52 protein-coding genes (1 of these 52 running past the window's edge) are annotated in these 57,671 nt (G+C 48.4%); 28 read left to right on the forward strand and 24 right to left on the reverse strand.

The genetic code is table 11. The features are described 5' to 3' along the window. The first annotated feature begins 1 nt into the window (after position 1). Positions 2 to 181, forward strand: a complete 180-nt coding sequence (locus SHD_RS22270) for a hypothetical protein (RefSeq protein ID WP_023266418.1) — start codon at positions 2 to 4, stop codon at positions 179 to 181. Positions 182 to 485: 304 nt separating this feature from the next. Beyond that, entirely contained in the window at positions 486 to 3,755 is a 3,270-nt protein-coding gene (locus tag SHD_RS06745) for an esterase/lipase family protein (protein WP_023266419.1), read from the forward strand. Position 3,756: 1 nt separating this feature from the next. Here the strand turns inward: SHD_RS06745 and SHD_RS06750 are convergent, their stop codons facing one another. The 10 genes from SHD_RS06750 to ftsY form a co-directional block, all read right to left on the reverse strand. Beyond that, the gene (locus SHD_RS06750) at positions 3,757 to 4,707 is read right to left on the reverse strand and encodes an IS30 family transposase (RefSeq protein WP_001107060.1); all 951 of its coding nucleotides are present in this window, start codon (positions 4,705 to 4,707) and stop codon (positions 3,757 to 3,759) included. A 68-nt stretch (positions 4,708 to 4,775) separates the two neighbouring features. Continuing rightward, the gene (locus tag SHD_RS06755; protein ID WP_039977744.1) at positions 4,776 to 5,552 is read right to left on the reverse strand and encodes a FimD/PapC N-terminal domain-containing protein; all 777 of its coding nucleotides are present in this window, start codon (positions 5,550 to 5,552) and stop codon (positions 4,776 to 4,778) included. A 41-nt stretch (positions 5,553 to 5,593) separates the two neighbouring features. Then, positions 5,594 to 6,331 carry a fimbrial biogenesis chaperone gene (locus SHD_RS06760; protein WP_023266421.1) on the reverse strand — a complete coding sequence of 246 codons (738 nt, stop codon included), beginning with the start codon at positions 6,329 to 6,331 and terminating at the stop codon, positions 5,594 to 5,596. A gap of 67 nt (positions 6,332 to 6,398) precedes the next feature. Beyond that, the gene (locus SHD_RS06765; protein WP_023266422.1) at positions 6,399 to 6,926 is read right to left on the reverse strand and encodes a fimbrial protein; all 528 of its coding nucleotides are present in this window, start codon (positions 6,924 to 6,926) and stop codon (positions 6,399 to 6,401) included. A 194-nt stretch (positions 6,927 to 7,120) separates the two neighbouring features. Next, positions 7,121 to 7,450, reverse strand: coding sequence for a hypothetical protein (locus tag SHD_RS06770; protein WP_023266423.1), 330 nt, complete (start codon positions 7,448 to 7,450; stop codon positions 7,121 to 7,123). Positions 7,451 to 7,612: 162 nt separating this feature from the next. Next, the gene (locus tag SHD_RS06775) at positions 7,613 to 7,978 is read right to left on the reverse strand and encodes a hypothetical protein (RefSeq protein WP_023266424.1); all 366 of its coding nucleotides are present in this window, start codon (positions 7,976 to 7,978) and stop codon (positions 7,613 to 7,615) included. A 401-nt stretch (positions 7,979 to 8,379) separates the two neighbouring features. Next, a complete protein-coding gene (gene rpoH / locus SHD_RS06780) occupies positions 8,380 to 9,237 on the reverse strand; it encodes an RNA polymerase sigma factor RpoH (protein WP_023266425.1) in 858 nt (285 codons plus the stop codon). Positions 9,238 to 9,467: 230 nt separating this feature from the next. Continuing rightward, complete coding sequence (gene ftsX / locus SHD_RS06785) at positions 9,468 to 10,433, reverse strand: permease-like cell division protein FtsX (protein WP_023266426.1); 966 nt, start codon at positions 10,431 to 10,433, stop codon at positions 9,468 to 9,470. Then, the gene (ftsE, locus tag SHD_RS06790) at positions 10,430 to 11,131 is read right to left on the reverse strand and encodes a cell division ATP-binding protein FtsE (RefSeq protein WP_011624494.1); all 702 of its coding nucleotides are present in this window, start codon (positions 11,129 to 11,131) and stop codon (positions 10,430 to 10,432) included. The genes ftsX and ftsE overlap by 4 nt, the downstream gene beginning before the upstream one ends. Before the next feature lie 3 nt (positions 11,132 to 11,134). Then, complete coding sequence (ftsY, locus tag SHD_RS06795; protein ID WP_023266427.1) at positions 11,135 to 12,775, reverse strand: signal recognition particle-docking protein FtsY; 1,641 nt, start codon at positions 12,773 to 12,775, stop codon at positions 11,135 to 11,137. A 213-nt stretch (positions 12,776 to 12,988) separates the two neighbouring features. Here ftsY and rsmD point away from each other — a divergent pair, with 213 nt between their 5' ends. Together rsmD and SHD_RS06805 are read left to right on the forward strand one after the other, a co-directional pair. After that, complete coding sequence (rsmD, locus tag SHD_RS06800; RefSeq protein WP_023266428.1) at positions 12,989 to 13,636, forward strand: 16S rRNA (guanine(966)-N(2))-methyltransferase RsmD; 648 nt, start codon at positions 12,989 to 12,991, stop codon at positions 13,634 to 13,636. 1 nt (position 13,637) lies between these two features. Continuing rightward, on the forward strand, positions 13,638 to 13,919 hold the full coding sequence (locus SHD_RS06805) for a DUF1145 domain-containing protein (protein ID WP_023266429.1): 282 nt from the start codon (positions 13,638 to 13,640) through the stop codon (positions 13,917 to 13,919). Here SHD_RS06805 and SHD_RS06810 read toward each other — a convergent pair. Then, positions 13,867 to 14,880, reverse strand: a complete 1,014-nt coding sequence (locus SHD_RS06810; RefSeq protein WP_161629205.1) for a GlxA family transcriptional regulator — start codon at positions 14,878 to 14,880, stop codon at positions 13,867 to 13,869. The two genes, SHD_RS06805 and SHD_RS06810, sit on opposite strands and share 53 nt — an antisense overlap. 85 nt (positions 14,881 to 14,965) lie before the next feature. Between SHD_RS06810 and SHD_RS06815 the strand changes: the two genes are divergently transcribed. Next, positions 14,966 to 15,502, forward strand: coding sequence for a cysteine hydrolase family protein (locus tag SHD_RS06815; protein WP_039977747.1), 537 nt, complete (start codon positions 14,966 to 14,968; stop codon positions 15,500 to 15,502). 68 nt (positions 15,503 to 15,570) lie between these two features. Here SHD_RS06815 and cymA read toward each other — a convergent pair whose 3' ends face one another. Beyond that, complete coding sequence (gene cymA, locus SHD_RS06820) at positions 15,571 to 16,134, reverse strand: NapC/NirT family cytochrome c CymA (RefSeq protein ID WP_023266432.1); 564 nt, start codon at positions 16,132 to 16,134, stop codon at positions 15,571 to 15,573. A gap of 413 nt (positions 16,135 to 16,547) precedes the next feature. Here cymA and SHD_RS06825 point away from each other — a divergent pair, with 413 nt between their 5' ends. The 8 genes from SHD_RS06825 to SHD_RS06860 all read left to right on the forward strand — a co-directional run bounded on the left by SHD_RS06825 (position 16,548) and on the right by SHD_RS06860 (position 26,697). Beyond that, positions 16,548 to 16,910, forward strand: a complete 363-nt coding sequence (locus SHD_RS06825) for a hypothetical protein (protein WP_023266433.1) — start codon at positions 16,548 to 16,550, stop codon at positions 16,908 to 16,910. A gap of 102 nt (positions 16,911 to 17,012) precedes the next feature. After that, complete coding sequence (locus SHD_RS06830; protein WP_023266434.1) at positions 17,013 to 17,468, forward strand: DUF2057 family protein; 456 nt, start codon at positions 17,013 to 17,015, stop codon at positions 17,466 to 17,468. Between the two features lie 72 nt (positions 17,469 to 17,540). Beyond that, positions 17,541 to 18,017 carry a hypothetical protein gene (locus SHD_RS06835; RefSeq protein WP_011624501.1) on the forward strand — a complete coding sequence of 159 codons (477 nt, stop codon included), beginning with the start codon at positions 17,541 to 17,543 and terminating at the stop codon, positions 18,015 to 18,017. 219 nt (positions 18,018 to 18,236) lie between these two features. Beyond that, positions 18,237 to 18,497 carry a heavy metal-binding domain-containing protein gene (locus SHD_RS06840; protein ID WP_023266436.1) on the forward strand — a complete coding sequence of 87 codons (261 nt, stop codon included), beginning with the start codon at positions 18,237 to 18,239 and terminating at the stop codon, positions 18,495 to 18,497. A gap of 21 nt (positions 18,498 to 18,518) precedes the next feature. Continuing rightward, on the forward strand, positions 18,519 to 20,027 hold the full coding sequence (locus SHD_RS06845; protein WP_023266437.1) for an efflux RND transporter periplasmic adaptor subunit: 1,509 nt from the start codon (positions 18,519 to 18,521) through the stop codon (positions 20,025 to 20,027). Between the two features lie 9 nt (positions 20,028 to 20,036). Next, on the forward strand, positions 20,037 to 23,174 hold the full coding sequence (locus SHD_RS06850) for an efflux RND transporter permease subunit (RefSeq protein WP_023266438.1): 3,138 nt from the start codon (positions 20,037 to 20,039) through the stop codon (positions 23,172 to 23,174). Positions 23,175 to 23,352: 178 nt separating this feature from the next. Continuing rightward, positions 23,353 to 24,510: a ribonuclease T2 gene (locus SHD_RS06855; RefSeq protein WP_023266439.1), complete on the forward strand. Its 1,158-nt coding sequence runs from the start codon at positions 23,353 to 23,355 to the stop codon at positions 24,508 to 24,510. A 225-nt stretch (positions 24,511 to 24,735) separates the two neighbouring features. Continuing rightward, positions 24,736 to 26,697 carry a methyl-accepting chemotaxis protein gene (locus SHD_RS06860; RefSeq protein ID WP_023266440.1) on the forward strand — a complete coding sequence of 654 codons (1,962 nt, stop codon included), beginning with the start codon at positions 24,736 to 24,738 and terminating at the stop codon, positions 26,695 to 26,697. Positions 26,698 to 26,809: 112 nt separating this feature from the next. Here SHD_RS06860 and SHD_RS06865 read toward each other — a convergent pair whose 3' ends face one another. From SHD_RS06865 to plsB, 3 genes are all read right to left on the reverse strand, one after another. Further along, on the reverse strand, positions 26,810 to 27,586 hold the full coding sequence (locus SHD_RS06865) for a VOC family protein (protein ID WP_023266441.1): 777 nt from the start codon (positions 27,584 to 27,586) through the stop codon (positions 26,810 to 26,812). A 132-nt stretch (positions 27,587 to 27,718) separates the two neighbouring features. Continuing rightward, the gene (gene mtr, locus SHD_RS06870) at positions 27,719 to 28,975 is read right to left on the reverse strand and encodes a tryptophan permease (protein WP_023266442.1); all 1,257 of its coding nucleotides are present in this window, start codon (positions 28,973 to 28,975) and stop codon (positions 27,719 to 27,721) included. Beyond that, positions 28,975 to 31,398 carry a glycerol-3-phosphate 1-O-acyltransferase PlsB gene (plsB, locus tag SHD_RS06875; protein ID WP_023266443.1) on the reverse strand — a complete coding sequence of 808 codons (2,424 nt, stop codon included), beginning with the start codon at positions 31,396 to 31,398 and terminating at the stop codon, positions 28,975 to 28,977. Before plsB ends, mtr begins: the two co-directional genes overlap by 1 nt. A 161-nt stretch (positions 31,399 to 31,559) precedes the next feature. Here plsB and lexA point away from each other — a divergent pair, with 161 nt between their 5' ends. The 6 genes from lexA (at position 31,560) to SHD_RS06905 (ending at position 37,694) form a co-directional block, all read left to right on the forward strand. Further along, positions 31,560 to 32,180: a transcriptional repressor LexA gene (gene lexA / locus SHD_RS06880; RefSeq protein WP_011624510.1), complete on the forward strand. Its 621-nt coding sequence runs from the start codon at positions 31,560 to 31,562 to the stop codon at positions 32,178 to 32,180. Then, the gene (locus SHD_RS06885; protein ID WP_023266444.1) at positions 32,177 to 32,689 is read left to right on the forward strand and encodes a cell division inhibitor SulA; all 513 of its coding nucleotides are present in this window, start codon (positions 32,177 to 32,179) and stop codon (positions 32,687 to 32,689) included. The genes lexA and SHD_RS06885 overlap by 4 nt, the downstream gene beginning before the upstream one ends. Positions 32,690 to 33,095: 406 nt before the next feature. Next, positions 33,096 to 34,637, forward strand: a complete 1,542-nt coding sequence (gene coxB, locus SHD_RS06890) for a cytochrome c oxidase subunit II (RefSeq protein ID WP_039977752.1) — start codon at positions 33,096 to 33,098, stop codon at positions 34,635 to 34,637. A 9-nt stretch (positions 34,638 to 34,646) separates the two neighbouring features. Beyond that, positions 34,647 to 36,239, forward strand: coding sequence for a cytochrome c oxidase subunit I (ctaD, locus tag SHD_RS06895; protein WP_011624513.1), 1,593 nt, complete (start codon positions 34,647 to 34,649; stop codon positions 36,237 to 36,239). Between the two features lies 1 nt (position 36,240). Continuing rightward, positions 36,241 to 36,822 (forward strand): cytochrome c oxidase assembly protein, encoded by a 582-nt coding sequence (locus tag SHD_RS06900; RefSeq protein WP_011624514.1) that lies wholly within the window; start codon positions 36,241 to 36,243, stop codon positions 36,820 to 36,822. Then, on the forward strand, positions 36,819 to 37,694 hold the full coding sequence (locus SHD_RS06905) for a cytochrome c oxidase subunit 3 (RefSeq protein ID WP_011627585.1): 876 nt from the start codon (positions 36,819 to 36,821) through the stop codon (positions 37,692 to 37,694). Before SHD_RS06900 ends, SHD_RS06905 begins: the two co-directional genes overlap by 4 nt. A 28-nt stretch (positions 37,695 to 37,722) precedes the next feature. Here the strand turns inward: SHD_RS06905 and SHD_RS06910 are convergent, their stop codons facing one another. Further along, the gene (locus SHD_RS06910; RefSeq protein ID WP_023266446.1) at positions 37,723 to 37,953 is read right to left on the reverse strand and encodes a DUF2909 family protein; all 231 of its coding nucleotides are present in this window, start codon (positions 37,951 to 37,953) and stop codon (positions 37,723 to 37,725) included. Here SHD_RS06910 and SHD_RS06915 point away from each other — a divergent pair. From SHD_RS06915 to SHD_RS06935, 5 genes are all read left to right on the forward strand, one after another. Further along, positions 37,898 to 38,809, forward strand: coding sequence for an SURF1 family protein (locus SHD_RS06915; RefSeq protein ID WP_161629206.1), 912 nt, complete (start codon positions 37,898 to 37,900; stop codon positions 38,807 to 38,809). The two genes, SHD_RS06910 and SHD_RS06915, sit on opposite strands and share 56 nt — an antisense overlap. Positions 38,810 to 38,876: 67 nt before the next feature. Beyond that, positions 38,877 to 39,422, forward strand: a complete 546-nt coding sequence (locus SHD_RS06920; protein ID WP_023266448.1) for a hypothetical protein — start codon at positions 38,877 to 38,879, stop codon at positions 39,420 to 39,422. Beyond that, complete coding sequence (locus SHD_RS06925) at positions 39,422 to 40,480, forward strand: COX15/CtaA family protein (RefSeq protein ID WP_011624519.1); 1,059 nt, start codon at positions 39,422 to 39,424, stop codon at positions 40,478 to 40,480. Before SHD_RS06920 ends, SHD_RS06925 begins: the two co-directional genes overlap by 1 nt. Positions 40,481 to 40,497: 17 nt before the next feature. Next, complete coding sequence (gene cyoE, locus SHD_RS06930) at positions 40,498 to 41,400, forward strand: heme o synthase (protein WP_011627589.1); 903 nt, start codon at positions 40,498 to 40,500, stop codon at positions 41,398 to 41,400. Positions 41,401 to 41,454: 54 nt separating this feature from the next. Further along, positions 41,455 to 42,084, forward strand: coding sequence for an SCO family protein (locus SHD_RS06935; protein ID WP_161629207.1), 630 nt, complete (start codon positions 41,455 to 41,457; stop codon positions 42,082 to 42,084). Positions 42,085 to 42,098: 14 nt separating this feature from the next. Here the strand turns inward: SHD_RS06935 and SHD_RS06940 are convergent, their stop codons facing one another. Further along, positions 42,099 to 43,145 (reverse strand): polysaccharide deacetylase family protein, encoded by a 1,047-nt coding sequence (locus tag SHD_RS06940; RefSeq protein ID WP_023266450.1) that lies wholly within the window; start codon positions 43,143 to 43,145, stop codon positions 42,099 to 42,101. Between the two features lie 22 nt (positions 43,146 to 43,167). Here SHD_RS06940 and SHD_RS06945 point away from each other — a divergent pair, with 22 nt between their 5' ends. Further along, entirely contained in the window at positions 43,168 to 44,535 is a 1,368-nt protein-coding gene (locus tag SHD_RS06945; protein WP_023266451.1) for an MATE family efflux transporter, read from the forward strand. A 77-nt stretch (positions 44,536 to 44,612) separates the two neighbouring features. Continuing rightward, positions 44,613 to 46,550, forward strand: coding sequence for an alpha/beta hydrolase family protein (locus tag SHD_RS06950; RefSeq protein ID WP_023266452.1), 1,938 nt, complete (start codon positions 44,613 to 44,615; stop codon positions 46,548 to 46,550). A gap of 64 nt (positions 46,551 to 46,614) precedes the next feature. Here SHD_RS06950 and nfuA read toward each other — a convergent pair whose 3' ends face one another. Both nfuA and SHD_RS06960 read right to left on the reverse strand, forming a co-directional pair. After that, positions 46,615 to 47,193: a Fe-S biogenesis protein NfuA gene (gene nfuA / locus SHD_RS06955; RefSeq protein ID WP_011624525.1), complete on the reverse strand. Its 579-nt coding sequence runs from the start codon at positions 47,191 to 47,193 to the stop codon at positions 46,615 to 46,617. A 167-nt stretch (positions 47,194 to 47,360) separates the two neighbouring features. Next, a complete protein-coding gene (locus tag SHD_RS06960) occupies positions 47,361 to 48,167 on the reverse strand; it encodes a ComF family protein (RefSeq protein ID WP_023266453.1) in 807 nt (268 codons plus the stop codon). 25 nt (positions 48,168 to 48,192) lie between these two features. Between SHD_RS06960 and bioH the strand changes: the two genes are divergently transcribed. After that, positions 48,193 to 48,987 (forward strand): pimeloyl-ACP methyl ester esterase BioH, encoded by a 795-nt coding sequence (gene bioH / locus SHD_RS06965; RefSeq protein ID WP_023266454.1) that lies wholly within the window; start codon positions 48,193 to 48,195, stop codon positions 48,985 to 48,987. Positions 48,988 to 49,048: 61 nt separating this feature from the next. Beyond that, positions 49,049 to 49,603, forward strand: a complete 555-nt coding sequence (locus SHD_RS06970) for a hypothetical protein (protein ID WP_023266455.1) — start codon at positions 49,049 to 49,051, stop codon at positions 49,601 to 49,603. Positions 49,604 to 49,670: 67 nt separating this feature from the next. Here the strand turns inward: SHD_RS06970 and SHD_RS06975 are convergent, their stop codons facing one another. From SHD_RS06975 to SHD_RS06995, 5 genes are all read right to left on the reverse strand, one after another. Beyond that, positions 49,671 to 51,635, reverse strand: coding sequence for an LTA synthase family protein (locus tag SHD_RS06975; protein WP_023266456.1), 1,965 nt, complete (start codon positions 51,633 to 51,635; stop codon positions 49,671 to 49,673). A gap of 217 nt (positions 51,636 to 51,852) precedes the next feature. Continuing rightward, on the reverse strand, positions 51,853 to 54,192 hold the full coding sequence (locus SHD_RS06980; RefSeq protein WP_023266457.1) for a Tex family protein: 2,340 nt from the start codon (positions 54,190 to 54,192) through the stop codon (positions 51,853 to 51,855). A 129-nt stretch (positions 54,193 to 54,321) separates the two neighbouring features. Next, positions 54,322 to 54,825 (reverse strand): transcription elongation factor GreB, encoded by a 504-nt coding sequence (gene greB / locus SHD_RS06985; protein WP_023266458.1) that lies wholly within the window; start codon positions 54,823 to 54,825, stop codon positions 54,322 to 54,324. 58 nt (positions 54,826 to 54,883) lie between these two features. Then, positions 54,884 to 55,810 (reverse strand): diguanylate cyclase, encoded by a 927-nt coding sequence (locus tag SHD_RS06990; RefSeq protein WP_023266459.1) that lies wholly within the window; start codon positions 55,808 to 55,810, stop codon positions 54,884 to 54,886. Positions 55,811 to 55,830: 20 nt separating this feature from the next. After that, on the reverse strand, positions 55,831 to 57,671 hold the 3' end of the coding sequence (locus tag SHD_RS06995) for a PAS domain S-box protein (RefSeq protein ID WP_023266460.1). 3,043 nt of this gene lie beyond the right edge of the window; the window shows 1,841 of its 4,884 coding nt (coding positions 3,044–4,884); its start codon lies beyond the right edge, outside the window — the gene reads right to left on this strand; the stop codon is at positions 55,831 to 55,833.

Here is a 57,671-nt window from a genome sequence, read left to right on the forward strand (position 1 = left end):
TATGGAGTTTATTGTCATTGTTTCCCCAGTGACTCGCCGTGAATATATCCCTATAGGCTCGACGGCGACATCCATGTCGCCAACGGTCACTGTAGACCCAATGCCAATTTTAACTACCCATTTGCGATATGTACGTAAAAAGCAAATGGACATAACTCAGTTTGGGACAAAAGCGAGCTAGATCTTTTACTCGAGTTCAGGCGTTTTGTATTAGGAAAAATAAGGGGATATTTAATGTTTCAAAAGGCAAGATCTAAGCCCTATGAATCTATATAGTCACTCAAGAATATAAAAGAAAACACAACCACTTTTAAGCGTAAGACTAGCCTCCTAAATCAATATCATAGGTCGTTGGAGAGTCGACACCAATCAAGAGCCTCAAACAACTGATTTTATGTCTGTAATTGCATCTAGTTTGATACAATGCAATCAAAATTGAATGAATACCCCACGTTTACCTCTTACTTATTATAAGGAAAGTAAAGATGGCCGAGTTGCATCTAATGTCTAAATCTGATGGAGATATCAAGACCCACGTTGTCTTTATACATGGGTTAGGTGGACACTACGAAAAGACTTGGCTTTCCTCTACTCCGGATAAAGGCTTTTGGCCTAACTGGCTTAGTGAAGAAATTGACAATATTGCCATTTGGTCGGTTGGATACTTAAACCCAATTTCTCGTTGGGGAAGCCTAAAAGCTATGCACTTTACCGACAGAGCAAAAGATATTCTGCACAGATTAAACCAAGAGCCATTACTCCGAGACGGAGAAATAATCTTTGTTGGTCATAGCATGGGAGGGCTGATGATCAAGCAAATGTTCCACTATGCGGATAGAAACTCAGAAGTACAAAGCTTAATGGGGCGAGTTACCAAAGTCAGCTTTCTAGCAACCCCACATAGAGGTTCTTCAGGTGCAGACTTGGCTGATAGGTTCCGAATCATTGCGTTACCATCCGTGGCTACAGCTTCTCTACTTAAAAATGATCCAAACCTACGTGAGTTGAACGAATGGTATAGAGCTTGGGTTCGTAATCGTGATATAGACCACCTGATACTCATGGAGAATCAGCCTTGCAAGCGCCTCCTAACAGTTGTTACTCCGGACAGTGCTGATCCGGGATTAAATACTGAGGCTTTACTTGTGGATGCTGACCACCTCAGTATTACTAAGTTCCCAAATAAACAAAGCCAAATTTACCAATATATAAAGAGCTTCGTGGTCAAAGAAACCAAGCCACCGCTATTACTATGGCTGGGATCTAAGTATCCAGAGGGAAGCCATGGCTGGCAAGGATATTCAAACTGGTCTAACTCCCCAAAGGGGATTGAGGAAACGTACATTGTTGACGAGCAAGTCCGCCTTTTCGACGTTTCCTCAAGTGATAAAGAAGGCAAAACCGGTATTGAAGCAATTCAATCTCTCAGAATCAGATTAGGGGCATCAGGTACCACTACCCGGCTTGTCGGTCTGTCTGGTGTGGGAAAAACTCGACTAGTCCAAGCTCTATTTGATGAGCGTGTGGGGGAACATCAGCTTCCCGCAGAGCAGGTGATTTATACCGATATGGGACACGCCCCAATTCCGACTCCAAGAGCAGTGATAGAGAAGCTGGTAGCTGAAGACAAGAAAGCTATTGTTATAATAGACAACTGCCCTCCCGAGCTACATCGGGATTTAGCACCAAGTTGCAAGAAAAGTATCAGTCTACTTACCATTGAATATGATATCCGCGAAGATCAGCCGGAAGGAACGGGTGTGCTATCTTTGGAACCAGCGTCCGATACCCTAATCACCAATTTACTAAAAGCTAGGTTCACACATTTAAGCGGTCAAGACGCAAGTAAAATAGCTGAGTTTTCTGGTGGTAATGCTCGGATTGCTATCGCATTAGCATCAACAGTGGAACAAGTAGAAAGCATATCTCATCTGAAGGATGATCAGCTTTTCAAGAGACTGTTCCACCAGCGTCATCAAGAAGAACACTCTTTGATGCAAGCTGCACAGGCTTTGTCCCTTGTTTACTCATTTCAATATAAAGACGATGAGAATCCGTTCTCGAGCGAGTTAGAACTTCTCAGTTGTGTATCCAGCACTCCCACAAAAACTCTCTACGAAAGTGCTCAAGAGCTAAAGCGCCGTAACCTCATTCAGCAACGAGGGATATGGATGGCGGTACTTCCGCATCCTATTGCAAACAGACTAGCAAAAGTCGCCATGCAAAATATTCCAGCAAACTTATTTGTTAGTTTCTTCAATGAAAGTACGGACAGACGTATCCTTAAGTCAGTATCTCGCCGAATTAGCTACCTAGATAACTGTGCAGAAGCTCAAGATGTTGTAGCAAGCTGGTTAAAACAGGGAGGGACAATCAGCAAACTTCTGGCTCGTGGCGAACAAGAGCTGGCTTTAACTATTTTGACAAACTCAGCACCAATAGCCCCCCAGGAAACGTTAGATTTCCTGATAAAACAGTCCGAGAATGACGCTAATTTCCTTACAAGAAAAAATCCAGAATTCTCACAATTGGCGGAGCTACTTAGAAGCTTAGCTTATGGGCCTGAACTTTTTCTTCAAAGTACTAAGTTACTAGCGGAGATTGCCACATCCGAAAAGAAAAATGAGAACTACAACTCCGTTAGAGATGTTCTGAAATCACTGTTTTATCTTTACCTATCAGGCACACATGCTAGTAAAGAACAAAGATTAAGCACCATCAATGAACTCATTGAATCCGGTGATGAATGCAAAATAGAAATCGGTTTTGAGTTACTTGACGCATCGCTAGAGTCTTCACATTTCTCATCGCATCATAGTTTCGACTTTGGTGCTCGCTCTAGAGACTATGGGTACCACCCTTCATCAAATCAAGAGTGCACCGAGTGGTATCAATTCTTTATTGAGTACACCGCATCATTAGCAAAACGTAATGATCCGCTTCATAAACACGCGAAGTCCACTTTAGCAGCTCATCTTAGTGAACTATTCCATAACAAAGCTCTCTGGAAAGTTTTAGAAGATGTAATTAACGTAGTGTTGTGTACCGGGGAATGGAGTGAAGGGTGGCTGCAGCTAGGCTCATTTCTACAATTCAACGCGAAGGATTTAGAAAACGCCGAAATTGGCATGATTAAAGGAATTCTAAATAGACTGCGCCCTACTTCTCTCGATGAACAAATACACATGTATTTGCTATCAATCCACAATAATTTTTATTGTTTGGAGACCACTGGTGAGGATGGTGAAAGTGAATTAAACGGTTATGAGATTGCTGAAGAAAACGCAGAAAAACTAGGAAAAGACTTATCTAAGTCACATCTGCTATACCTTGAATCAAAACTACCTGAAATATTGTCTACTCAGGGAGATTGGAGCCGGCACCATGCGTTTGGTGTTGGGTGCGCAAAAGGTGTAGATGACCACTTAAACTTCTGGGAAAAGCTTCTCGCCAACTTATCAGAAATCCCGTTTGAGAAACAGACAATCAATGTACTGCGCGGGTTCATTCGCCACCTAAGCCAAATCAGGCCCGAACTAACTAACTCGATTCTCGATAGTCTGTTGCATGATAAGCGAGCAAATAAATTGTTCCCTTATATACAGTTCTGCGTAACTCTCGATACCAATGCCGTAACTAGGCTAATTCAGGCTATTGAAATGCAGCAATCGCCAATTCATTTTTACCAATTTCTTGGGTATGGAAGAGTCCATGAAGCACTCGCGAATTCAACTCCGAAGTGCACCACTCGCTAAATTAGGCTGCCTTGCGTAATTCATTGAATACCGCAACAGGTTGCCTGAAGCCGAGGCACTTTCTCGGTCTGGCATTTAATGCCCGTTCAATCTCACTAATTTGCTTATCTGTTACCGTCCGCAAATCGGTGCCTTTCCGTATGTATTGCCGCAGCAAACCGTTGAAGTTTTCATTCAGTCCGCGTTCCCAGGACGAATAAGGGTTAGCGAAGTAGACATCCGTTTTAAGCTTTTCTGCGACCTGTTCGTGGTCACAGAACTCGCTGCCGTTGTCCGCAGTGATAGTTCGAACATAACCTCGATATTTCCACAGCATACCAACCATGGCCCGGGCTACATCGGCTGCGCTTTTCGCTGGCACTTTGCGTATCAGGTACAGCTTACTTTTTCGCTCAACCAGGCTGACAATCGCGCCCGTACCTTGCTTGCCCAGAACCGTGTCAGCTTCCCAGTCTCCGAACCGCTTTTTCTTGTTCACGATAGCGGGACGATGCTCTATGCCTACGCGATTCGGGATAATCACACGCTTCGCACGGTTACCTTTACGGTATCTTCGGTGACTCTGGCGGAGCTGTTTGTACAACTTGCCGCCGCATAATTTATCACGCTGGACATAGCCATAAATCCACTCGTGACTGACGTTATATCCGATGATTTTACCGACACCGGCTATTTGTTCCGGACTCCATTTCTCATTGAGACCGAACTCAACAAAGGTGATGGTCAGTCCAGATATTCTAGACTTCGCGGACTGACAACGGCGTTTTAGTGCCTTCGCCTGAGCGACTTCCGGCAAGTAATGGTTATCCCGAATTCGATTGCGATTTACTTCCCGGCTGATTGTGCTGTGGCTGACTTTCAGACGTTTTCCTATCTCCCGATAACTGAAACCCTCGCGTAAATAGGCCTCAATCTGGTATCGTTGTCCCTCGATCAACTGCTTGTAATTCATGGTAACTACTCATGTTTGTTTGGCGACTACAGAGTATCACCAACAGGCAGTTGATCTCTCCTCACCGTTTAACCATGAGTGGTGCACTTATTATCTGAATTCGGGCCAAGTAGTAATTCACTTTCTATATTAGGTAGCGCGCGCATAGCATAAGTTCTTATTGAATTAAAATTATCTTTAGAACTGCTATCATAATCATTGTAATTATAGCTAGATTGATTTCTCAGACGCCATAAACCAATATTTACTCCAGAATTAAACCCAGTATAAAATGCACGCATATCACCGCCATTACCCGAGCTATTTGTCTGATAAAGGTTGGTGTTATAGCTAATATATCCTGCAGTTTCTCCCATGTTCCATAATTCAGGATGCACATATCCTCTAGGGGATTTTTGCATATAAGCTTGGGGAATTGTTATGTCTAACTTCAATCTTTCAACGTCGAATTTAGCTGTTGCACCATTTACAGTCAGCTCAGGTGCTTGACATTGTTTATCTAGTAATTCTTGATTGATATAGGTAGAAATGACTGGTGATATTTTCCAAAAATTGGCATCAAGACATGGATAGATTTCATTTTCACCTTCCTTCACAAAATCAACAATTTGCCGACTTACGCGTGTGCCATTAATATAAATATCAACCTGATATTTCCCTGGTGTAGCCTGTCCTACCGTATTAAAACGGGCGAGGTAGCTCTCTCCGTAGCCACCACCCAAAAGCAAGCTATCATCGAAAGTAAACTCCTGAAAATCATCCTCTTTAAGCTCGTCGGCAATCAATAAAGGCGCAACACCAAAATTGCAATAAAACAAGCCCAATAAGGATAACTTTGTGGCCAATGTAATACACTTTCTCATAATAGACATTTCACTTAATTTTATTATTTTATTTCATATTCATACTTTATAAACCCACCAAAATCATTGACGATAGTGAATTTAACTTTCATTGGATGAATAGAAACAAACTGTTGATTATACACCTTAATAAGCTTATTCCCTTTTGGCTCAACCATATCAACAGGAACTTTAAGCTCTTGATTACCAGAGATAAGTTTCACGTCAACAAATGAAGCGTAAAAAGGTGATTTATTAATAACATCAACCTCAATACCACCATTTATTTTATTTACGTTAAAGCTAATTTCTCTTCCAACATTTTCAGGATTAGATTTAATCTCGACTGGCCTATAAAAAATCTTAACTCTGTTTTTCAGCATAACTAACATCTGGTTTTCACCGGCATTATCTTTAGATAATGGGGGAATTTGTAGAAAGTTAAGATAAAACAAGCTCTCTCTATCTTTAGGCAGTTCTCCACCACTATATATTAAGCGGAACAACTGTCCTCGATTAGGCTCTATTCTGAAGATCGCTGGCAAAGCTAAAAATGGACCATCTGCATTTTCAGGAGTAGACTCAGAATTATTAATATCTGTCCAAACCTGAACTACGTTTGGAAAACTATCATTATTTTTTAACTGAACACTACGCTCTTTAGCATCACTGGGATAAATTACTCGAGTATTGGTCATCACAACACTTGCACTCGATGGGAAAACAATAATTAGCAATGAAATTAGAACTGATAAGCGCACAGATAAAGGAAGAATTGACATATTATTTCCACAAAACCGGAGTGCTCACTCAGAGAGCTGAGTGAGCAAGAGTAGAATTTGGCTTTAATTACAGGTAAGAAATCGCGTATTGAACAGAGCTAACTACGGTACCTGCTGTTGCTGCACCTTCAGCATAATATTGAACAGCAAAGTCATGTGATGCAGTGCTATCACCAGCGGCTACATTCAAGCCATCAACTGTTGCAACACCAGTCAAATCAACAGCATTACCACCAACAGCATCTAAAATTTGTAGCGATACGTTTGTTGCAGTACCTGTGTTACCTAAGTTACCAGCTGCAGTAACGCTGTTACCAACGAAAACAGTTTTAATTGGAAGAGCTTGAGTAGCATTGATAGTACAACCACTTACAGACAGAGTGAATGGTGTTTCACCAGCAACAGAGCCAGCGGCAGCTAAATCAGCAGTTGAAACTGTTGGTAATAATACCGTTGGATTAGCGGTTGCACCATTGATAGCAACTTCACAAGTTTGATCAGAAACTTCACCTAAGAAAGTAATAGTATTATTTGCGTGAGCATTAGCGCCAAATAAAGCAGTTAAAACTAGTGCAGAAAGAGTTAATTTTTTCATCAGAAATTCGATCCCATAAAATTGTTAATGATACAATGGGTTTACTTATTAAACCTGCGTATACAATAGCAATAATATCCAGCAGTCCCCATAGGACTAACCTTGCACTGCTGTAGGAAATGTCTGATCAACTAATATCAAATATATAGGCAGCCTTAAATATTATGGCTGCCTATAATTAAACGAAGTTACTATTAGTTATAATTAAATGAAATCATCACTTCATTTCTATCCAACTGATTAAAGACCAGTGAGTTTATTTGGCTAAAATTAGTAGGAATATTTTTGGCAATGCCATCAAGAGAAGATACTTCGGAAAAATTAAAGGATATTAGTTGAGTGTCGAATTGATGTGTAGATTGATTATAACAACTGATGGAAGATAAATCAGAGTAGCAACTAGGTTCTGCCACCTCACCTCGAAATGTAAGGGTACTAAACTCTGTTGCAGCTACCACTGAATTCAAACCCACAATGAGTAGTGCAGCACTACAGAGCTTGCCCCAAAATGTTAATTTTCTCATAAAGCACCTCTTCCGGCGTTAAGGACACATGATAAGTATCGGCCAGAATAGAGATGTCTGAAGCTAATTTTTCAAAATTAACAACAAATTATTTACTATGAATAACTGATTAAATTTTCAGATGACACACTAAAATTTAATATAAATATGAAATTTTAAACTTTAATTTAGTATACTTCCTCCATAAAGCTCTGAATTATTTAATTCTATTGTGTGTTTTTTCCACTGAATATAATAGATATTTGATATATTACTCGGCAATAGCCAACGAACTCTATCATCCTCTAAGAAGTATGGAATTTCATTAAAATCAAGAAATTCAACCAACTTTTGCAATGAAAATTGGCAAACAACAACAATCGATCCTAAAAAGTCGCTTAGGGTAATATCTCTCATATCACAGGGCATACCCTTGCTTAATAGCCAAAATAGGCTCTGCTGATACGCCTCAATCGAGGCCCCATTTCTGAAAGCAACTCCCCAACCAGGCTCTGAAGATAGGGCTAATTTGGAAACCATAGTGACCATAATTATCTGACCTACATATTGATGAAAAAACCGCAAAATGGGTATTAAACTTTGCCATGTTAGATTTGAATTCCCTGTTGATTTTATCCATAACGACTCAATCTAACTCCCTAAAGCATCCTTACCAAATGACAAAGCCAAACCCATAATGCGGAGAGCAACACTATCGATATCAAGCTTCGATAATCACTTTTGAATGAGGCTCAAAAGTAAACATATTTTAAGAAGGATTCACTAGAGAATGCTGTAGGACAATTCCGTTAATAACGACGAAAAACCTTAGAAAGAGTTAAATATGCTATAAACAAACTAATTTTCACCATCATTAGTGAAATCTAGACAACAAAAAACCTGCCGAAGCAGGTTTTTGATATCTTGTCTTGAAAGAAAACGTAGCCTAATTAGGCTTCCATACAAGCCTTAAGCTTGTTCATGGCGTTTTTCTCTAACTGGCGAATGCGCTCAGCCGAGACTTGATAGGTTTCTGCTAATTCCTGCAGTGTGGTTTTATCATCATCTAACCAACGGGCACGCAGAATGTGCTGGCTACGCTCGTCTAAGGTTTTGATGGCCGATAATAAACGACCTTGGGCATTGGATTCCCAGTTATCGTTTTCGATATTTTCGGCTAAATCCGATGAATGGTCCTCAAGATAATGCACAGGGGCAAAATCCTGCTCATCATCGCTATCACTGCTCAGGTCAAACGCAGGATCCTGCGCTGCCATACGTGATTCCATCTCAGTCACATCGGCCTTAGATACACCTAAGTTTTCTGCCACCATTGCGACTTCATCATCGCTAAACCAACCGAGGCGAGTTTTTGCTTTACGGATATTAAAGAACAACTTACGTTGTGCTTTTGTGGTTGCGACTTTAACAATGCGCCAGTTTTTCAGCACATACTCATGAATTTCGGCTTTAATCCAGTGCACAGCAAAAGACACTAGACGGACACCCACATCGGGATCGAAGCGCTTAACCGCTTTCATCAGACCGATGTTGCCTTCTTGGATCAAATCCGCCTGTGGCAGACCGTAACCTGAATAGCCCTTGGCAACATGCACCACAAAACGTAAGTGCGACATAATCAGTTGCTTAGCCGCTTGCAGATCACCCGTTTCCTGCAAACGCTTGGCTAACTCATACTCAGTCTCAGCGTCTAACATTGTCATGCTAGTCACTGAATGGATATAAGCTTCTAAACTACTGCTGCCCTGAGGGACTGTTAGTGCCATTGATTGCGTTTGAAAGGTCATTCGCGCTCCTACTTTCTTGCTACTTATCAAATATAAGTCGATTTCATCCTGTGGCTTAACTCAAAACACCTTAAGGATGAGCTGACGAACTATCGGCTAATTGACAGAGTATGTCAACCTTCGCTCGTCTGGGATGTTACTTTTAACCCCGTTGAATAGACATTGCAAGTGAACAAAAGTTCATCGCTTGCCTTATCTAGCCGCATTTTTAAACGATAAGCGATTGATCATTAAGAGGGTTCAATCGCTCTTAAATGTTGTCGTACCGAAAGGTAAGAGCCCAGCCAACCTAAGAAGGAGGCTAAGCCCACTAATTGTAGCAGTTCGGTAAAGGTCAAAGACTTCATCTCTAACTGACTGCCGTACAAACCGAGCAGTTCGGCTAGCGCTGAATCCAGATACCAAACCAATAAGTTAATAATAAGCCAAGCCAATATGCCGCCAATCACTCCGTACCAAATGCCGGTATAAAGGAAGGGGCGCTGAATAAAGGACTCTGTAGCGCCGACAAGTTTCATCACTTCAATTTCGGTGCGACGGTTCATAATCGCCAAGCGAATGGTGTTACCTATTACCAACACCACGGCGAGCACCAGTAAGGCCGCAATCGCCATCACGGTACGTTCGAGCAAGCGCACCACTGCTTGCAGACGCTCTAGCCATTCGATATCTAAGCGGCCAAAGCTGATCTCAGGCTCGCGTTCTAACTTAGATAACAACTCACGGGCACCCACGGGGGTGGAATAACGCTGGGTCGGCGTTACGGTAATGACCGCTGGCAGCGGGTTTTTATCGAGATAGGCTAACGCCTCACCAAACCCCGACAGGCGCTGAAACTCTTCGAGCGCTTGATTGCGGTCGATATACTGTACCTTTTCCACTTCGGCATAGGCTCGGATGCGGGTCAGCAAGCTTTGGATCGTCTGCTCGCTGCGATTCTCATCGATAAACAGTGAAATCTCCGCCGCGCTGTTCCAAGAGCTGGTAATGGTCTCGGCATTTTTAACTAACACTTGCAGCGCCGCAGGCAAGCTTAAACTCACTCCGAGAACCGCCATGGTCATCAGCGAAGAAACGGGGCTGCGCCACAGCTCACCCATACTCGCCATGGCTTGCTGCACATGACGAATAAAAAACATCACGATACGCCCCGAGATGGGCAACTTACTGCGCGTTAGTTTGGCGTTGTCACTCATTGCGCATCACCTCGAGCAGTCGCGTGTCCATGGTGTAATTCCTGTGCGCCAAGCATGCGCCCTTGTTTCAGGGTAAAAGTGCGGTACTTCATCCGCGCGATCAGTCCTAAATCGTGGGTGGCAATAAGCACGCTAGTGCCCGCATCGTTAAAGGTTTCGAATAAGCGCAAGATATCCATCGACAACTTAGGGTCTAAGTTGCCCGTCGGTTCGTCGGCCAACAATAGTGGCGGTTTATTCACAATGGCGCGGGCGATACCGACACGTTGCTGCTCACCACCGGATAACATGATGGGGTTATGGCGCTCTTTGCCATACAAACCCACCATATCCAGCGCGCCAGCGACACGCTTACGGATCTCGCCGTGGGAGAAACCTTCAATCACTAACGGTAAGGCAACGTTGTCGAATACGCTTCTATCCATCAATAGATGATGGTTTTGGAAAATCATCCCAATATTGCGGCGCAAATAGGGCACGTGTTTAGGGCTGATTTTGGCAATATCATGGCCATTAATCGCTACCCGGCCAGTGGTTGCGCGCTCGATCACTGTGATTAATTTCAACAGGGTACTCTTACCCGCGCCCGAATGGCCGGTTAAGAATGCCATTTCACCTTTTTGTAGATGAAAATTCACCTCTTCCAGTGCCATTTGGCCACCAGGATAAATCTTACTGACCTGCTGAAAATCAATCATAAATTAGCTATCCGCTTTCTCTTGAGTGAACAAGGCATCAATAAATTCTTTAGAATTAAAGGTACGCAAATCATCAATTTGCTCACCTACGCCAATATAGCGCAGCGGGATTTTAAATTTGTCGGCAATCGCAAACACCACACCGCCCTTGGCGGTACCATCGAGCTTGCTGATGGTCATGCCGGTAACGCCCACAGCCTCTTGGAATAGCTGCGCTTGGCTAATGGCATTTTGGCCCGTGCTCGCATCTAAGGTCAGCATCACTTCGTGCGGTGCCTCTGGGTCGAGTTTCTTCATCACCCGCACCACTTTCTTTAACTCTTCCATCAGGTGCGATTTGTTTTGCAGACGACCGGCAGTATCGGCAATCAAAATATCAATCTTACGGGCCTTAGCCGCTTGCAACGCATCGAAGAGTACCGAGGCGCTGTCGGCGCCCGTATGCTGAGCCACCACGGGAATGTTATTACGTTGACCCCAAACCTGTAATTGCTCGACGGCTGCTGCGCGGAAGGTATCGCCCGCCGCTAACATCACAGACTTACCTTGGCGCTGGTATTGCTTCGCCAGTTTACCGATAGTGGTGGTTTTACCCACGCCGTTAACACCAACCATTAAAATCACATAGGGGCCGTTAGCATTTTCAGGCACTAAGGGAATCGCCACTGGGTCAAGCGTTTTCTGCATTTCATCACGCAGTAAATCGTAGAGTGCTTCGGCATCCTTTAATTGCTTGCGGGACGCGTGTTCGGTCAGGCTCTGGATAAGGCGTGAAGTGGTTTCGACACCCACGTCGGCGATTAATAGCTGCTCTTCCAGCTCTTCAAACAGATCATCATCAATTTTTTTACCACGGAATAACCCGATGAAACCGCTACCAATATTTTCGCTGGTTCGCATCAGGCCGCGTTTTAGGCGCGCGAAGAAGCTTTCTTTGGCGGGTTTTGCCTGGGGTTCGGGTTGTTGCTCAAGGGGCTGTTCAGCTTGGATCTGCGCAGCGGCAATGCGCTCTGCTTCTGCTTGGGCTGCTGCCTGTTCTGCAGCAACTCTTTCCGCTTCGGCTTTTTCTGCGGCTAACTGTTCTTCCTGTGCTTGCTCCGCCGCTAAACGCGCGGCTTCGGCGGCCTGTTGTTCTGCTAAACGTGCAGCTTGCTCTTCAGCAATACGCTGCGCTTCCGCTTGAGCTTTTGCGGCTTGTTCTGCTGCAACTCTTTCTGCTTCGGCTTTTTCTGCTTGTGCTTTTTCAGCGGCTAACTGCTCCGACTGAGCTTGCTCTGCCGCTAAACGCGCGGCTTCTGCAGCCTGTTGTTCAGCTAAAAGTGCAGCTTGCTCTTCAGCAATACGCTGCGCTTCTGCTTGAGCTTTTGCGGCTTGTTCCGCAGCAATTCTTTCCGCTTCGGCTTTTTCTGCTTGTGCTTTTTCAGCGGCTAACTGCTCAGCCTGCGCTTGCTCCGCCGCTAATTTATCGGCTAGCGCCTGCTCGGCAGCGGCTTTTTCAGCCGCAAGACGGGCTTCTTCAGCTTGCTGCTTTGCTAATGCTTCGGCTTGCTCGGTTTGCGATGGAGTAGAGACTGGGGTTTGCTCGACAACCTCATCTTGTGATTTATCTTTACGAAACCAGGAGAAAAAACCTTTCTTTGCCATGTGTAATTCCAGCGCTCTACTTCAGTGTTGAATTTAAAATAAGACCCTGCCGTTATACCAGATTACCGCGGCAATTACGCCCAAAAAGTCGGCAATTAGTTCTGCTCTATCAGCCTTCTCACCTTTTACGAGGAGTTTGATATAAAATAGTGGCCTTTATTAAGGTGGCATAGTCTACCACTTTCTTTCTTCAGGCAAAATCACGGGGGCACTTTGGCTAATAATCGTGCAAACAACAAGCAAGTGACCAAGAGTCAAACCGCCAACAAGAAAGCCGGTAGTGGCCAAGTGCGGATCATTGCCGGGCAATGGCGTTCACGCAAACTGCCTATCCACGATTTAGACGGCCTGCGGCCGACCACAGATAGAGTCCGTGAAACCCTATTTAACTGGCTCGCCAATGATATTGCCCACGCAAGGGTGCTCGACTGCTTCGGAGGCAGCGGCGCCTTGGCGCTTGAGTCTCTCTCGCGCTACGCCAGTTACGCCAAGATTATCGAGTTGCAACGTCCTGCCGCCATGCAACTTAAAGCGAATCTCAATACCCTCAAGTGCGACAATGCGGAGGTACTCAACGCCGATACTTTAGTCGTGCTGCAAAATGGCTGTGAGCAAGGGTTTGATGTGGTGTTTATCGATCCACCTTTCCGTAAAGGCTTGGCAGAAAAAACCATTCAGCTATTGGATAGCAAAGCTTGGCTTAATGATGGTGCGCTAATTTATGTGGAGATTGAGTCAGAATTAACTCAAATGGCAGTCCCTGCGACTTGGCAACCGCTCAAAGACAAGACCGCAGGACAAGTTAGCTATCGTTTATATCAATACCAAGCCGAAGACACTTCGGCTAACACCGAGGAATAGCATGTCGTTTCTGATCAATATGGGTAAAGCTATCACCCTAATCGCGTGGTTGATGATGGCTTATAACCTTGTTATGCCTTTTGCAGGTAATATCGGCATTATTCTCAATATCTTACTTGGCATTACTTGTTTGATGCATTGCTTCCAAGTCGCCATCTTCCATATGCTGTTTAAAAATCTGCTGACGCTGCGCAAACAAGATTATCTGCAAGTGTTTATCTTCGGCGTATTTAGTTTATTGAGCTATCGTCGACAGGTGTTGGCGCAGGCGAAAGCGCACTAAAGCGCTGCCGAAATGCACTCGGTGTTAAACCGGTAATACGAGTAAACGCTTTGCGACAGGCACTCACATCCTCATAGCCCACTTGGTGCGCTATGGTCTCGAAACTCAAAGAACTATTTTCAAGTAAGTCACAGGCCTTTTGGATCCTGAGTTTTTGCAGGTATTCATTAGGCTTATGCCCTGTCGCTTTTACAAAACGTCGCAAAAAAGTTCGCTCGCCCATGCAGCACTGCTGCGCCAAAGCCGCAACACTTATCGGCTGACCATAGTCGGTTTGTAGGCGATTTTGCAGATTCAAGATAACAGCATCCCCATGATCTCGCTTAGGTAAAAACTGTTGGTAATAACGTTGTTCACGCCCGCCGGTGTCGATAACGAGGTACTTGCCTAGTTGGCGCATGACTTTCACATGGCAAAACTGCGCCACTAACTCTAGCCCCAAGTCGAGCCAGGACATCATGCCAGCAGCAGTGATGATATCGCCCTCGTTGACCATGATTTTCTCGATATCGAGTTTCACCTGTGGGTATTGAGCCTGAAACGCTTCCACTAATCCCCAATGGGTTGTCGCTTTGCGGCCATCGAGTAACCCCGCGGCGGCCAGCACAAATGCTCCTGCACAGGCGGAGCAGAGGATAGCGCCTTGGGCATGTTGCTGTTGTAACCATAATCGCAATGAAGGCGCCGCGTTAAAGTAGAACTCAGTTTCTATGCTCGGCGGGATAATCACTAACTGATAGCACTCTTCGAGACTCATCTCCTCTAGGGATAACCGAGTCACTGCAAAACTGCTTGAGCTTAGGGATTTATTTTCGTCAGCTAACATCAGCTTATTAGCCACCAGCAACATCTCTTCTAAGCCAAATACGGCTGAAGTTAAGCAACCGGGTATGGCTAATATCGCCACTTTTAATGGGGATGGCTCGGCAAAGTTTGTCAATTTAAGCACCATAGATGTCATTTCTGCCACTCTTAATAGGCATGAATCTACCGCAAACTCTCCTTCGAAGACATCTTTTGCAAGAGAAGACGAACAGGAGAAAATTATGTCGAGCTTAAATAAGATCCCAGCGAACAGCGCCTTAGTGATTATTGATGTGCAGAATGACTACTTTGCCCATGGGGCTTACCCACAATGGCAAGTCGATGAGGCATTAGCGCGCACTTTGCACTCAGTGCAGCGTGCCCAGCAACAGGCGATACCTATTATTCTCGTGCAGCATATTGCCGATACGACTCAGGGTGAGGCGCCCTTTTTTAACCCAAACACCCAAGGAGTCGAAATCCATCCAGCGCTTTTAGCAGAGCTCCCCAATGCCCCTATTGTGGTAAAACAATTTGCCGACAGTTTTGATGGCACAGAGCTGGTCAACTTACTCCAAGCTATGCAGATCAAGCATTTACTGTTATGCGGCATCATGACGCAAAACTGCGTGACCCATACGGCGTTATCGCCCGCGGCACAGGCCTATTCAGTGCAAGTGATAGCCGATGCCTGCACTGCTCCCACGCAAATGGTGCATCAAATTTCGCTAAGCGCCTTGTCCCGCAGAGTGGCATTAATCAATAGCCAAGACTTATAAGACAGAAAGCAAAAAGCCCTCTTTCGAGGGCTTTTAATTTTAATATCAAGCTATTGAAGTGCTAAACCTTATCCTTTTGGATAGGGGTGAGCAACACCTTTGTGGCAGTCCACACAGGTCTTTCTTGCTTCAGGATCTTTCTTGAAGTTGTTGGTGTGCATTCTCACAGCCATTGGCTTCATGGTTTCAGGTTGATTTTCATAAATACGAGTATGGCAATGTTGACAGTTAGCAGAGTCGTTACCACGGAAGTAAGCTAATGCTTTGTCAGCTTGCTCTTTACGGTTTTCGTCTAACCAAGCTTGAGTGTTAAAGCCATCGATCGTTAAGAAACCATATAAGTCTTTAGATACGATGATTTTCTTGATCAAGTAATCCACTGGGGCATGTGGTAAGTGGCAGTCTTGACATTGTACAGTCACACCAGCACGGCCACCGCCATGGGCAGAAGCTAACACTTCATTTTTCAATGAGTGGTTGCTATGGCAGCTCATACAGAATGCGTCTTCGCTTGTCGCATGTAAGGTTTGTTGGGTTGCAAAATAGCCGACAACACCGATAACAATACCGACGACGATCAGCGCCAGGATGGAATATTTTGCGCTTGGTTTAAATAGTGCACGCCAGTTCATCACTCTATCTCCAAAAATATTGTCAAAATTAGTTTTTATAAGACTATTTTATGTTTTTTCATTTATTAGAAATTTGATTTTAAGCCTAAAAATGCCGATTAATTTAAACTTTAAAGCGCAAAATGAGACTTAGGTCTAACTCTGAATACGACAACCCGCACAATCCAGCTTAGCAGGGCTTCAAGGTACTTCAACTATCACTAATACATTAATCATTATGCTAAGCGGTAAATGATTAAGTACCACCTTAAGAAGCTAAGCCAATGAAATCATTTTTAGAATACAAAAATGTGATCAAGACGACATTTAACCTGCAAAGCCACAGTGTGATACATAAAAAAACAAAATGAGTATGAAACTTTTCACCAACTTTAATGGTCATTAGAGGTAGACATTATTTTAAGTGAGTTTTTATGGCTAAGTTTTGGATCACCATAGCACTGTTATTTTCACTTATCGCCCAATCGGCGATGGTGAATGCTATGCCAACTTCAGCGATGAATGACTTCCACGATACGCCCAGCATGCAGATGGTCGATGGCAAGATGAAGGGTACTATGCCCGATTGTCCTTCGGACGAATGCATGCTGCATTGCCAAGACTCCCTCACCAACCACTGTAAAACCCATTGTCTCGCACAACTTTATCTCTCTACGTCACAACCCCAACTCGCACTGATGAACCATGCGAGTAAGCGTATTGCAGTCCAAAGCTGGGCGATTCAAACGGCCGATCTCGGGTTAACCACACCCCCTCCCAACTCCAATTTGCTGTAACCGATCTGTTTTAAGTTTTAGCAATTAAATCGATTCAATATTCCGCGATGATGACGCCACGATTGCGCGCTCACGCGATATAGCAAATTTTTGGAGTTTATTATGAAAACCACTTTAATCAACAAAACCTTAGTTGGCGCGACTTTAATCATGAGCACTCTGGCGATTAGCATGACGGCTAACGCAGCAACCCTAAAAGGTACAGAAACACTCAATGTTGTCAGCATTAATGGTCAAGCCACTAAAGCGTTTAAACCCGTTGAACTGCCCGAAGGTAAAGTACTGGTTGAAGTTAAATATCAAGATGTATTCAACTACCGTGCGGACGATAGTGGCACTTGGGTGAAGTCGGAACCTTTATTCTTTACCTTAGATGTTGCATCTCAGTCTAATTACCAAATTAGCACGCCTAAATTAGTCAGTGAGGCAGATGCGAGACGTTTTATTAAAAATCCCAGCATTCAATTAAGTGTGGATGATGCGACGCCACAGCCACAGCCATTGCAAAACCACAGCCAATTAATGGCGGATATGTTGGAAAACCATCCCTCAAAATAATTAAACCGTAGGAGTTTATAAACAGGGGCATTAACTGAAATGTGAGTTAACTCATTGCAGGATAATGCCTCTATGCTAAAATCGAGCCGTTCATTATTTGGAATATTTATGCATCACACACTAGGTCGTTCACTATTAGTCATATTCACTTTACTCGCACTCGTCGGGCAAAGTGTTGCGTCTAATGGTCACGCGATGGTGATGCGCTCTATGGAAATGAGCGCTATGGTTCATAACCCTTCCAGCCAAGGAATGGACCATGCCGCCATGATGCAGATGAACACAGAGAACCGAGCTGATTCAGGTGCAATGGCCAGTACAGATTGCTGTAACGATCAAATGCTTCCCGGCGCGAAGCAGCACTGCTGTGATGGCACCACATCTTGTCTTAATGACTGTGGACATTGTTTAACGATTTCAGTTGCCGGCACTCTTTTCAGCCCACACCTTTGGCCCAGTGTTGGACTGAGTGATACCCCAGTGGCCACTCCTATGCCTCATTTCCACTCTATCTCCCTGTCTTCGGCCTTCAAACCGCCGATAGCCTAGCCTCATTGTGCCCTTTTTTCAGGGCGAACAAAGCTAACAATTTATTTCGCCGTTTATTGTGGTGCACCAACAACTCAGCACCCAGAGTAAAGCAAAAGCGTAGTACTGATCCCGCTGACCGCTATGGCAGCCCTATTCGCGCAGGTTATCTGCGCAGAATAATACCAGTCACGTTTTATGCACTCATATTCGGCTACCAAACCCGATGGAGTGAACAATATGAAAACCTTAACTAATCTTGCCTTAGTTGCATTTTTAATGACCAGCACCAGTGTGTTTGCTACGGCAACGCCCCATGAGCACCACCATGACAATGCAGCGCCACAGGAACAAGCTCAAACCTATGTTTGCCCTATGCACCCAGAAGTGACAGGTAACAAAGGTGACACTTGCCCTAAATGTGGCATGAATTTAGAGCCAAAAGCGACTGAAGAGAAAATGGCTGACGGTGCAATGCACAAAGACCACGCGCACCACTAAGCTAGGCTGGAGATGAGGCATATGAAGCAATTTAATAAAGTAAAAAAGCCGGGCCCTAAGGCTGTATTGATACTCAGCAGCCTACTGATGGGGACGCCTTGGTTAACCCAAGCGCAGCTCGTTAATGCCGCAACACAAGCTGAAGCGGGCCACGAACATGCGCACGATACTAACAGCGCAAATCAAGTCAAAACCTACACTTGCCCAATGCACCCCGAGGTTGAAAGTCACGAACCCGGTCGTTGCCCTAAGTGCAATATGTTCCTCGTTGAGAAGGAAGAAGAGGAAGAGGCAAGCACTGCCAGCCAACATGCGGATCATCAAGCCAGTGGCGCAAGCCAAAATGCAGCGCAAGTCTTTGATACACCAACGCCTAAAGCCAATAACTTAGTCAAGAATCAAAGTTTAGGGGCAACCATAAAATACGTCTGCCCTATGCACGCCCACATTATTAGTGATGTGCCAGGCACTTGCCCTATCTGTGGCATGAATTTAGAAAAGGTTGAAACCGGCGGTAATACCCAAGAAATCAACCTCAATGTCTCTGGCAGCATGCAACAGGCACTCGCCCTGAAAGTGGCCGAAGTGAAACGCGATACCCTGTGGAAATTTGTCGAAACTGTGGGCCAAATCGACTACGACGAGAGCCAAATCAACCATGTGCACGCCCGTGTTACTGGCTGGATTGAGAAGTTGATGATCAAATCCGTTGGCGACTCAGTCAAAAAAGGCCAGCTGTTATACGAGATCTATTCACCCGATCTGATTAACGCCCAGGATGACTATCTGTTAGCGCTCGATACCGCCAAGTCTGCGGGTAACGGTAGCCGTTATCAGGATTTAGTCCGTAAAGCGGGATTACGCTTGTCACTACTTGGGATGAATGAAAAGCAAATTCAACAACTTGCAGACTCACGTCAGACCCAGTACCGCGTGCCTTTCTATGCCCTGCAAGATGGCATAGTCAAAGCACTCGATGTGCGCGATGGCATGTATATCCAACCCTCTACTGAGGTGATGTCGGTTGTCGACCTTTCCAAAGTGTGGGTGATCGCCGATGTGTTTGAAAACGAGCAAAGCTGGATTGCCCTAGGGCAGAAAGCCGAAGTCTCTGTGCCCGCCATGAATATCAGCGGTATCGAAGGCACAATTGACTATATCTACCCAGAGCTTGACCCCATCACCCGCAGCTTAAGAGTGCGTGTGGTGCTGAATAATACCGATGTATCCCTCAGACCTAAGACGCTTGCCAAGGTATCGCTCTTCGGCGGGCCCAATAAAGATGTGTTAGTGATCCCGCAGGAAGCCCTGATCCAAACGGGTAAAGAAAACCGCGTGATAGTAAAACAGGCCGACGACAGCTTTACCGCTAAGGCCGTGACAGTCGGCATGATGAGCCAAGGTAAGGCCGAGATAGTCTCGGGTCTCAGTGAAGGTGAACGCGTGGTGACATCGGGACAATTCCTACTCGACTCCGAGGCCAGCCTCAAGGGCAGCTTAATGCGTCTAAGCAGCGGCCATCAGCACTAGGAGCGGATTATGTTGAAATATATTATTGAGTCCTCGATCAGACAAAGGCTCATGGTGTTGATTATCGCCATGATGATCACTGTCTGGGGGATACAGGAGCTGCGTAAAACGCCGCTCGATGCCCTGCCGGACTTATCCGACGTACAGGTGATTATTAAGACTCCTTATCCGGGTCAAGCGCCAAAATTGGTTGAAGAACAAGTAACTTACCCACTCTCAACCGCCATGTTAGCGGTGCCCGGTGCAAAAACCGTGCGGGGTTTCTCGATGTTTGGTGACTCTTATGTGTATGTGATCTTCGAAGATGGTACCGACATCTATTGGGCACGTTCACGGGTGTTGGAGTATTTAAGCCAGATCAGCAGTCGCTTACCTCAAGGGGTACAACCCTCACTCGGCCCCGATGCCTCAGGCGTGGGTTGGGTATTTGAGTACGCACTGGTCGATCGCTCCGGCAACTTAGACCTGTCTCAGCTCAAGAGCTTGCAAGATTGGTATCTCAAACTCGAGCTACAAAGTGTTGCCGGCGTCTCCGAAGTTGCGACCGTCGGCGGCATGGAACAAACCTATCAGATCGTGCTTGAGCCAGACAAAATGGCGATTTACAAGCTCGATATCGCCGCCGTTAAGCAAGCGATCGATAAAGCCAACAGCGAAGCAGGTGGTTCTGTGGTCGAAATGGCCGAAGCCGAATACATGGTGCGCGCTAAGGGTTATCGCCAAACCTTAGAGGATTTCCGTGAAATTCCTTTAGGGATCACTAGCCCATCCGGCACAGGCTTGTTGCTTAAGGATGTTGCGACCGTCCGTAAAGGCCCAGCTTCTCGCCGTGGTATTGCCGAGCTAGATGGCGAAGGCGAAGTCGTGGGCGGTATTGTGGTCATGCGTTACGGTGAAAACGCCCTCGCGACTATCGATGCCGTCAAAGCCAAGCTTGAAGAGTTAAAAACCGGTCTGCCTGACGGCGTGGAAATCATTCCAACCTATGACCGTTCGCAACTGATCCAAAAGTCCGTCGACAACCTATTCAGCAAAGTGGTCGAAGAAATGCTGGTCGTGGGCTTAGTGTGTCTGCTGTTTTTGCTGCATGCGCGCTCAACCTTAGTGGCCGTTATCACCTTGCCGCTGTCGATTCTCATCGCCTTTATCGTGATGAACAAAATGGGCGTGAATGCCAACATCATGAGCCTTGGCGGTATCGCCATTGCTATCGGTGCGGTCGTTGACGGTGCCATCGTTATGATCGAAAACCTGCACAAACATTTGGAGCATTTTAAAGCCGAGCACGACCGTGAGCCTTCGGTAAAAGAGCATTGGCGCATTGTGACCGAGGCCTCGATTGAAGTCGGCCCAGCGCTATTTTTCTCGCTGATTATCATCACCTTAAGCTTTGTGCCCGTCTTCGCGCTAGAGGCGCAAGAAGGACGCTTATTCGCACCGCTCGCCTATACCAAAACCTTTGCTATGGCGGCGGCCGCGTTTTTATCTATCACCTTAGTGCCGATTCTCATGGGTTACTTTATCCGTGGGAAAATCCCAAGCGAGCGCAGTAACCCTATCAGTCGCGTGCTGATTGCCCTGTATCAACCGACATTAAAACTGGTGCTTAAGTTCCCTAAAGTCACCATAGTGCTTGCCTTAGTGGCATTAGCGAGTGCTTGGTATCCCATGACGCGCATGGGCAGTGAGTTTATGCCCGCCCTCGAAGAGGGGGATTTGCTCTATATGCCAACGGCACTGCCTGGGATCAGCGCCAGTAAAGCCGCCGAAGTGCTGCAACAGACCGACCGTTTGATTAAAACCGTCCCTGAAGTGGCCCGCGTATTCGGTAAAGTCGGCCGCGCCGAAACCGCAACCGATCCCGCGCCGCTGACCATGCTCGAAACCACGATTATGCTCAAACCCCATGACGAATGGCGTGAAGGCATGACCTTAGACGGCATCATTAATCAGCTACAGCAAACGGTGAAAGTGCCAGGCCTAACCAACGCTTGGGTGCAACCAATTAAAACTCGTATCGATATGCTGTCGACAGGGATTAAAACCCCCGTGGGGATTAAGATCACCGGCGCCGATGTCAATGAGCTACAAACCCTAGGCGCTAAGATTGAGGCTATCTTAAGTAAAGTGCCGCACACCAAATCGGCCTACGCCGAACGCAGTGGTGGCGGTCGCTATATTGATATCAGCCCCAAACTCGATGTAGCCGCCCGCTATGGCATGACACTACAGGATATCCAAGATGTAGTACGTTACGCGATTGGCGGTATGGATATTGGCGAGTCGGTGCAGGGCTCAGAGCGCTACCCCATCAACCTGCGTTACCCACGCGAACTGCGTGACAATATCGAGAAACTGCGCGAACTGCCGGTGATCACTAAATCAGGCCATTATTTGCCACTGCGTAATTTGGCCGATATCGAAATTACCGATGGCGCACCAATGCTTAAGAGTGAAAACGGCCGGTTAATCTCGTGGGTGTTTATCGATATCGAAGGCACTTCGATTGGTGAATATATCACGGCCGCCAAAACAGCCTTGGATGAGGAACTCGTGGTCCCAGCCCGTTACAGCTACAGCTTTGCGGGTCAGTACGAGTATATGCAGCGAGTCGACGCTAAACTCAAGCAAGTGATCCCCATGGCACTCGGGGTAATCTTTATCCTACTGATGATGACCTTTGGCTCGACCATGCAGGCCAGCATTATTATGCTCAGCCTTCCCTTCGCCCTCGTGGGTAGCACTTGGTTGTTGTATCTACTCGGCTACAACATCTCGGTCGCCGTCGCGGTGGGGATGATCGCCCTTGCGGGGGTCGCCGCCGAATTCGGAGTGGTAATGTTGGTGTACCTCAATAACGCCATCAAACATCGGCAGGAGAAGAATACCTACCACACAGTCGAGGACTTAAAAGAAGCCTTGATTGAAGGTGCAGTAATGCGTATTCGACCTAAAGCAATGACAGTAGCAACCATCTTCTTCGGCCTTTTGCCCATCATGTGGGGCGCAGGTTCGGGTAACGATGTAATGCAAAAAATCGCCGCCCCTATGGTCGGCGGTATGGTGACAGCACCGATATTGTCGCTGTTTGTTCTGCCTGCACTGTATCTGTTGATCTACGCTCGCCAAATCAATAAAGCAGAATAACCCTTTGCTTTAACTCACCATAACCCCTAGCGAGATTAGCGCTAGGGGTTATGTTTTTTGAATTCAAAGTAGTTTTTCAGTCAATATCCTATTCGCGTATTCGGTAATTTCACTGCACAATAGCGGCTTGCAACACCATATGTTTGTGCCACCGCCATAGCAGAAAGGACGCCAGCGAATGACAGCTTTATTTTCTCTTCCCATCCACAACCGCGCAGGTATTTATCGCCATAGCTTTGGCCTACTGGGGCTGTTGTTGATAGGTTTTACGCCCATCGCCCTTCAGGCGGCCCCTGCCTCGGGAGAGTTTGTCGCCAATAAGCGCTGCGAACTGTTTCAGTCTAAAAATAAACAAACCAATCCCGATGATTGGCAGAGCAATATTGGCGAGCGTTATCCCGTTGCCGAAATTTTAGGTAACAGTGCCAACCCCGATTGGCTTCGGGTGCGAACTAATGCCAACAGCTCGCCACTGCGTTGGATAAAAGGTGATTGCGGACAATACAATGCCGCAGCTACAGCGCCCGCCGAATCCATAGCGACCGCTCAGCCCACAGCGAATGTCGAGCCCGCGCAAACAAGCCTCACTAGCGAGAGTGCAGCGGTTAAGAGTGAAAACCCGCAAGAACGTGGCACGCCAGAGAAGCGCCAAGGCAATGTGTGCCAAATCGAGGATAACTACGACTCCAATGTGCTCGCCCTGAGTTGGCAGAGCACCTTTTGCGAACTCTATGGCAGCCGTAAACCCGAGTGCCGCGCCTTAAGCCAGAACAGTGATGCGCCTCAGTGGCAACACTTTAGCCTGCATGGCCTCTGGCCGAATCGTCAGCAATGTGGCACCCGTTACGGCTTTTGCAGCAGCGTGAAACAACAACCGAGTGATTTTTGTGATTATCCCGAGGTGACGCTCAATGCCTCCGTCCAAAAAAATCTCGAGGAAGTGATGCCAAGCGCCCGCTACGGCAGCTGTTTAGAGCGCCATGAATGGTGGAAACATGGCACCTGTCGCAACCAAGACCCTAATGACTACTTCTTTCTCGCGACTCAGCTGACGCAGGAAGTGAATGCCTCGGCATGGGTGCAACAATTCATCCATGAAAGAATCGGTAAAAAAGTGACTCAACAGGAGCTAAATCAGAGCTTTGATGCCAGCTTTGGCCAAGGTGCGCACACTAAAGTCACCCTAGACTGCGCCAAAGGACTCTTGAGTGAAATCCGCATTAACCTGCCTCAAGTCATCAACAACTACGACTCTTTGCCGAGTCTGCTCGCGAAGGCGCCGAAGGCGAAAAAAACCAATTGCCCGGCCACACTGTTTATCGACAATCCAAACTAACCGCATACAGCCAGTGGCGAGGTATATCGCCACTGGCAACCGCTTATAAACAAGAGGCTAAAAACGGTTATCCCTCCCAAACGCCCTCGCCCAATATTAACGAAACTTCATTTAAGCTGTCCCTTTACCTCAGGATATGTCTCCTATACTCAAACAAGCCGTGCCTAGTACAGGAGCTAGCGCTTTAATCCAAGCCATGGAAGACAAGTTCACTCTGAGGTAACTATGTTTTCTATCAATCAGTTAACGCTCACTAAAAAGCTTGCGATCGTTCCTGTCTTTCTCGTCGCCATGCTTATAACTTTAGGGGTATTAAGCTACTTTGCCCTGACCGACATTGATAATCGGATGCGCGCCGTTACCGAAGATCTTGCCCCAGAAAGCGATCTCACCAGTAGCCTGCTACAGGAAATTTATCGCCTGCGCCTCACGGTAAAAACCTATGTCAAAACCGGCTCCAGCGAGACGGCAGCCGAATTTAGCGCCCAAGACATCAAAACCCGCGACATATTGGCAAAGGCCAAAGCCCATATAGATAATCCTGAACGAACTCAAATGCTTGAGCAGATCATTGCCCATGAAAAAGAGTACGTGGATATTTTTAATCACCAAGTCGTAACTAATCAGCAGCAAAGAGCCAAGCTAGTCACCGGCATACTCGATGTCAAAGGGCCCGAAATCGAGAAAATTATCTCCCAGATCATGCAGTCATCTTTTACCGATGGCGATGTACAGGGCGCCTTCTTCGCCGGTAAAAATCTGCGTGAACTGCTCTTGGCTCGCCTCTATGTCAGCAAGTTTCTCCTCGATAACCAAGCCGATCAGGCTCAGCGTTTTCGGGATGAAATCGTCAACACTCATACCACTATGGATGAGCTTGCCGCCGCGCTCGATAACTTGAGCTATCAATCACAAGTCAAGCAAGCCGCCGGACTGCTCAGCGAGTATGAACAAGCGGCCAACGGGGTTTTTGAGGCGATTAACAACCGCAATCAAGCCATAGTGCAGCTCGATAATATCGGCATCGAAATGGCGCAGATAACCTCAGATCTGCAAGACAATACCATGAAGTCTCTCTCCGAAGCGGGCGATATCGCCGCCAAGGAAGTCAGCCAAAAAATCATCTTTATCAACATTATCCTGCTGATCGCGATTCTGCTTTCCGCCTTTATTACCGTGATAGTGACCCAAAGCCTGCTGCGCACCATACGTGAAGTAGTGGCGCTACTGAATGAAATCGCCGATGGCGAGGCCGATCTCACTCAGCGCCTCCCCGTAAACGGCCATGACGAACTGACCCAACTTGCCAAAAACTTTAACCGCTTTGTGCTGCGGATCCAGCAGTTAGTGGCCGAAGTTAAAGACACGACTGTTCAAATGGTTAGCGCATCAACCCAGCTCAACAGTGTGACTCACAGTGCAACTCAAGACATGAGTTCACAGCAGAATGAAACCCAACTCGTCGCCTCGGCCATCACCGAAATGGCCGCCAGTGCCGTCGAAGTCGCTGCCAGTGCCGATACTGCCAATAAGCTCTCGGAGGATGCCAAAGCGCAAGCGCTCCTCGGCCGCGAGACAGTCACCCGCGCCACCCATTCGATGAGGGAACTGGCAAGCAAAGTCGAAGCCTCGGCCACCACCATAGAACAGTTACGTAACGACAGCGATAAGATTGGTGCCGTGCTGGATGTGATCCGCGCCATTGCCGAGCAAACCAATCTGTTGGCGCTCAACGCAGCCATCGAAGCGGCGCGGGCGGGCGAGCAAGGACGTGGCTTTGCCGTGGTGGCCGATGAAGTACGTTCACTTGCCAGCCGAACGCAAGAATCGACCAAGCAAATCCAGCAAATCATCCAAACACTGCAGGATAGATCGGGCTCAGCGGCGACTATGATGGGACAAAGCCGAGAAGCGACCAACAGCACGGTCGAGCAAGTGACCCAAGTGGAATCGGCCCTCTCGACTATCACCGAAATGGTCATGTCGATCACCCACTCGGTTTCACAAATGGCCCACGCTGCCGAGCAGCAGTCTACTGTGGTGGAAGAAATTAATATGTCGATCAACAGCGTGAATGACAGTGCCAACCGCACTCTGACGGGGGTTAAACAGGCAGCCAGCTCTGCCAATGGCTTGCTGGGGATAGGACAACAGCTGGATGGTTTAGTGAGTGAGTTTAAGGTGTAGCCAGTAGCGGATAAAGAAATAAGCGCATCGACATAAGACCTTATAAAACCTAGGTATGACTCAATAAACCTAGGTTTTATCAGCGCTTATGCCGAAATCTCTCCTCGCCAGCTTAAGATAGCGCATTTAACTTGATGACCGCGAAGGTTGCCCCTTGCGCGTCGGCAATCACCGCAAAACGTCCCACATCGGGGATATCGCTTGGCGGCACGCATAGCTGCGCACCTAGCCCCTGCGCCTTAGCGGCAAAGGCATCACAATCCGCCACCACAAAATAAGGCATCCAATGGGCGGGGATCTCGCCCCATTCTGGCATCATTTTCATCATGCCCCCCATAGACTGACCGTCGATTTGCCACTCGGTGTAATCGATGCCGGGCACATGACTGGGGAGTGCGGTCCAAGGAAACACTTGAGTGTAAAAACTGGCTTCGGCGCTAGGTTCGCGACAGGCCAGCTCCACCCAACACAGGGTATTTTCTTCGCCTTGGCGACGCGAGCCAGAGTGATTTTTTGCTTGCCACAGGGCAAAGCGTGCGCCTTCGGGGTCGCTCACCTGCGCCATCACGCCCGCTTCACCCACCACATGCGGGCCCATGTGTAATTGCCCACCCGCAGCCAAGATGGCGGCAACCGTCGCCTCGACATCCTTAACCGCAAAATAGATCCGCCAATGGCTAGGGATCTGTGGTTCCGACTCAGGGATTTGATACATGGCCCCTAAATCGTCGCCCTCCAGATTGAACAGCGAGAAATGACCATTAGGAATCGCCATTTCCACCGCATTCCAACCAAACAGTGCATGGTAAAACGCCTGTGCGCCCTGCCAGTCATGGCTCGCCAGTTCGACCCAACAGGCCTGTCCCAGTGCATACTGAGTAATCCTCATTGCAGACTCCAATCAAACAGATAATGTGTTCGAGTTAAGCTGGAGTTTGTGCAACTGTCCAGTTTTGGCGATAAAAAGATGAATATAAAGAAAAAGCCCTCAATTTGAGGGCTTGATTCGTAGGCGAAATACTTAGGAGAACTGCGGCAATAAATTCGCCATCGCGAGTAGATGACAAGCCCCTGTCACCACGCCATACAACACCACAAGGATAATTAAGGGGGTGCCACCAAAGACTCTAAAACCTTGATGGTTAGGGAACTGCTGTCTCGATTTATAGGCCATCAGTGCTGGCACTATGACGGCCCAAACGGTTGCCGCTAAGGCTGCGAAACCAATGGCAACCAAAAAGCCATCGGGGAACAGCAAACCTAATATGGTCGGCGGCACAAAGGTGACGATTGCCGTTTTCATCCGCCCCGAGCGCGTATCGTCGAATCCGAATAAATCGGCCAAATAATCGAATAAACCTAAGGTCACGCCAAGGAAAGAAGACGCCACAGCTAAGTTAGCAAATAGAGTTAACATGCTGTTTAACCAGTTACTTTCCATCACTTTCGACAAGGCGCCGACTAACACCCCCATATTGCCACCCTGGGCAATAATCTCACTAAATTGGCTGCGGGGAATGTTGCCCATAGTGGCGACTAACCAGCAGGCATAAATGATCAGTGCGATGAAAGTGCCGACGAAAATCGCTTTGATGATGGTCGATGAATCTTTGCCATAGTACTTCACCAGACTCGGCACGTTGCCATGGTAGCCAAAACTTGCCAAGCCAAAGGGCAAAGCAGCCCACAGATAAGGCATAAAGCTTTGATTGCCATCCGGTTCGAGCAACTTAGTCACATCAATCTCGATCAGTAAATTACCAATCGCGAGGAAGAAAGTGATAATCATACCGCCGAGCATTATGGTCGTAATGCGATCGACAGCCTTGGTGCTGATCAACACGATACAGGCGAGCACAACCGCAAATACTAATCCAGCAACACTCTGGGGTAACTCAATCCCCATACCCTGTAGGCTATGGTTAACAATCGAGCCGCCGCCACTGATGTAGGCGTAGGTTAAGATGTAAAGCACGAAGGCAATCGATACCCCATTCACGATCCGCCAAAACTGGCCTAGAGTTTCCTTGGTCAGGGTATCGAAACTCGCTCCCGGTTCGAAATGCAGGTTGGTTTCGAGCAATAACAATCCCGACATCAACATGCAGAACCAAATACCGAGTAACATCAGTACCGAGTAGCCAAACCACATGCCAGCGCCCACAACGGGCAAAGAAAACATCCCCGCCCCGACTGTGGTGCCAGCAATAATCATGGCACCACCGAGCAAAGACTTGCCCACCGGCTTATTCTTCGCCGCATTCATATGGTTAGCCATTAAACGATATGCTCCGCGGTCACGCTCGCAACTATGGTTTGTCTCACTGAGGCTCTGAGTAAGCTATTGGCTTGATCGCGAATGCGCTCAACGTCGGATTTATCTTCCTTCTCGGAGAAGTAACCCAACTCTTTAAGCTTAACACTCAAAGTGTTATAGAGTTTCTTGTCGTAGAATTCTGGTGCGGTAATTCCATGCAGCGCCCCTAAACGCTGGGCAAGCAGATGGCTTTCAGACTCCAGCTCCGAACGCTCCATCTTAGGTCTGTGGGCCAGCAGATTGAAGATAATCGCATAACGTTGCAAGGTTTCGCTAACGCTTCCGGCCAGCAACAACATTTGACTGGTGTGCTCGGTCACCACCGACAGCGTATCGCTTTCCTGCACTAGATCCTGCTCAATAAACAGATCTAGCACTTGATTCACATAACTTGGGAGGTCCTTGATACCCATGAATAACTCCGCCTTCAGAAGCGGATAGAAGTCACTCACAATCCCTAGGATATGGGCTCTTGAAATCTGCTTATTGTTGGTTAAGCAGCTAGCAATCAACGACGGAATAATAAATAAGTGGATGATATTGTTACGATAGTAAGTCATTGAAATCGCTTGATTCGCGTCAATAGATACTATCTCACCCAGAGGATCGGCATTGATGGAGAACTTATTCAGCTCTAAACCTTGCTGCACTAAGTGCTTGCCATCACCTTCGGCCACCGACGTAAACGAAGTGTAAGGCACACGCTTAAGCAGCGTCAGGTACAAATCTAACTGACGCTCGAGCAAGCAACGCTCTAGGGCATTTTGCTCCGACGCCAGCAGCACTAAGCTGGTCAAGGTGATTGAACTGGCGGCGGCGGCATCGTTAATGCGGGTCATCACGCGATTCGCTAACACGTTGACCGCTGGGGTTAACCAAGTCGGTTTTTGTTCGGGATCGTCGGCCACTTCAGTGCGCCAGTTAGGCGCGGTTTCATTCAAGAAGTTTTGCAGTGTAATCGGCTCACCAAAGTTGACATAACCTTGGCCAAAATTACCTAATTTACGAATAGCACCAAAGACTTGCCATACAGATTCTTTCTGTTTTTTCTTACCGCTCAGCTCTTTATGATAAGTCGCCACTTCCATCACGTGATCGTAGCCTAAATACACAGGCACTAAGGTGACAGGGCGTTCGATACCACGCAGCACACTGTTGATCGTCATGGCGATCATGCCCGTTTTCGGCGCCAATAGACGACCGGTGCGAGAACGGCCACCCTCAGAGAAATACTCAACCGAATATCCCTTAGCAAACAGCTGATCGAGGTATTCACGGAACACGGCAGTATAAAGTTTATTGCCGTTAAAACTACGGCGAATAAAGAAAGCGCCGCCACGGCGGAACAGCGGCCCCGCAGGCCAGAAGTTTAGGTTAATCCCCGCCGCAATATGCGGTGGCACCATGCCTTGGTAATACAGAATGTAGGATAACAGCAGGTAATCCATATGGCTGCGATGGCAAGGTACATAAACAATCTCGTGACCATCATGGTGCAGCTGACGGATTTGCTCGGCACCTTTGATATTGATACCGCTGTAGAGCTTGTTCCATAACCAAGTTAGGAAACGCTCTGCAATACGCACTAGGCTGTCGGAATAATTAGCTGCAATTTCATCAAGATATTCAATTGCTGTTTCACGGGCTTGGGTTTCGGAAATCTTCTTACTCGCCGCTTCTTCCTGAATCGCCTTGCGTAAGGATTCGGATTTCAGCAGGGAGTGGAACATTGCCTGACGATTCGGCAGCACAGGTCCTGTCATCACCTTGCGTTGGCGGCGGAAATGTACTCTAGCCACCCGCGCCAGTTTATGGGCAATCCCCATATCGGTGCCGTGTTCGTCGGCCATGTAACGCAGCGATACCGCATTAGAAAACTGCACAAAGTTATGACGACCCAAAAATAGGATCATTAAGCACTTACGTAACCAAGTTGGGTTCTCACGCTCAAGCACAGCCGCCTTCATGGTGTCGTCTTCTTTACCCGGAGTTCGGCCCCAATACAGACTCACAGGCACCAGCTGAATATCTAACTCTGGCTTTTCCTTATGGACGGCCAACAGGCGCATAAAACATTCGAGGAATGGCTCATTACTGGCACGTTCGCCAAACAAAGGCTTACGGCCTTCGAGGCAAACGACGCGGGGCGCGACAACGCCATTTACCACGAGCGGCTCATAGGGGCTTGGCAAACCCAGCTTAGTGGTGATTTCGCTTAACGCAGCAATATCACTCAGGGATTCTGTTTTCATTACATAAGCAAGCGGTCTGGAAGCGTCCAGATTCAGATCGGCAAAGGGATCCTGCGGCACAACAATAGTGTGCACTAAGTGTTTTTGGATCCAGCGTAATGATTTCAACCAAAGAGAGTCTTGTTTAGGCATTATTCTTATGCAATGTAAGTACGTTCATTAGCCCCATAGAATACCAGATTCTAGGGAATATTCGCTAATACTCTCCAATCGCGTTAAAAAGTGGTTAATACTTGCACTACGAATAATACTGTATATACTAACAGTAACTGTATAGAAAAACAGGAAAGAACATGAGACCGTTGACGCCACGCCAAGCCGAAATTTTAGAGCTGATTAAACGTAATATTGCCGAGACTGGCATGCCACCCACCCGGGCCGAAATCGCCACCCGTTTGGGTTTTAAAAGTGCAAATGCCGCCGAGGAACACCTTAAGGCATTGGCAAAAAAAGGCTGCATCGAGATCATGCCTGGCACTTCCCGCGGGATCCGCCTCCCAGTTGAGGAAGAAGATAACAGCGAATCTGGCTTACCACTGATTGGTCAAGTGGCTGCGGGCGAACCTATCCTCGCCCAAGAGCATGTCGAACAGTATTATCAAGTCGACCCCAGCATGTTCCACCCAGCCGCCGATTTCTTGCTGCGCGTCAGAGGCGACAGTATGAAGAACATCGGTATCCTCGAAGGGGATCTGCTCGCCGTTCATAAAGTACAGCAAGCGCGCAATGGCCAAGTAGTTGTTGCTCGCGTTGACGATGATGTAACAGTTAAACGCTTTGAAAAGAAAGGGAATCTCGTTTATCTACATGCTGAAAATGAAGATTACTCCCCGATTAAAGTCGATTTAAGTTTCCAAAGTCTAACAATTGAAGGGCTCGCCGTAGGGGTGATCCGCAATGGAGATTGGCTATGAACAAACTACTAGGTAATGCCCCGCGTCACCCCGGTTTATGGCTCGATGCGGTACGCGAAACCGATACAGACTGGCAGCATACGCCTATCATCACTATGCCCACCGAGAGCCAAGGGCGGCAAGAGCTAATGCAACTTAGCAAACAGTTGGCACAATTGAGCCAACAAGGCCGCTGGGTCGTGCTCATCAACCCACCCAGTATTGGCTACAAGCAGTTACTGGCCAGCGCTGGCGTGCGTATGGATCGCGTACTCTTAGTCCATGCGAAGGATGAAGTGGAAACCCTGTGGGCCATGGAAAAAGCCTTAACCAGTGGCACCTCCAGCGCAGTAATTACTTGGATCCACTCACTCGATGCCCGCGATAATCGTCGTTTGCAAATTGTGGCAAAGAGCGCCCGCGCAATGGGAATCGTGCTCGAAGGTGTCGTAAATCACTCACCTACGGACGCCACACTCAAGCAACCAGCTCACTTTGCCCAAGGTAGTTTTTTTAGCTCTGTTCATTAAAATTTTTGCACTGCGTATTTAGCCTTGAAAGCCGCCTCACCTGTGAATGTGGGGCTTTTTTTTGGCAATTTTTCAGACAATTAGAAAAAGAAGTGATCTTGATCAATTTTTAAACAGCAAGTATGTTTGATTCAGGCGAGCATAATATATCGCCCGTTTAGGCAAAAAATATCGACGATTTATCGAATATCTCTTGCCCACAAAAATCGAGAATAATGGGTTTATTCAGCAGTATGTGCCAGTGTGGCTAATACCAGCAGTAACAATACTTAATCAAAAGTAAGCCGCCAACGCACGTTGAAGTCAGAGAAGCTTTTTTGGGAACTGAAGAGTTTGCATAGAGTTGAGACTTACTGTGTTGCTCTTCTTTGTAGTTGCTATTCGCAATTGGCAGAGGAGAAGTCTTGTGAAGCAATGGTTGTATTGTCTACTCGTGGTGTTATTCGCACCACCGTTGGCCGCAGCGGACATGCGGTTCAACATGACCCCCGGCGTAACAGAAATCAGTGGCAAGGTTTATCACTTGCACATGACGATTCTGTATATCTGCTGCGCGATAGGCCTAGTGGTTTTTGGCGTGATGATTTATGCCATGATCAACCACAGAAAATCCAAGGGCGCGGTCGCGTCTCACTTCCATGAGAGCACAAAAGTCGAAATTGCTTGGACGATTATTCCTTTTGTCATTTTGATCTTAATGGCGATTCCCGCCACGAAAACTCTGATTGCCATGGAAGATCCCAGCAATGCCGATCTCACGGTAAAAGTCACAGGTTCTCAATGGAAATGGCATTATAGCTACTTCGATCAAGATATTGATTTTTACAGTATTCTCGCAACTCCAAGACCTCAAATCGAAGGTAGTGAAGCCAAGGGAGAGCACTACTTACTCGAGGTCGATAAACCCCTAGTATTACCCATCAATCGTAAAATCCGCTTCTTGATGACCTCAGAGGATGTCATCCACTCATGGTGGATGCCCGCCTTTGCGGTTAAAAAAGATGCTAACCCAGGTTTTATCAACGAGGCGTGGACCCGTATCGACAAACCCGGCATTTACCGTGGCCAATGTGCCGAGCTTTGCGGTAAAGACCATGGTTTTATGCCGATAGTGGTGCAGGCATTACCCGAAGCCGAGTTCGATGCATGGGTTGAAGAACAAAAACAAGCCGCCAATGCCGCTGCGCAAGCCGCACAAGCCGCGTTATCACAAACACTGACTAAAGAAGAGCTGATGGCTCAGGGTGAGCAAGTTTACCTCGGTCACTGCGCGGCCTGTCACCAACCCAACGGTGAAGGTCTACAAGGAGTATTCCCGCACCTCAAAGGCAGCCCAATTGCGACCGGACCATTAAGCGGCCATCTTGAAATCGTGCTCAATGGTAAAGCGGGTACGGCCATGCAAGCCTTTGGCAAACAATTAACGACCCAAGAAATTGCCGCAGTGATTACCTATGAGCGTAATGCGTGGGGCAATAACACGGGGGATGCGGTGCAAGCCAAAGACGTTGATGCCCATAAATCCGGTGGCACCAATAGCGAACCAGTAGCAACGACTCCGCCCCCAGCAACCACCGATACGCCAAAGCCAGCGACAGAACCCGCCGCCAGTGTCGACCCCGCGAGTCTTCCCACGCTTAGCCATGATGAACTGATGGCCGAAGGGGAAAAGACCTATGCCACGATTTGCGCCGCCTGCCACCAGCTAACGGGTGCCGGTATGCCTCCCGCCTTCCCCGCCCTTGCTGGCAGCGCTATTGCAACGGGTCCGGTCGCCAATCACATCGACATTGTGATGCACGGTAAACCGGGCACGGCGATGCAGGCATTTGGCACTCAACTCACGCCACAACAGCTTGCCGCCATCATTACCTATGAGCGCAATGCATGGGGCAACAATACTGGCGATACAGTGCAACCCGCTGATATTGCTCGCCATGGACAGTAGGGGATTAAGATGAGCACACTGACTCAAGATCAAATTGCCGCCCATGATGAACACCATCACGGTGCACCTAAAGGCATCATGCGCTGGTTACTCACCACTAACCACAAGGACATTGGCACCCTGTACCTATGGTTTAGTTTCATTATGTTTTTAACCGGTGGTGCGATGGCTATGGTGATCCGCGCCGAACTCTTTCAGCCCGGATTACAACTCGTTGAGCCTAACTTCTTTAACCAGATGACCACAGTTCATGGGTTAATCATGGTATTCGGCGCCGTGATGCCGGCCTTCACAGGACTGGCTAACTGGCTGATCCCGATGATGATTGGCGCGCCAGATATGGCACTCCCTCGGATGAACAACTGGAGTTTTTGGATCCTGCCCTTCGCCTTTACTATTTTACTGAGCTCACTGTTTATGGAAGGCGGTGGCCCTAACTTCGGTTGGACCTTCTACGCACCACTCTCGACCACTTATAGCCCTGACAGCACAGCATTATTTGTTTTCTCTATTCATATCATGGGGATAAGTTCGATCATGGGCGCCATCAACGTGATCGTCACCATAGTCAACCTACGCGCTCCCGGCATGACCTGGATGAAGTTACCGTTGTTTGTCTGGACTTGGCTGATCACCGCCTTCTTGCTGATCGCCGTGATGCCCGTACTCGCGGGCGCCGTTACTATGGTGTTAACCGATAAGTTTTTCGGTACTAGCTTCTTCGAGGCGGCAGGTGGTGGTGATCCTGTGATGTTCCAGCATATCTTCTGGTTCTTCGGTCACCCAGAAGTCTACATCATGATTTTGCCTTCCTTCGGCATTATCTCCGCTATTGTTCCAGCTTTCAGCCGTAAACCATTATTCGGCTATTCATCCATGGTGTACGCCACGGCGAGTATTGCGATTCTGTCCTTCCTCGTGTGGGCGCACCATATGTTCACCACCGGTATGCCAGTGTTTGCCGAGTTGTTTTTTATGTACTGCACTATGCTGATTGCCGTGCCGACTGGGGTAAAAGTGTTTAACTGGGTAGCGACCATGTGGCGCGGCTCATTGAGTTTTGAAACCCCGATGTTGTTCGCGGTGGCCTTTATTATCTTATTTACTATTGGCGGCTTCTCTGGCCTGATGCTCGCCATCACACCGGCTGACTTCCAATACCACGATACTTACTTTGTGGTGGCTCACTTCCACTATGTGTTAGTCACTGGTGCGATTTTCTCCATCATGGCGGCGGCCTATTACTGGTTGCCAAAATGGACCGGCCATATGTACAGCGAAAAGCTAGGCCAGTGGCATTTTTGGTGCTCGGTGATTTCGGTCAACGTGTTGTTTTTCCCGATGCATTTCTTAGGTCTTGCGGGTATGCCAAGGCGTATTCCCGATTACTCGATTCAATTTGCCGATGTAAACCAAATCGTGTCGATTGGGGGTTTTGCCTTTGGGCTATCTCAGCTGATTTTCCTCGTGCTGGTGATTAAGTGCATTCGGGGCGGTGAAAAGGCGCCCGCCAAACCTTGGGAAGGCAGCGAAGGCTTAGAATGGACCCTACCCAGCCCTGCGCCCTACCACTCTTTCACCACTCCACCCGAGGTGAAATAACATGCAAGGCCAACCCCATCAGCCCAACATCAAGTCCAACCGTAAGCTCATCAGCCTGCTGGTGCTGGGCTGCCTTGGGATGTTTGGCTTTGGGTTCGCCTTAGTGCCGCTCTACGATGTGTTGTGCGAAAAACTGGGGATTAATGGCAAAACCTCCAATACTGCCAGCAGTTATCAAGCGATCACTGTGGACAAGAACCGCGTGGTAACGGTGGAGTTTATCTCGCAGGTGCAGACCGGCATGCCGTGGAAATTTGAGCCACAAACGAAACGGCTCGAAGTGCATCCAGGAGAACTCATTCACACGGCATTTCTGGCGCAAAATGTCTCGAATAGAGCGATCGTGGGCCAGGCGATTCCTTCTATTTCGCCCGGACAAGGCGCGGCTTATTTCAATAAAACCGAATGTTTTTGTTTTAACCAACAACACTTAGCCGCCGCGAGTCGCGCCGAGCTGCCGTTGATCTTCTTCGTGGATCCTCAATTACCCGAGTCTATCCACACCTTAACCCTCTCTTACACCCTCTACGACATTACCGACAAGCAGTTAGCGTCTGCCATAGAGCAAGGAGCTGCAAAATGACCACTAAACATGAGACTTACTACGTCCCCGCCCAGAGTGCTTGGCCGATTGTTGGTGCTATCGGCTTGTTTTTAATTGCCTTTGGGGCAGGACATTTTGTACATCAACTCAAATCTGGCGCTTCGGGTGGCGGCTATATTCTACTGGCAGGCATAGCCGTCATCCTGTTTATGCTGGTTGGCTGGTTTAGAACCGTGATCAAAGAATCGATGACGGGCCTCTATTCCCATCAAATGGATAGATCGTTTCGCCAAGGCATGAGCTGGTTCATCTTCTCAGAGGTGATGTTCTTTGCCGCCTTCTTCGGTGCCTTATTTTACGCCCGTATGGTCGCAGTGCCTTGGCTCGGCGGTGCATCCAACAATGCCATGACCCACGAAGTCCTGTGGCCACACTTCGAAGCCGTTTGGCCACTCCTCACCACGCCAGATGGCACCAAAACCGAAGCCATGCCATGGAATGGACTACCGCTAGTCAACACCATTGTGCTGCTAACCTCCTCAGTCACGCTGCATTTTGCCCATATCAGCTTAGAAAAAGGTAAGCGTTCGGCCATCACCCTCTGGCTTGGGCTCACGATTTTGTTGGGAATTAGCTTCCTTGCTTTGCAAGCGGAGGAATATAGCCATGCCTACCATGAGATGGGGCTAACGCTCACCTCGGGCGTGTATGGCAACACCTTTTTCCTGCTGACGGGTTTCCACGGCATGCATGTCACTTTGGGCACTATCTTTCTATTAGTCTTGTTTTTCAGGGTGTTAAAAGGCCACTTTAGTGCGGATAAGCATTTTGCCTTCCAAGCGGGCAGTTGGTACTGGCACTTTGTCGACGTAGTTTGGCTCTGCCTATTTATCTTTGTTTATGTGCTTTAAATATTCATTGAAACAATAAGTTGAAAGCTTAAGGCGTGGGATTGAGACCAAGTAGTCCAGTCCCCAAAGCCACCAGCAAGAGCAGGATCACTAGTACAGAAAAAATCACCCTGCGGCCCAAATAGCGGCTCATAGGCACAGGGTGATCAGCGGTTTGATCGTCACCTTTAACCATAATAATTAAGGCTCTGCCTAGGTTAAAAATGATAAACAGTAACAGCAGTACTAAAACACACTTAAAAATGAACGGGATGTCCATACGCTATCCTTATGTTTTGCTGACCAAATTAATGGGGTTGCCAAGATATATTTGGCTGCATAGGGCAATGTTATTACTGCTGATATTGACTGTGGTGGTATTCGTGATTTTGGTCAAGCTGGGTTTGTGGCAAATGGATAGGGCTGCGGAAAAAACCGAGTTACTCGCACAAATGGAGGCCAGACAATCCGCTGCCGCACTCAATCCTGAGCAGCTGATAGCTGAATTGGCTAAAGGTGGCGTTACTGGCTATCGCCTTGAAGTTCAAGCCAGCCCCGTTAATCCACAAATCTGGTTACTCGACAATCAGGTCTATCAAGGGCAAGTGGGCTATCTCGCCTTTCAATTACTGCAAATAACGTCAGAAAATCAGACAAATCATCGCGAACAACCTTGGCTGTTACTCGAACTCGGCTTTATTGCCGCTAAATCCCACCGAGATGCCTTGCCCGAAGTCAGCCCCATAGTCGGTGAACTGGCTCTTACAGGCCGCCTCTATCAAAAACAGATTAATCCCTTGAGCCATCATTTATTAGCAGAACCCTTCACCACGGAGCAAGGTGAACGGATTCGGTTTCAAAATCTCAATCTGCCCGAGATGGCACAAATGTTAGGACATCCCATCCTGCCCGCGGTGTTACAACCCGATGCCTTGCCCCAATTACAACCCGCGCAGGCCTTACCCCACCCTTGGCAGCCGTTCCCGCTTTCGGCCCAAAAACATTGGGGTTATGCATTGCAATGGTTTGCTATGGCAACTGTGTTTGCGGGGCTGATGGGCAGGCAAGCAATGAAATACCTCAAAAAATCACGACAACGGCATCGAGCCGATAAGGAAGCGACTAAAACCGAGTAACAGATACCAGCAAGATTTTAATAAAAAACAATAAAACAAAGCATTAGGGACAATAAGAGGAGCAAATATGGACTCCCAACAAACAGCCAAATACCGCGCATTGGGGTTATTGCTACTGGCCTTTATCGCGCCTGTGGTCATCGCTAAGTTAGTGCTGAGCATGCATTGGTATCAAGGCGGCTCCACCAACCACGGTGAGCTCATCAGCCCAGAAACCAGTTATACCAGTCTTGGCCTTAACAATCCTCAGCCTAAGGAATGGCAACTGTTGTATTTATTGCCCGCAAAGTGCGATGAAGCTTGCCGCGAACGCTTGTATATTCTGCGTCAGAGCCATACCGCCTTAGGGCCAGATCAGGCTCGTGTCGAACCGCTTATTCTTGTGAATCCAGACAGTGACTTAAGCGCATTAAGCAGCTTTAACTTCAACACTCAGCCCGCAAGCCAAAGCCTCATTCAATGGCTTGACCAACAGCAGCTGATTATTGTCGATCCACTCGGCGCACTCGTGCTGCGTTACCCCCAAGTGCAAGGCAAGGCGGCACATTTAGCTCAGGGTAAGGCCTTGGTCGCGGATCTCCGTAAGTTATTGAAACTATCGAGGGTAGACTAATGCAACTGACTTGGCTCCTACGCGTCACCATAGTCTTTACCCTGTTAGTGATTTTAATGGGGGCTTACACTCGGCTCTCTGACGCAGGACTTGGCTGCCCAGATTGGCCCGGTTGCTACGGCCATATAAAAGTGCCCACCCACGACCATGAGATCTCCCATGCCCAAACCCTATTTCCTGACCACGATATCCATCCCGAGAAAGCTTGGCTCGAAATGATCCACAGGTATATCGCGGGCGCCTTGGGCATACTAGTGTTACTGATTTTGATCCTTTGCTTAAAAACATCCCAAGCCCCCAAGAAACTGCCCTTTGCCATAGTGTTACTCATCATCTTTCAGGCGGCGTTGGGGATGTGGACTGTGACGATGAAACTAATGCCGATTGTCGTGATGTCCCATTTAATTGGCGGCTTTAGCCTGCTCTCGCTCCTGCTTTTGCTGTATCTGCGAACACGACCGAGGCGAATTTTCGAAACCGCTGATATTCACAGTCAGCGTGGTGCGGGCGCAGGATTTAATGGCGCCCATGGTTCGCGGATAGGCACTAGCCTTAAATTTCTCGGCCAGAGTAAACATTTGCCGAAACTGGCGCTGTTGAGTCTGCTGGTGCTGATAGGTCAGATCATGCTTGGCGCCTGGACCTCCTCCAACTATGCCGCACTCGCTTGCACGGCTTTGCCGATTTGTGAAGGTAATTGGATGGATAATCTCGCCATTGCCGATGCGTTTTCCCCTTTCCAAGGGCAACACCCAAGCTTTGAATTTGGCGTATTGGATTACCATGCCCGCATGACCATTCATATCGCCCACCGCGTTGGCGCCATTATTACCGCCAGTCTATTGTTGTTGCTCGCCTATCGGTTATTTTTCAGCACCCAGCTCAAGGCCCTTAGCCTATTGTTGGTCGCCTTAGTGATACTTCAGGTCAGTTTAGGGATTTCAAATGTTGTGATGCATTTACCACTGGGGATTGCCGTTTCCCACAATGGCGGCGCGGCACTGTTACTACTCACCTTAGTCGCGATTAACTATTTCCTTTGGCGCAGGGCACCTTAATCATCGGGGGATTTATCATGGCAAAACCACTCTCTATCAGCAGTCACCCCAGTATCCATTTGGCTTGGCGTGCCTATTTCGAGATGACCAAACCTAAGGTAGTGGCTTTAATGCTGCTCACCGTCTTAGTCGGCATGTGTTTAGCCATGCCGACCATACTGCCAGTCAAACCCTTAGTGGCAGGTTTGCTCGGCATCGCCATGATGGCGGGATCGGCCGCCGCTTTAAACCATCTGATTGATAGGCGAATCGACGGCATGATGGCACGCACTTATAACCGTCCGCTGCCCAAGGGCCGAGTCTCGGCGACGAGGGCGTTGTTGTTCGCGGCACTCTTAGGCAGCCTAGGTTTTGTGATCCTCTATGTTTTTACTAATCCGCTCACCGCTTGGCTGACCTTTGCCAGCTTGATTGGTTACGCCTTGATTTATACCGCCTATTTAAAACGGGCCACACCACAAAACATTGTCATTGGCGGTTTAGCGGGCGCAATGCCGCCACTCTTGGGCTGGACGGCGGTGACGAATCAATTCCATGGTCATGCGCTATTGCTCGTTATCATCATATTCCTGTGGACGCCGCCGCATTTTTGGGCACTGGCAATTCACAGACGCGCAGAATATGCCAAAGTGGATATTCCCATGCTGCCCGTGACCCATGGGGTAGAATTTACTAAGACCTGTATCTTGCTCTATACGATTTTGCTGGCGATAGCCTGTCTATTGCCTGTGTTAGTCGGGATGAGTGGACCGCTCTACTTTGTGTGCTCAAGCTTGCTCAGCACGGGATTTATTTATAAAGCGTGGCAATTAAAGTATCAGGATTGCGAAGGGCTGGCGATGCAGGTATTTCGTTTTTCGATTTATCATTTAATGTTGTTATTCATGGCATTACTGCTCGACCACTATCTTTGGGCTTAATGTGCAACGAGCAATAGGGCGAGCATGGTCAAAGGACAAAATATGCAAGCAAGAATCTCCAACAAGATCTTAGTGATAGCGATTCTACTAATAGGATTGGGTGGACTATTTGCAGTGAAGTTCAATCCACCTAAGCCCGTTGAGCTAGAGAGTGGTTTTTTGTTTCCTGAGGCGTTCGAGCTAGCGCCCTTTGAGCTTGTAGATCAACAGCAGAAACCCTTTACTAATGCCAATTTGAAGGATCAATGGAGCCTATTCTTTATCGGCTTTACCTATTGCCCCGATGTCTGTCCGACCACCTTAAACAAGCTCGCCGCCGCCTATCCTGAGCTGAAAAAAATTGCCCCCATTCAAATCGTGTTTTTATCCGTAGATCCGAAGCGGGACACCCCAGAGAAACTCCTCACCTACGTGAATTTCTTTAATCCTGAGTTTAAAGCGGTGACGGGTGAGCAAACCCAAATATTCCCCCTCACCCGCAGCCTAGGGCTCACCTATGCCATGGTCGGCGAAGGGGATAATTATCAAGTCGATCATAGTGCTGGCTATGTACTGGTTTCTCCCCAAGGCACGCGGGTCGCGGTGTTTAAACCCACGGCAGCCTTAGGTAAAGCCCCTCAAGTACTCAACCAAGCCTTGATCAGCGACTTCGATAAAATCGTTAAAAGCTACAAACCTAAATAACCACCGCAGAAGTGTTACTCTTTAACCCAAGTGCCGTCGTCTTTGGGTCTCACCCATGCCTGCGAAAACCAGTAATAGCCGTTGCGCGTCTTGCTTGGCGCCGTGCAATTGTAGCGCGAGCGACCCGTTGGCAGGGCTAAATCGGCTTGAATACTAAATTCATTATCACTGCTCCAAGTGGGTGTTTTAGCGCCTTGCCCTTGGATATAGCACATGACTTGCTTGGCCGAAATATCGCTCATATCCAGCTTAACCTTAAGCTCGGGGCGCCAATGCCCGCCCTTCAGTTCAGGATCGCTAGGCGTTTGCTCAAGCACTGGCATATTAAGGCTGTATAACTTGGCTTTTAGGCTCTTTAGATCTGCATATTGCCCCGCTACAGGGAAGCGCGGCAGCGCCGTGAGTGGCGAGTACGGCCCCGCCGCCCCTGACTGCTGGCCAAAGGCAACGAAGCCATTTTCGGTCAACATATCCTGAATCGCCTGATTGTATTCGCCATAGGGATAGGCCAGCATTTTAAAGTTCTGCCCCGTCGCCTCACGAATCGCGTTTTCGGTGTCCTGAATATTGGCTTTAATTCGTGCCAGCCATTGGCTTTGGGATTCATTGTCAAGTTTGCGGATCAGATGCTCATGGGCCCAGCTGTGGTTAGCAATGTCGGCTCCTTCCTTGGAGAGCTTAATCAGATCTTCCCAGGTCATCATCTCGGTAAACTTTTGTTTAATCGGCTCAATCGCCACAAATAGGGTGTAGGGAAAACCAAATTCCTTTAGGATAGGGTGCGCTGTGGTCGCAATGCTGCGATAACCATCATCGAAGGTGATCGCCACCGTTTTTGCGGGTAAATCTTGCTTGTTTTTGATCGCCTCAACCACTTGGGATAAGGGAATAACCTTAAAACCATCGTCCGCCAGAAACTGCATTTGCTCACGAAATTGTGCAGGCGTGACGCTCGTCGCAGCCGGCGTGGTTTCTGACACATGGTGATACTGTAAAATGACCACAGCATGGGCCGAGAAAGTCATCAGCCCTAAGAGTGCCAATAACGCACGTTTAACCATAATGTGAATACCTCTGAAATCAATGACTACCGCAAAATCCACCGCACTCGCGCTCCTGTTGAATGGCACCAAGAATCGCCAGCTGCTCGCGCTTGCCCTGCCGATGATCCTTTCCAATATCACGGTTCCGCTGTTGGGATTGGTCGATACGGCCGTCATCGGGCATTTAAGTGACGCCTATTATTTAGGGGGCGTCGCACTCGGGTCAACGATTATCACATTAATCATTTGGTTATTAGGCTTTTTACGGATGGCAACCACCGGATTGGTCGCACAGGCCTATGGCGCAAACGATACCGCGCGCCAATTAAAGTTGCTGGTCCAAGGCGCCATGTTGGCGACTGGGCTGGGTATCGCGGTGATCCTATTACAGATCCCGATACTGAATTTAGCGCTCGGCCTCTCCGAGGCGAGTGTGGAAGTCGAGCGTTATTGCCGAGAATATTTTCAGGTCCGAGTCTGGTCGACGCCATTCGCCCTGCTCAATTTAGTTATGCTCGGCTGGCTCCTTGGCAGACAGCAACCCAAAGCGGCCATGTGGCAGCTCATCTTCGCCAACGTAGCCAATATTATCCTCGATGTGTTGTTCGTCTTAGGTTTAGGCTGGGGAGTCAAAGGGGCTGCACTTGCCTCATTATGCGCCGATATCACCGCCTTTAGCGTTGCGCTCTACATGGTATTACAACAGCTTAAGTTAATACCTCGATTCCAATTTGCCGACATTAGAGTTCACCTGAACTTGTCGGGTTACGGCCAGCTGCTTAGGCTCAATACCGATATTTTTATCCGCAGCCTATGCCTGCAAGCAGCCTTCGCCTTTATGACCTTTCACGGTGCAGGCCTTGGGGATAATACGGTCGCAGCCAATGCGGTCTTATTGAATTTACTGTTATTAATCGCCTACGCCCTCGATGGCATTGCCTATTATGCCGAGGCGGAAGTGGGCAAAGCCTACGGGCAACAACGCACACAGCCACTGCGCGAAGCAGTACTCCTCGCTTGGTGTTGGTCAGCCATTACAGCCCTAGGTTTTAGCCTGATATTTTATCTTTTTGGAGACCATATCATCGGGCTGCTAACCAATATTGATGAGGTGAGAACCACAGCGCAAATTTATCTGCCTTGGCTGATATTGCTGCCGCTTTGGTCTTTTAGTTCCTATCTGTTTGATGGGGTTTATATTGGCGCAGCTAAGGGCAAAGTGATGCGTAATAGCATGATTATCGCCACATTTGGCGCCTTCTTCCCGACATGGTATTTGCTGCAATCGCTGTTGGCTTCCGAACAGGCTAACCATGCACTGTGGGCGGCCATGACGGCCTTTATGCTAACGCGCAGCCTCACCCTAGCGGCACATTACCGCTTTAGCAAGGCATTTATTCTTAATTAGTTCTGTAAAGACAGTAGCTTACTTAAGGTTATCCCATTAAGATACGCGGCATTATTGTAATAAAATTGTGATGCGCTATGAAAAGGATTTTACCTTTGTTACTCCTGTGGCTAAGTCTGCCACTGCTTGCTCAAACGGTACCACAGCTTCCGGTCGAGGCTTTTGCCAGTATTCCCGATGTCAGCTCAGTCCAACTGTCGCCCGATGGCAAAAAAATTGCCTCTATCGTTCGGGTCGACCAGCCCAAACTTAAGGGCACTGTGGTCAGTATTCTCGATTTAGAAACGGGCAACAAAGACTACGCGATTCACACCGATAACCAGAAGTTTGTCCTGCTGTCATTACAGTGGGCAAATGACACTACTTTGCTGATCAGTGCTAAGTTTCCGGCAAACCGCTACGGTACACCGACCACAGAAACTCGCTTGGTGAAGTACGATTTAACTACACGAAAAACCACGAGCGTACTCGCCCGTAGCGTCATCGACCGACTCAGTTGGATCCCCCAACATCAGGGACAGATTATCGATATGATGCCGGATGACCCCGATAATATCTTGCTCTCCCTCGATGGTATGGGCGAAGAAGTGGGCGAAGACAGCGTGCTGAGAGTCAATCTCTCGCAGGGAAAATCCGCATTTATTCAAAACTCTAAACGTAAAATCATCGGCTGGATTACCGACAGGCAGCACAAGGTCCGTATCTCCATCTATAACGATGACACTGAATATAGGATCTACGAGCAACCCGAACAAAAGGCAGAGCCACGCTTACTCTGGACCTTTAAAGCCTTCTCCGACGAAAGCGTCTGGCCACTGGGCTTCGATGCCGACCCCAACATCTTATTCGTACGCGCCTATCACCAAGGCTTTGAAGCTATCTTCAAGGTGAATTTAACCGATCCTAAGCTCACGAAGGAACTGGTGTACGCCAACGAAGATACCGATGTTGAAGGCAATCTCATCTATTCAGAACTCAAGAAAAAAGTCATTGGGGTCAGTGAAGGCGACGGCGAAGAATATACCTTCTGGGATCCTGAGTATGCGGGTCTGCAAAATGGGTTGAAAGCGGTATTGCCCAATGCCCATAACTACATCACCCAATTTAGCGCGGATGAACGCCGCTATATCGTCTACTCCACCAGTTCGACTCAACCTGGCACCTATTACTTCGGCGATAGGGATGAAAAGGCACTGTTTCCGATTGCCGATAGATATAGCCAGCTAAGTAGCGAGCAACTCGCCGACACTCAATATCTGAGCTACGAAGCGCGGGATAAACTCAAAATCGATGCTTACCTGACAGTGCCAAAGGGCCTCGAAGCCAAGCAACTCCCCACCATTATCTTCCCCCACGGCGGACCGATTAGTTACGACAGTAACGACTTCGATTATTGGTCGCAGTTTTTCGCCAACCGTGGTTACGCGGTATTTCGAATGAACTTTAGGGGCTCGGCGGGCTACGGCTATGAGTTTATGAAGGCCGGCCTCAAAAGCTGGGGACTCGAAATGCAAAACGATGTGGAAGATGGTACACGTTACTTAATCAATCAAGGGATTAGCGATCCACAGCGTATCTGTATCGTCGGCGCGAGTTATGGTGGTTATGCCGCCTTAATGGGCGCGGCGATGACACCTGATCTGTACCGCTGCGCGGTCAGTGTGGCAGGCGTAACAGACGTGGCTTACCTGGTAAAATCCAGTCGCCGTTTCACCAATTATGAAGTCGTTAAAGAACAAATTGGTGATGATTTTAGCGCCCTCTATGAACGCTCACCCGTCAGTAAAGCCGATAAGATCACTATCCCGGTATTACTACTGCATGGCGATAAGGATCGAGTGGTTAAGGTGCAACATAGTCGCGAAATGTTCGACGAACTGAAATCACGTAAGAAAAACGTCGAATATATTGAGCTCGAAAATGGCGACCATTACTTAAGTAACAATGACCATAGGCTAACCACCTTTAAGGCGCTCGATAAGTTTTTAGCCGACAATCTGAAAACCCAGCTGTAGCTACAAAACGCCATAAAAAAAACGCGACTCAAGGTCGCGTTTTTTTATTCAGTTCAACACCCGCTTAAGCGTAAGAATGCGCACCGTGTTGGTGATCGGTCACATCGCTCACACCTGAGAGTTCACCTGGGAACATATCGAGTAGTTGCTTCTCGATACCATCTTTTAGGGTGATATCAACTTGCGAACAACCGTTACAACCACCACCAAACTGCAGTACCGCTACGCCTTCTTGGGTGATTTCAACCAACATGATGTTACCACCATGGCTTGCCAGTTGCGGGTTGATTTCAGATTGGATCACATACTCAACACGCTCGGCTAAAGGCGCATCTGAAGCCACTTTACGCATTTTAGCGTTAGGGGCTTTAAGGGTTAATTGCGAACCTAATTGATCGGTCACGAAGTCGATTGAGGCTTCTTCTAAGAAAGGCGCACTCTTCTCGTCAACCATAGCGCTAAAGCCATTGAATTCTAATTCAATATCATCGCTTTCAACGGCGTCAGGCGGGCAGTAAGACACGCCACACTCGGCTTGTGCGGTACCAGGACTGATCACAAATACGCGAATATGAGTGCCTTCAGGTTGATCGGCTAACAACTTTACAAAATGGGCCTGAGCCGCATCGGAAATAGTAATCATGGAAACCAGCTCCGTCAGGGGATACCTGAGTGTTTTAGTAAGAATTAGGCGTATGATACTCCTACTCACACGCGCTTTGTAGCCCCTAGGGTAGCAAGTTCTGGAATTTTGCAAAATCCATCACGCTTTCAATGCAACAACTTAACCTGTAGATCACTAACGGATCGCTAACGCGGCATGTCGTTTTCACCCGTAATATCATCCAATAAACCCGGTGCTTCGGCTCTGGCGAGGCACCATATTTGCACTTGTATATATCGCGCCTCGAACAAACGGGCAATTTCTGCCACTGTGGTACCTGTCGTGACCACATCGTCCACCAGCGCTATCCGTTGATAGGCAAAATCGGCATTTAACTCAAAAGCATCCTGTAGATTTCGCCGTCGCTGTGCGCCATTGAGTCCGGCTTGTGGGCGCGTATCCTGCCGCCGAATTAATCCGTCACTGACCAGTGGCAGCGAGAGCTGCTTCGATAATTCATGGGCAATTAACCATGCTTGATTAAATCCACGTTGGCGCAGCCGATTGGGATGTAAAGGGACTGGCACTATGGCCTGCGGTAGAGTGATTAAGTCTTGCAGTTCGAGCTGACCAATGCGCGCCACTAAGGCTTGGCATAATATGGGTAAAGCGGCGAGTTGCCCCTGATATTTAATGGCCGCTATCCAAGGACCAAAGCCTTGATGATAACTGCAAGGCGCGATGACTTTTCGCGGTTGATACCGTAGGCACTCACCACAATATTCGAGTTCAAGCGGCATGGATTTTCCACAACCTAAACAAATTGGGCTGTGATATAAGCCCGTTTGCAGGCATACCTGGCAGAATCCGGCTTCCTTTGCATTGAGGGATTGGTGGCACAGTAAGCAGCGGTTAGGTAAACTGCCCGCCAAGTAACGCTGCCCCAAATGCGAAACTATGCGTAACAGCTTCGCCCCCTGTTGCGACCAAGTCCATTTGCTATCGCCCGACATACAACTTCCTATTAGAGGTATTTTAGTGAACTCTGCGACGCCAGCCCATCATCCGCAACTGCATATCGACACCCGAGGCCAAGGGCCAGATCTGGTCATGCTTCACGGTTGGGGCGTTAATAGCGCCGTCTTCACGCCGCTCCATGAGCAGCTTTCTGAGTATAGAGTCCACTATGTCGATCTGCCGGGCTTTGGCTTAAGTCAGCCAATCGCGGGCGATTTATCGACTTGGGTGGATGCGCTAATTCATACCTTACCCGCCAATGCGATTTGGGCCGGCTGGTCACTGGGTGGCTTAGTGGCAACTCAAGCTGCCATAAGCTACCCATCTCATATCAGAGGATTAATAACTATCGCCTCCTCGCCCTGTTTTATGGCGAGGGAGGAAGAAGCATGGCCCGGCATTCCACCGCAGGTGCTCAGCATGTTTGGCGAGCAGCTTGGGCAAAATTTACCAAAAACGATTGAGCGCTTTTTAGCGATTCAGGCCATGGGCAGCGAAACCGCCAAAGACGATATTAAGCAGCTGCGGGATTTAGTCTTAGCACGCCCGCTACCCGATGCAGCGGCCTTAACTCAAGGTTTGGATATGTTGAATCAAATCGATCTTAGGCCACAGCTGTCGGCGATACAGCAACCTTGGCTGCGGATCTGGGGTCGACTCGATGGACTCGTGCCCAAGCGCGTTCAACCTCAAATGCCCACCGCCAGTCATATCACTGATGTCATGCTTGCCAAGGCATCCCACGCACCGTTTGTGTCCCACAGGGAAGAATTCTTGCAGGCAATCACACCTTGGCTGGCGCAATTCAAGGACTAGTGCTTTATCTTTGTGCAATAAATGGCTAGTATTTAACCATTAAGGCCACAAGGAATTTTTCATGCTGCTTGTCAGTAACTACCCCCAAGTTCCGATAGCGACGACCAATGTCGCGACGGACTCGGCTCGGGTCGACAATCAGCTCAAGCCCGTCGTTATTCCGCCACAGGCCGCCACTAAGGGCCATGAAGAACGTGCCTTTAATCCGCAAAATGAGCGTACTGCCGATCAAACTCAGCAACAGGCACGTTTGCTCGAGCAAAATCAGCAACAAGTTCAAGACAAACAGCAACAGCAGCAGTCTTCACAGCAGCAGAGCCAGCAACAGCAAGAGAAACAAGCGCCCCTAGTTGCTGCCGATCGTGCGCTGCCTAAAACCCTTAAAGTGCCAGTGCGCGGCCCAGCGGCGCTGCAGCGTAAAGATATTCGGTTAAAAGTCGGCCAAAATACTCCTCGCCCCGCCAATACTACGGCGAAAACCACGACTGCGGCGGCGCGTCAGCCGATGCAAGGGGAATCCCCTCAGTTTTATCAACAGGTTGGCCAGCGTATTGGGCAATATTATGCGCAGCAAACTCAGCCCGAAGCCGAACCTGCTATGTCGGCTTGGATTTAAAATCTGCTTGGTTTAAGGATAAGTTTGAAAATAAAAATGCCGCTAATCAGCGGCATTTTTCATTCGGTTATTTACCCGAGCGATACAGCTCTTGCTGGTAAGCTAGGCTGCCCCACAGCGCCCAACCTAAGGCCTTTTTCTCCAGCGCCTGCGCCGCTGGGGCATAAGGCGTTAAGTGCTCGGTCTTTTCATCGTACTGGAAGCCCTGTGCCGCTTTCTCTGGCTGCAGGATAACCACATCTTTACCTTCCATCAGGGCAAAGTTTTTATCGTATTGCATCAGCGCACGTCCCGGCCAATCATCGCTGACCTGAGTTAAGTCACGACCAAGCATAGGATAAGAGTCTGAAATACCAATCAAAGATAACAGGGTTGGCGGCAAGTCGATTTGACTCACAATACGGTGATCGCGTTTTGGCGCAACATTATCCCCAATGATTAACCCCGGAATACGGAAACGCGATACTGGCACCAAATCGGCCCCACCAACGCGACTATCGTGGTCGGCCACCACGATAAAAATAGTGTCCTTCCAGTAGTCGGCATTTTTTGCCAGTTTGAAGAACTCACCAATTGCATAATCGGCATATTTCGCCGCGTTATTGCGGGTTTGCTTAGGTTGTTCATACAGCTCAATACGGCCATCGGGGAATTCGAATGGGTCGTGGTTACTCGAGCTAAACACCAAGCTAAAGAATGGTTTACCTTCACTGTGAAGACGCTCGAACTCACTATTCGCCTTACGCATTAAATCTTCGTCGGATGCGCCCCAAGAGCCAACAAAGGCCGGAGACTTATAATCCTTCTGGTCGATAATGTCGCTAAATCCATTACCGAGGAAGAAACTGCGCATGTTGTCGAAATGGCTCTCACCACCGTAGATAAATTGGGTGGTGTAACCGTGGTTTTTCAGCAATTCGGCGAGAGTGAAAAAGCCCGTCTGGCTCTTACCGAGTTTTACCACGGCGCGGGCTGGTGTTGGCGTAAAACCTGTGGTGACCGCTTCGATTCCGCGCACTGAACGTGTCCCAGTGGCGTAAAGATTATCGAAATACCAGCCTTCCTGTGAGAGCGCATCGATATTCGGCGTTAAGGGCATACCGCCTAAACTCCCCACAAAGCGGGCGCCTAGGCTTTCCTGTAACAGGATCACTAGGTTTTTCGGTTTACCGCTGTAGCTAGCTTGGTTAAAACTCAATGAAGGGATATCGCTCGAGGTAAAGGCACTCTCGGGGCGACCACTCTCTTGTCTGATAGTCTTGATGATCTCATCTCTATCTAATGAGCCATACACCTTAGAGGCGTCTTCTTCACTACCCATTTGCTTGATTGCAAACACTAACGAATAAGCAGAGTTAATCACGAGGGAGTTCACTAATGGATCGTCGGCAAATGCCACCATCGCTGGGTTGATTGGACGATGGCCTAAGGTTGAGCGCGCGCCCAATAGGGTCACGACTATTACCATGACAGCTAGCACAGGACGCCAATACCAACGGGGGAAACGCAGATTTTTAGTTAACTTACCACTGAGTTTCCAACCGCCCCACAACGTCGCTAAGGTAAGCAGCACAGAGAAAATCAGCTCCAGCTTGCGTCCCGCCCACAGCATCGACAGCACTTCTTTGGGGTAAACCAAATACTCCACATACAAGCGGTTCGGGCGAATGCCGTATTCCTCAATAAAGGCTGGCGTTGAAACCTCAAGAAATACAATGGTCCACAGACCTAAGGTTAGCCATAGGCGCAGCACCCATTGCCAAATACGGCCAAGCAGGTGATCACCCGAAAACAACGCCGTACCTAAGGCGGCGACGCCCCATAACCAACACAGGGTTGCGATATCGACACGAATACCTTGTAGTAGCAGATGCGACCAACCGTCAACGGCGGCCACACGTTCGCCCTGCCACAAACCTAAGCCGATGCGGCTTGCCGTAGCAATAACGAGTACTAACAGACTGAAAACAAGAATGACGCGAAATGGCCCATGGGCGGACTGGCGTCCACGAGCGGATGAACCTGACTGCATGTATAACCCCAAAACATTAAACTTCCACTCAGCTTTGGAGTGTCAATTTGAAAAAAATCGGTGAAAAAGTTGTGGTATGACAACCGATTTTGCTTAACGTTGCATTAAATGCCGACTTTATATTACCTAGGACAGCATATATGCAACAATTTTGTGGCTAACGAGTAAAAAATGTCGACTCGAACACAGGTGTGTATCCGAGCCGACCTGAGTCAGATTACTTTTTCAGCTTTGCGAAAGCGTCGGCAAAGGCATTGCCCATGGCCGCGTTGACGGGTGCCGCTTTTGGCGCAGGACGCGAAGACTTATGCTGGGCATTGCCCTTATGAGCCTGTGGCTTACCTTGGGATGGGCCGCGAGTTTGAGCCTTGCTCTGATCGATAGCCTCATCCAGACGCATACTCAAACCGATACGACGACGCTCGACATCGACCTCCATCACCTTCACTTTCACTACATCACCCGCTTTGACCACAGTATGGGGATCGGTAATAAATTTGTCGGTTAATGACGAGATATGCACTAAACCATCTTGATGCACACCGATATCCACAAAGGCGCCAAAGTTAGTCACGTTGGTGACAACGCCTTCGAGGATCATCTCAGGTTTCAGATCCTTAAGTTCCTCCACCCCATCCTTAAACTTGGCGGTTTTAAACTCACCACGCGGGTCACGACCCGGTTTATCCAGCTCGCTGAGGATATCGGTCACTGTCGGTAAACCAAACTCAGGGGTCGTAAACTCCTGCGGCTTGATATTGCGTAGCAGCTCAGAATTACCGATAAGGCTCGCCAACTCCACTTGCTTGGTCTTAGCAATGCTTTCGACCAGCGCATAGGCTTCGGGGTGAACTGCCGACATATCCAATGGATTGTCGCCATCACGGATCCGCAAAAAGCCCGCGGCTTGTTCAAAGGCTTTAGGGCCCAAGCGCGGCACTTTCAGCAGTTCTTTACGGTTTTTGAAGGCGCCGTTGGCATCGCGGTAGTCGACCAGGTTTTTCGCTAAGGTTTTGTTTAACCCTGCCACCTGCGACAGCAAAGGCACTGACGCCATGTTTAAATCCACACCCACACCGTTTACGCAGTCTTCGACCACGGCTTCGAGCGAGCTAGACAGCTGGCTTTGGCTTACATCGTGCTGGTATTGACCCACACCGATAGATTTAGGCTCAATCTTCACCAGTTCCGCTAAGGGATCCTGTAGACGGCGAGCAATCGAAACGGCGCCACGAATAGACACGTCCAGCTCTGGGAATTCCAGCGCAGCGAGTTCTGAGGCGGAATACACGGAAGCACCCGCTTCACTCACCATCACCTTGGTCAGTTGCGGTTGGCTATCCTTAAGGCTGGCAATCAACTCACCCGCTAACTTGTCAGTTTCGCGTGATGCAGTGCCGTTACCAATCGCGATTAATTCCACCTTATGCATTTGCGCTAAGTTGGCTAAGGTACGAATCGACTTGTCCCACAAATTCTGCGGCGCATGGGGGAAAATAGTCGTGTGTGCGACCAGCTTACCCGTGTTATCTACCACGGCTACTTTAACGCCTGTGCGTAGCCCAGGGTCTAGACCCATAGTCGCCTTGGCGCCCGCTGGTGCGGCCATAAGTAAGTCGCCTAAGTTGCGGGCAAACACTTTAATGGCTTCTGCTTCGGCGCGCTCACGCATTTGCGAGATAAACTCGGTTTCCATCTGCAGGGCAATTTTAATCCGCCATGTGGCGGTCACAACGGTCTTAAGCCATTGATCAACACTGCTCTCGCCGAGTTTTAGGCCTAAGTGCTCGCTAATGATCACTTCACAGTAACTGCCCTGACCCGCTTCGGCAGCAGGATCGGCATTCATGGATAGAGATAAGAAGCCCTCATTGCGGCCACGCAACATCGCCAAGGCGCGGTGTGACGGCACTTTCGCCAGAGGTTCGTTGTGTTCGAAATAGTCGCGAAACTTAGCACCTTCCTTCTCTTTGCCGGCGATAACGCGGCTCTCTAACACACTGTTTTGGCTTAAGTGTTCGCGAACTTTACGCAGTAATTCCGCATCTTCGGCGTAACGCTCCATCAGAATATAACGAGCACCTTCCAGTACGGCTTTGATATCGGCAAAGCCCGCTTCGAGATTCAGATAACCCGCAGCCAATGCCTCGATATCGGCATTACGGTCCGTCAGTAAAGCTTCAACAAGCGGCTCTAATCCCGCTTCAATCGCAATTTGGCCCTTAGTACGGCGCTTAGGCTTGAAGGGAAGGTACAAATCTTCGAGGCGGGTCTTGCTGTCTGCGCCTTCAATTTCCCTTTGCAATTCAGGCGTTAACTTACCTTGGGTTTGAATGCTGGATAAAATAACCTGACGCCTGTCATTCAGCTCGCGTAAATAACCTAAACGAGTGTGCAGCGTACGTAACTGGGTGTCATCTAAACCCCCAGTCGCTTCTTTACGGTAACGGGCAACGAAGGGAACGGTAGCACCATTGTCGAGCAAATCTATGGTGGCAGTGACTTGATGCTCCTGAACATTCAGTTCCTGAGCAATAATTTGGGCAATAGTCTGCATAAATAAAGTATCGTGCCTAACGGTTTGATTGATCCTAATTGCGCCCAAGATACCACAGGCGCAGTCGTTATTTCATATGATGCTCTCGATTTCAGCATGAAAATCGACGAGAGTTTGATCTACTAAAGGTTATTCTGGCTCGCCCTCGAGCGGCGTCTCGAATGGGGTATAGCGGATGTTGTTGATATACCATTCCTTTGGACCCGAGGGGGTTTGCACGACCACTTCATCATCGACCTGTTTGCCGATCAGTGCCCGCGCCATGGGAGAGTCTATGGTGATATAGCCCAGTTTAGTGTCGAGCTCATCCTTGCCGACAATACGATAACGCACGCGCTCGCCCGCTTCGTTTTCAAGCTCGAACCAAGCGCCAAAGTAAATTTTGCCTTCTTGCTGGGGAGAATAATCGACGATTTTAAGTTCTTCGAGGCGTTTGACTAAGTATCTGACACGGCTATCGATTTGGCGTAAAAGCCTTTTATTGTAAGTGTAATCCGCGTTTTCACTTCGGTCGCCCTGGGCGGCGGCCTCTTGCACTTTAAGCGTGATCTGCGGACGATATTCCTTCCACAGGTATTTTAATTCTTTATCTAAGGTCATCCAGCCTTGGCGGGTGATCAAATGCGCTTTCATAACTCACTATCCACGGGTTTAACCATGCCGAGTAGCCTTACTCGACACACAAACTAGACTATTGCGCCGGTTCGATATCGACACCAACCACTTGATTACGGCCATGATGCTTCGCCAGATAGAGTTGTTGATCCGCCACTTCGACGAGCGACTCCCAACTTAAATCGGCTAAGGGTCGAATCGTCGCAATACCGGCACTCACAGTGACTTCACCAAAATCCGAGTCCAAATTCTCTATGTGTAAGGCCTGCACCGCATCCACCATCGCCTGCGCGAGGCGCATGGCCCCAGACAACTTGGCCTCAGGCAGGATACAGATAAACTCCTCGCCACCATAGCGCGCGATAAGATCGTTGGGGCGTTTTAACATGCCCTTAGCGGCATCGGCAACCAGTCGTAAACATTGGTCACCTTCTTGATGACCATAGCGGTCGTTATAACGCTTAAAAAAGTCCACATCCAGCATGATAACGGATAAGTAGGCTTGATTCCGACAGCAAAAACGCCAGATTTCGGGTAAGCGCTGCTCAAACTGACGGCGGTTAGCGACCCCAGTCAAACTGTCGAGTAAGGCGATGGAGTGCAATACATCGGATTGGCGCTTCAGCTGATATTGGTTCTTGACCCGCGCGCTGGTGATGATGGGGTTAATCGGTTTGTGAATAAAATCCACTGCGCCGAGTTGGAAACCCTTCACCTCTTCAATCTCATCAAAATGGGCGGTAATAAAGATCACCCCGATATTAGCTGTGGCGGGATCGGCCTTCAGTTGTTGGCAGACCTCGTAACCCGACATGCCCGGCATTTCGATGTCTAACAACACCAGATCGGGCTGCATCTTTTGGCATACCTGCAAAGCCTGCTCACCGCTCGTCGCCATGAACATTTCATATTCTTCATGGAAGAGTTGGTGCAAGATTTTGATATTCAAAGGCTGATCATCCACGATCAAAATCTTGCCCTTTGCGGCCTGCTGGGTCGCCATGAGTTCACTTATATACTGCACTAGGCATCCTCCAACATCATCGCCCGCAAAGTCTCCAAAGCCTGTGTAAATGCGAGTGATTGAACCAGTCCATTGAGTTCAGCCCATTGCGGGTGCTGTGATAGCGGTTTTGCGAGTTTGTCGACTAAATTCACGGCTTCTAAATTATTTTCCTGTAAGAGAGCAGCCAAGGTATCCAGCTCGGGGCGCATACTCTGCATATCCACGGCGGTACCGTTTACAGGCTCAATCGATTGAGGCTGTTTGAGCTGCCCCTTAGGTAAAAAGCCTGCAAGCTGTTCAATACTTTGGTGTATTAAGGACTCCAGTGTATCCGTCCAGCGTTTTATTTCCAGCAGCTCGAGGCCTTCTTGTTTAAATTGTTTTTCTAAAAACGCCGCATGTATGGCTAAACGCCGCGCGCCAAAGTTGCTGGCAATGCCTTTAATCGCATGACTGATCGCAGCTGTAGTGGCGTAATCAAAGGTTTTGGTCGATTGCTTGAACAAGCTTAGCTGCTTGGTCATTTCGGGGGCAAAACTGCTCGCCATTTTTTCGAAGAACACTTGGTTGCCGCCAAAACGACGCAAAATCAAACGAATATCGTCGAGCAGGGTTTCGCCCTCGAGATTGTGTTGTGAGTCGAGATGCGCAGACTCATGCTGCTCGAGGGATGTCACATCACGCCCCACTAGACGCAGAATATTCGGCAACAGCAGCTGCATATCGATAGGCTTACCGACGTGGGCATTCATCCCCGCCTCGAGGCATTCTTGCTTATCGGTTTGCGAAGCATTGGCCGTCATCGCGAGGATAGGCAACTGGGCGAATCGACCATCGGCACGGATCCGCCGCGTCGCCTCTAACCCGTCAATGTCGGGCATTTGCACATCCATAATCACGGCATCGTATAAATCACCGCTTTCGAGTACCTGTGCCACCCCTTCCACACCGCCACCTGCGAGCACAACGGTGGCGCCTTCATAACTCAGCAGCTCCTCAATCACCTCACGGTTTAATTGATTGTCCTCAACCACTAACAGAGTCAGCCCCGCTAACAGACGCTGTGAGCGCGGCTTAGGATTCGAGTCCATGGTCTTGCCTTCGATGGCATTGAGCACGGCTTCAACCAACACTTGCGAGGTGACAGGTTTAGTTAAGAAGTTGACGAAGGGAACGTTATTAATGTGCTGACTCTCGGCAATCACTTCATGGCCGTAGGCCGTCAACATCACCACCAGCGGGGTATAACTGCCGGTTCCGGCGTTTTTCAGCATTTCCGCGGTTTGTAGGCCGTCGATATCCGGCATGCGCCAATCCATTAGCACTACATCAAACTGCTGTCCGGCTGCATTGGCCTGTTTTACCTTTTCAATGGCCTGATAACCACCAGAAGCGGTTTCAACCAGACAGCCATAGTCGCTGAGGATTTTCGATAAGATCTCGGTCGTGATTTGATTATCGTCGACCACCAGAATCCGATATTGGCTCAAGTCGGCGCGGGCGCGGGCTTCGACCTCCATCACTTGGAAGGTTAAATCGAACCAGAAGCGACTACCAACCCCGACTTTACTGGTGACTTGCAGTTGTCCGCCCATTAACTCAACTAGACGTTTACTGATAGCCAGCCCAAGTCCCGTGCCACCAAAACGGCGGGAGGTTGAGGATTCAGCCTGCTCAAACCCAGTGAAAATCCGCTCAATTTGCTCTTCGCTGATGCCAATACCACTATCGACAATCGAAAACTGCACAGTGACGGTATCGGCCTCATGGCGAATACATTCTAGGCCGACAATCACTTGCCCGTGAGGGGTAAACTTGAGTGCGTTGCCCGCGAGGTTGATCAGAATTTGCTGCAGCC

Origin of the sequence: Shewanella decolorationis S12, from assembly GCF_000485795.1 — a bacterium.
Classification (GTDB): Bacteria; Pseudomonadota; Gammaproteobacteria; order Enterobacterales; family Shewanellaceae; genus Shewanella; species Shewanella decolorationis.

Excerpts from the sequence above, each read along its gene's own strand:
- SHD_RS22270 (WP_023266418.1), top strand. The coding sequence starts at position 2 with ATGGAGTTTATTGTCATTGTTTCCCCAGTGACTCGCCGTGAATATATC.
- SHD_RS06745 (WP_023266419.1), top strand. The coding sequence starts at position 486 with ATGGCCGAGTTGCATCTAATGTCTAAATCTGATGGAGATATCAAGACC.
- SHD_RS06750 (WP_001107060.1), bottom strand. The coding sequence starts at position 4,707 with ATGAATTACAAGCAGTTGATCGAGGGACAACGATACCAGATTGAGGCC.
- SHD_RS06760 (WP_023266421.1), bottom strand. The coding sequence starts at position 6,331 with ATGTCAATTCTTCCTTTATCTGTGCGCTTATCAGTTCTAATTTCATTG.
- SHD_RS06765 (WP_023266422.1), bottom strand. The coding sequence starts at position 6,926 with ATGAAAAAATTAACTCTTTCTGCACTAGTTTTAACTGCTTTATTTGGC.
- SHD_RS06770 (WP_023266423.1), bottom strand. The coding sequence starts at position 7,450 with ATGAGAAAATTAACATTTTGGGGCAAGCTCTGTAGTGCTGCACTACTC.
- SHD_RS06775 (WP_023266424.1), bottom strand. The coding sequence starts at position 7,978 with ATGGTCACTATGGTTTCCAAATTAGCCCTATCTTCAGAGCCTGGTTGG.
- rpoH (WP_023266425.1), bottom strand. The coding sequence starts at position 9,237 with ATGACCTTTCAAACGCAATCAATGGCACTAACAGTCCCTCAGGGCAGC.
- ftsX (WP_023266426.1), bottom strand. The coding sequence starts at position 10,433 with ATGAGTGACAACGCCAAACTAACGCGCAGTAAGTTGCCCATCTCGGGG.
- ftsE (WP_011624494.1), bottom strand. The coding sequence starts at position 11,131 with ATGATTGATTTTCAGCAGGTCAGTAAGATTTATCCTGGTGGCCAAATG.
- ftsY (WP_023266427.1), bottom strand. The coding sequence starts at position 12,775 with ATGGCAAAGAAAGGTTTTTTCTCCTGGTTTCGTAAAGATAAATCACAA.
- SHD_RS06805 (WP_023266429.1), top strand. The coding sequence starts at position 13,638 with ATGTCGTTTCTGATCAATATGGGTAAAGCTATCACCCTAATCGCGTGG.
- SHD_RS06810 (WP_161629205.1), bottom strand. The coding sequence starts at position 14,880 with ATGACATCTATGGTGCTTAAATTGACAAACTTTGCCGAGCCATCCCCA.
- SHD_RS06815 (WP_039977747.1), top strand. The coding sequence starts at position 14,966 with ATGTCGAGCTTAAATAAGATCCCAGCGAACAGCGCCTTAGTGATTATT.
- cymA (WP_023266432.1), bottom strand. The coding sequence starts at position 16,134 with ATGAACTGGCGTGCACTATTTAAACCAAGCGCAAAATATTCCATCCTG.
- SHD_RS06825 (WP_023266433.1), top strand. The coding sequence starts at position 16,548 with ATGGCTAAGTTTTGGATCACCATAGCACTGTTATTTTCACTTATCGCC.
- SHD_RS06830 (WP_023266434.1), top strand. The coding sequence starts at position 17,013 with ATGAAAACCACTTTAATCAACAAAACCTTAGTTGGCGCGACTTTAATC.
- SHD_RS06835 (WP_011624501.1), top strand. The coding sequence starts at position 17,541 with ATGCTAAAATCGAGCCGTTCATTATTTGGAATATTTATGCATCACACA.
- SHD_RS06840 (WP_023266436.1), top strand. The coding sequence starts at position 18,237 with ATGAAAACCTTAACTAATCTTGCCTTAGTTGCATTTTTAATGACCAGC.
- SHD_RS06845 (WP_023266437.1), top strand. The coding sequence starts at position 18,519 with ATGAAGCAATTTAATAAAGTAAAAAAGCCGGGCCCTAAGGCTGTATTG.
- SHD_RS06850 (WP_023266438.1), top strand. The coding sequence starts at position 20,037 with ATGTTGAAATATATTATTGAGTCCTCGATCAGACAAAGGCTCATGGTG.
- SHD_RS06855 (WP_023266439.1), top strand. The coding sequence starts at position 23,353 with ATGACAGCTTTATTTTCTCTTCCCATCCACAACCGCGCAGGTATTTAT.
- SHD_RS06860 (WP_023266440.1), top strand. The coding sequence starts at position 24,736 with ATGTTTTCTATCAATCAGTTAACGCTCACTAAAAAGCTTGCGATCGTT.
- SHD_RS06865 (WP_023266441.1), bottom strand. The coding sequence starts at position 27,586 with ATGAGGATTACTCAGTATGCACTGGGACAGGCCTGTTGGGTCGAACTG.
- mtr (WP_023266442.1), bottom strand. The coding sequence starts at position 28,975 with ATGGCTAACCATATGAATGCGGCGAAGAATAAGCCGGTGGGCAAGTCT.
- plsB (WP_023266443.1), bottom strand. The coding sequence starts at position 31,398 with ATGCCTAAACAAGACTCTCTTTGGTTGAAATCATTACGCTGGATCCAA.
- lexA (WP_011624510.1), top strand. The coding sequence starts at position 31,560 with ATGAGACCGTTGACGCCACGCCAAGCCGAAATTTTAGAGCTGATTAAA.
- SHD_RS06885 (WP_023266444.1), top strand. The coding sequence starts at position 32,177 with ATGAACAAACTACTAGGTAATGCCCCGCGTCACCCCGGTTTATGGCTC.
- ctaD (WP_011624513.1), top strand. The coding sequence starts at position 34,647 with ATGAGCACACTGACTCAAGATCAAATTGCCGCCCATGATGAACACCAT.
- SHD_RS06900 (WP_011624514.1), top strand. The coding sequence starts at position 36,241 with ATGCAAGGCCAACCCCATCAGCCCAACATCAAGTCCAACCGTAAGCTC.
- SHD_RS06905 (WP_011627585.1), top strand. The coding sequence starts at position 36,819 with ATGACCACTAAACATGAGACTTACTACGTCCCCGCCCAGAGTGCTTGG.
- SHD_RS06915 (WP_161629206.1), top strand. The coding sequence starts at position 37,898 with ATGATAAACAGTAACAGCAGTACTAAAACACACTTAAAAATGAACGGG.
- SHD_RS06910 (WP_023266446.1), bottom strand. The coding sequence starts at position 37,953 with ATGGACATCCCGTTCATTTTTAAGTGTGTTTTAGTACTGCTGTTACTG.
- SHD_RS06920 (WP_023266448.1), top strand. The coding sequence starts at position 38,877 with ATGGACTCCCAACAAACAGCCAAATACCGCGCATTGGGGTTATTGCTA.
- SHD_RS06925 (WP_011624519.1), top strand. The coding sequence starts at position 39,422 with ATGCAACTGACTTGGCTCCTACGCGTCACCATAGTCTTTACCCTGTTA.
- cyoE (WP_011627589.1), top strand. The coding sequence starts at position 40,498 with ATGGCAAAACCACTCTCTATCAGCAGTCACCCCAGTATCCATTTGGCT.
- SHD_RS06940 (WP_023266450.1), bottom strand. The coding sequence starts at position 43,145 with ATGGTTAAACGTGCGTTATTGGCACTCTTAGGGCTGATGACTTTCTCG.
- SHD_RS06945 (WP_023266451.1), top strand. The coding sequence starts at position 43,168 with ATGACTACCGCAAAATCCACCGCACTCGCGCTCCTGTTGAATGGCACC.
- SHD_RS06950 (WP_023266452.1), top strand. The coding sequence starts at position 44,613 with ATGAAAAGGATTTTACCTTTGTTACTCCTGTGGCTAAGTCTGCCACTG.
- nfuA (WP_011624525.1), bottom strand. The coding sequence starts at position 47,193 with ATGATTACTATTTCCGATGCGGCTCAGGCCCATTTTGTAAAGTTGTTA.
- SHD_RS06960 (WP_023266453.1), bottom strand. The coding sequence starts at position 48,167 with ATGTCGGGCGATAGCAAATGGACTTGGTCGCAACAGGGGGCGAAGCTG.
- SHD_RS06970 (WP_023266455.1), top strand. The coding sequence starts at position 49,049 with ATGCTGCTTGTCAGTAACTACCCCCAAGTTCCGATAGCGACGACCAAT.
- SHD_RS06975 (WP_023266456.1), bottom strand. The coding sequence starts at position 51,635 with ATGCAGTCAGGTTCATCCGCTCGTGGACGCCAGTCCGCCCATGGGCCA.
- SHD_RS06980 (WP_023266457.1), bottom strand. The coding sequence starts at position 54,192 with ATGCAGACTATTGCCCAAATTATTGCTCAGGAACTGAATGTTCAGGAG.
- greB (WP_023266458.1), bottom strand. The coding sequence starts at position 54,825 with ATGAAAGCGCATTTGATCACCCGCCAAGGCTGGATGACCTTAGATAAA.
- SHD_RS06990 (WP_023266459.1), bottom strand. The coding sequence starts at position 55,810 with ATGGCGACCCAGCAGGCCGCAAAGGGCAAGATTTTGATCGTGGATGAT.